At 59.4% G+C, this 56,571-nt stretch carries 53 protein-coding genes (1 of these 53 only partly in view); 36 read left to right on the forward strand and 17 right to left on the reverse strand.

Annotation, left to right across the window (positions count from 1 at the left end; genetic code table 11):
- Window positions 1-387: 387 nt before the first annotated feature.
- The 4 genes from E4O92_RS23855 to E4O92_RS23870 all read right to left on the reverse strand — a co-directional run bounded on the left by E4O92_RS23855 (window position 388) and on the right by E4O92_RS23870 (window position 5,276).
- Window positions 388-927 carry a hypothetical protein gene (locus E4O92_RS23855; protein WP_135192135.1) on the reverse strand — a complete coding sequence of 180 codons (540 nt, stop codon included), beginning with the start codon at window positions 925-927 and terminating at the stop codon, window positions 388-390.
- A 186-nt stretch (window positions 928-1,113) separates the two neighbouring features.
- On the reverse strand, window positions 1,114-1,554 hold the full coding sequence (locus E4O92_RS23860; RefSeq protein ID WP_135192136.1) for a hypothetical protein: 441 nt from the start codon (window positions 1,552-1,554) through the stop codon (window positions 1,114-1,116).
- A 145-nt stretch (window positions 1,555-1,699) separates the two neighbouring features.
- A complete protein-coding gene (locus tag E4O92_RS23865; RefSeq protein ID WP_135192137.1) occupies window positions 1,700-2,767 on the reverse strand; it encodes a ComEC/Rec2 family competence protein in 1,068 nt (355 codons plus the stop codon).
- Window positions 2,760-5,276 (reverse strand): hypothetical protein, encoded by a 2,517-nt coding sequence (locus E4O92_RS23870; RefSeq protein WP_135192138.1) that lies wholly within the window; start codon window positions 5,274-5,276, stop codon window positions 2,760-2,762. The genes E4O92_RS23865 and E4O92_RS23870 overlap by 8 nt, the downstream gene beginning before the upstream one ends.
- A 762-nt stretch (window positions 5,277-6,038) precedes the next feature.
- Here E4O92_RS23870 and E4O92_RS23880 point away from each other — a divergent pair.
- The 3 genes from E4O92_RS23880 (at window position 6,039) to E4O92_RS23890 (ending at window position 11,388) form a co-directional block, all read left to right on the forward strand.
- Complete coding sequence (locus E4O92_RS23880) at window positions 6,039-6,827, forward strand: AbiJ-NTD4 domain-containing protein (RefSeq protein WP_229483717.1); 789 nt, start codon at window positions 6,039-6,041, stop codon at window positions 6,825-6,827.
- The gene (locus tag E4O92_RS23885; protein WP_135192139.1) at window positions 6,824-10,132 is read left to right on the forward strand and encodes an NERD domain-containing protein; all 3,309 of its coding nucleotides are present in this window, start codon (window positions 6,824-6,826) and stop codon (window positions 10,130-10,132) included. The genes E4O92_RS23880 and E4O92_RS23885 overlap by 4 nt, the downstream gene beginning before the upstream one ends.
- 131 nt (window positions 10,133-10,263) lie before the next feature.
- Entirely contained in the window at window positions 10,264-11,388 is a 1,125-nt protein-coding gene (locus E4O92_RS23890; protein ID WP_135192140.1) for a GIY-YIG nuclease family protein, read from the forward strand.
- Between the two features lie 215 nt (window positions 11,389-11,603).
- Here E4O92_RS23890 and E4O92_RS23895 read toward each other — a convergent pair whose 3' ends face one another.
- The 4 genes from E4O92_RS23895 to glmS all read right to left on the reverse strand — a co-directional run bounded on the left by E4O92_RS23895 (window position 11,604) and on the right by glmS (window position 15,705).
- Window positions 11,604-12,044 (reverse strand): hypothetical protein, encoded by a 441-nt coding sequence (locus tag E4O92_RS23895; RefSeq protein ID WP_135192141.1) that lies wholly within the window; start codon window positions 12,042-12,044, stop codon window positions 11,604-11,606.
- Between the two features lie 12 nt (window positions 12,045-12,056).
- Window positions 12,057-12,389: a hypothetical protein gene (locus E4O92_RS23900; protein ID WP_135192142.1), complete on the reverse strand. Its 333-nt coding sequence runs from the start codon at window positions 12,387-12,389 to the stop codon at window positions 12,057-12,059.
- A 238-nt stretch (window positions 12,390-12,627) separates the two neighbouring features.
- Window positions 12,628-13,452 (reverse strand): hypothetical protein, encoded by an 825-nt coding sequence (locus E4O92_RS23905; RefSeq protein WP_135192143.1) that lies wholly within the window; start codon window positions 13,450-13,452, stop codon window positions 12,628-12,630.
- Between the two features lie 423 nt (window positions 13,453-13,875).
- Window positions 13,876-15,705 (reverse strand): glutamine--fructose-6-phosphate transaminase (isomerizing), encoded by a 1,830-nt coding sequence (gene glmS / locus E4O92_RS23910; RefSeq protein WP_135192144.1) that lies wholly within the window; start codon window positions 15,703-15,705, stop codon window positions 13,876-13,878.
- A gap of 168 nt (window positions 15,706-15,873) precedes the next feature.
- On the opposite strand from glmS, the gene E4O92_RS23915 reads away from it, so the two are divergent.
- From E4O92_RS23915 to E4O92_RS23925, 3 genes are all read left to right on the forward strand, one after another.
- Complete coding sequence (locus E4O92_RS23915; protein ID WP_135192145.1) at window positions 15,874-16,344, forward strand: Lrp/AsnC family transcriptional regulator; 471 nt, start codon at window positions 15,874-15,876, stop codon at window positions 16,342-16,344.
- A gap of 102 nt (window positions 16,345-16,446) precedes the next feature.
- Entirely contained in the window at window positions 16,447-17,196 is a 750-nt protein-coding gene (locus tag E4O92_RS23920; protein WP_206076935.1) for an ABC transporter ATP-binding protein, read from the forward strand.
- Entirely contained in the window at window positions 17,193-18,062 is an 870-nt protein-coding gene (locus tag E4O92_RS23925) for an ABC transporter permease (protein ID WP_135192146.1), read from the forward strand. The genes E4O92_RS23920 and E4O92_RS23925 overlap by 4 nt, the downstream gene beginning before the upstream one ends.
- 114 nt (window positions 18,063-18,176) lie before the next feature.
- On the opposite strand, the gene glmU is transcribed toward E4O92_RS23925, so the two are convergent.
- On the reverse strand, window positions 18,177-19,550 hold the full coding sequence (gene glmU, locus E4O92_RS23930) for a bifunctional UDP-N-acetylglucosamine diphosphorylase/glucosamine-1-phosphate N-acetyltransferase GlmU (RefSeq protein WP_135192147.1): 1,374 nt from the start codon (window positions 19,548-19,550) through the stop codon (window positions 18,177-18,179).
- 27 nt (window positions 19,551-19,577) lie between these two features.
- Here glmU and E4O92_RS23935 point away from each other — a divergent pair, with 27 nt between their 5' ends.
- From E4O92_RS23935 to E4O92_RS23950, 4 genes are all read left to right on the forward strand, one after another.
- Entirely contained in the window at window positions 19,578-20,474 is an 897-nt protein-coding gene (locus E4O92_RS23935) for a DUF6279 family lipoprotein (protein WP_135192148.1), read from the forward strand.
- Window positions 20,475-20,494: 20 nt separating this feature from the next.
- Window positions 20,495-21,151, forward strand: a complete 657-nt coding sequence (gene rsmD, locus E4O92_RS23940) for a 16S rRNA (guanine(966)-N(2))-methyltransferase RsmD (RefSeq protein WP_135192149.1) — start codon at window positions 20,495-20,497, stop codon at window positions 21,149-21,151.
- Window positions 21,152-21,264: 113 nt separating this feature from the next.
- A complete protein-coding gene (gene coaD / locus E4O92_RS23945; RefSeq protein ID WP_135192150.1) occupies window positions 21,265-21,762 on the forward strand; it encodes a pantetheine-phosphate adenylyltransferase in 498 nt (165 codons plus the stop codon).
- Window positions 21,763-21,774: 12 nt separating this feature from the next.
- Window positions 21,775-22,047, forward strand: coding sequence for a YfhL family 4Fe-4S dicluster ferredoxin (locus tag E4O92_RS23950; RefSeq protein WP_135192151.1), 273 nt, complete (start codon window positions 21,775-21,777; stop codon window positions 22,045-22,047).
- Here E4O92_RS23950 and E4O92_RS23955 read toward each other — a convergent pair whose 3' ends face one another.
- Together E4O92_RS23955 and E4O92_RS23960 are read right to left on the reverse strand one after the other, a co-directional pair.
- Complete coding sequence (locus E4O92_RS23955; RefSeq protein ID WP_135192152.1) at window positions 22,048-22,266, reverse strand: ChaB family protein; 219 nt, start codon at window positions 22,264-22,266, stop codon at window positions 22,048-22,050.
- A gap of 129 nt (window positions 22,267-22,395) precedes the next feature.
- Window positions 22,396-22,611, reverse strand: coding sequence for a hypothetical protein (locus E4O92_RS23960; RefSeq protein ID WP_135192153.1), 216 nt, complete (start codon window positions 22,609-22,611; stop codon window positions 22,396-22,398).
- A gap of 154 nt (window positions 22,612-22,765) precedes the next feature.
- Here E4O92_RS23960 and E4O92_RS23965 point away from each other — a divergent pair, with 154 nt between their 5' ends.
- A complete protein-coding gene (locus E4O92_RS23965; RefSeq protein ID WP_135192154.1) occupies window positions 22,766-23,719 on the forward strand; it encodes a LysR family transcriptional regulator in 954 nt (317 codons plus the stop codon).
- 64 nt (window positions 23,720-23,783) lie between these two features.
- On the opposite strand, the gene E4O92_RS23970 is transcribed toward E4O92_RS23965, so the two are convergent.
- On the reverse strand, window positions 23,784-24,239 hold the full coding sequence (locus tag E4O92_RS23970) for an Lrp/AsnC ligand binding domain-containing protein (protein WP_135192155.1): 456 nt from the start codon (window positions 24,237-24,239) through the stop codon (window positions 23,784-23,786).
- A 212-nt stretch (window positions 24,240-24,451) separates the two neighbouring features.
- Between E4O92_RS23970 and putA the strand changes: the two genes are divergently transcribed.
- Together putA and ald are read left to right on the forward strand one after the other, a co-directional pair.
- Window positions 24,452-28,096 (forward strand): trifunctional transcriptional regulator/proline dehydrogenase/L-glutamate gamma-semialdehyde dehydrogenase, encoded by a 3,645-nt coding sequence (putA, locus tag E4O92_RS23975; RefSeq protein ID WP_135192156.1) that lies wholly within the window; start codon window positions 24,452-24,454, stop codon window positions 28,094-28,096.
- Between the two features lie 181 nt (window positions 28,097-28,277).
- A complete protein-coding gene (gene ald / locus E4O92_RS23980; protein WP_135192157.1) occupies window positions 28,278-29,396 on the forward strand; it encodes an alanine dehydrogenase in 1,119 nt (372 codons plus the stop codon).
- Between the two features lie 147 nt (window positions 29,397-29,543).
- Here ald and E4O92_RS23985 read toward each other — a convergent pair whose 3' ends face one another.
- Together E4O92_RS23985 and E4O92_RS23990 are read right to left on the reverse strand one after the other, a co-directional pair.
- Window positions 29,544-30,326 carry a 5'-methylthioadenosine/adenosylhomocysteine nucleosidase gene (locus E4O92_RS23985; protein WP_370660026.1) on the reverse strand — a complete coding sequence of 261 codons (783 nt, stop codon included), beginning with the start codon at window positions 30,324-30,326 and terminating at the stop codon, window positions 29,544-29,546.
- 202 nt (window positions 30,327-30,528) lie between these two features.
- Window positions 30,529-30,870, reverse strand: coding sequence for a hypothetical protein (locus E4O92_RS23990; protein ID WP_135192158.1), 342 nt, complete (start codon window positions 30,868-30,870; stop codon window positions 30,529-30,531).
- Window positions 30,871-31,534: 664 nt separating this feature from the next.
- On the opposite strand from E4O92_RS23990, the gene E4O92_RS23995 reads away from it, so the two are divergent.
- The 21 genes from E4O92_RS23995 (at window position 31,535) to E4O92_RS24095 (ending at window position 52,244) form a co-directional block, all read left to right on the forward strand.
- On the forward strand, window positions 31,535-33,160 hold the full coding sequence (locus tag E4O92_RS23995) for a GMC family oxidoreductase (RefSeq protein WP_135192159.1): 1,626 nt from the start codon (window positions 31,535-31,537) through the stop codon (window positions 33,158-33,160).
- A gap of 163 nt (window positions 33,161-33,323) precedes the next feature.
- Window positions 33,324-34,094 (forward strand): ABC transporter ATP-binding protein, encoded by a 771-nt coding sequence (locus tag E4O92_RS24000; RefSeq protein WP_135192160.1) that lies wholly within the window; start codon window positions 33,324-33,326, stop codon window positions 34,092-34,094.
- Window positions 34,094-34,801, forward strand: a complete 708-nt coding sequence (locus E4O92_RS24005) for an ABC transporter ATP-binding protein (protein WP_135192161.1) — start codon at window positions 34,094-34,096, stop codon at window positions 34,799-34,801. The genes E4O92_RS24000 and E4O92_RS24005 overlap by 1 nt, the downstream gene beginning before the upstream one ends.
- A gap of 39 nt (window positions 34,802-34,840) precedes the next feature.
- Window positions 34,841-36,046, forward strand: coding sequence for an ABC transporter substrate-binding protein (locus tag E4O92_RS24010; protein ID WP_135192162.1), 1,206 nt, complete (start codon window positions 34,841-34,843; stop codon window positions 36,044-36,046).
- Between the two features lie 65 nt (window positions 36,047-36,111).
- Complete coding sequence (locus E4O92_RS24015) at window positions 36,112-36,996, forward strand: branched-chain amino acid ABC transporter permease (protein WP_135192163.1); 885 nt, start codon at window positions 36,112-36,114, stop codon at window positions 36,994-36,996.
- 3 nt (window positions 36,997-36,999) lie between these two features.
- The gene (locus tag E4O92_RS24020) at window positions 37,000-37,974 is read left to right on the forward strand and encodes a branched-chain amino acid ABC transporter permease (RefSeq protein WP_135192164.1); all 975 of its coding nucleotides are present in this window, start codon (window positions 37,000-37,002) and stop codon (window positions 37,972-37,974) included.
- A 160-nt stretch (window positions 37,975-38,134) separates the two neighbouring features.
- A complete protein-coding gene (locus E4O92_RS24025) occupies window positions 38,135-38,983 on the forward strand; it encodes an alpha/beta fold hydrolase (RefSeq protein ID WP_135192165.1) in 849 nt (282 codons plus the stop codon).
- A 305-nt stretch (window positions 38,984-39,288) separates the two neighbouring features.
- Entirely contained in the window at window positions 39,289-40,059 is a 771-nt protein-coding gene (locus E4O92_RS24030; protein ID WP_135192166.1) for a sulfite exporter TauE/SafE family protein, read from the forward strand.
- Window positions 40,060-40,273: 214 nt separating this feature from the next.
- Window positions 40,274-42,205, forward strand: coding sequence for a tRNA uridine-5-carboxymethylaminomethyl(34) synthesis enzyme MnmG (mnmG, locus tag E4O92_RS24035; RefSeq protein ID WP_135192167.1), 1,932 nt, complete (start codon window positions 40,274-40,276; stop codon window positions 42,203-42,205).
- Window positions 42,205-42,861: a 16S rRNA (guanine(527)-N(7))-methyltransferase RsmG gene (rsmG, locus tag E4O92_RS24040; protein ID WP_135192168.1), complete on the forward strand. Its 657-nt coding sequence runs from the start codon at window positions 42,205-42,207 to the stop codon at window positions 42,859-42,861. Before mnmG ends, rsmG begins: the two co-directional genes overlap by 1 nt.
- Window positions 42,862-42,969: 108 nt before the next feature.
- The gene (locus tag E4O92_RS24045; protein ID WP_135192169.1) at window positions 42,970-43,740 is read left to right on the forward strand and encodes a ParA family protein; all 771 of its coding nucleotides are present in this window, start codon (window positions 42,970-42,972) and stop codon (window positions 43,738-43,740) included.
- 21 nt (window positions 43,741-43,761) lie between these two features.
- On the forward strand, window positions 43,762-44,637 hold the full coding sequence (locus tag E4O92_RS24050; protein ID WP_135192170.1) for a ParB/RepB/Spo0J family partition protein: 876 nt from the start codon (window positions 43,762-43,764) through the stop codon (window positions 44,635-44,637).
- Window positions 44,638-45,105: 468 nt separating this feature from the next.
- Entirely contained in the window at window positions 45,106-45,450 is a 345-nt protein-coding gene (locus tag E4O92_RS24055) for an ATP synthase subunit I (RefSeq protein ID WP_135192171.1), read from the forward strand.
- Complete coding sequence (gene atpB, locus E4O92_RS24060) at window positions 45,447-46,328, forward strand: F0F1 ATP synthase subunit A (protein WP_135192172.1); 882 nt, start codon at window positions 45,447-45,449, stop codon at window positions 46,326-46,328. Before E4O92_RS24055 ends, atpB begins: the two co-directional genes overlap by 4 nt.
- 68 nt (window positions 46,329-46,396) lie before the next feature.
- Window positions 46,397-46,642, forward strand: coding sequence for a F0F1 ATP synthase subunit C (gene atpE, locus E4O92_RS24065; protein WP_135192173.1), 246 nt, complete (start codon window positions 46,397-46,399; stop codon window positions 46,640-46,642).
- Window positions 46,643-46,720: 78 nt separating this feature from the next.
- Entirely contained in the window at window positions 46,721-47,191 is a 471-nt protein-coding gene (locus tag E4O92_RS24070; protein WP_135192174.1) for a F0F1 ATP synthase subunit B, read from the forward strand.
- Between the two features lie 2 nt (window positions 47,192-47,193).
- Window positions 47,194-47,727 (forward strand): F0F1 ATP synthase subunit delta, encoded by a 534-nt coding sequence (locus E4O92_RS24075; protein ID WP_135192175.1) that lies wholly within the window; start codon window positions 47,194-47,196, stop codon window positions 47,725-47,727.
- A gap of 73 nt (window positions 47,728-47,800) precedes the next feature.
- Entirely contained in the window at window positions 47,801-49,342 is a 1,542-nt protein-coding gene (gene atpA / locus E4O92_RS24080; protein WP_135192176.1) for a F0F1 ATP synthase subunit alpha, read from the forward strand.
- Between the two features lie 61 nt (window positions 49,343-49,403).
- Entirely contained in the window at window positions 49,404-50,282 is an 879-nt protein-coding gene (gene atpG, locus E4O92_RS24085) for a F0F1 ATP synthase subunit gamma (protein WP_135192177.1), read from the forward strand.
- 108 nt (window positions 50,283-50,390) lie between these two features.
- Window positions 50,391-51,794, forward strand: coding sequence for a F0F1 ATP synthase subunit beta (atpD, locus tag E4O92_RS24090; RefSeq protein ID WP_135192178.1), 1,404 nt, complete (start codon window positions 50,391-50,393; stop codon window positions 51,792-51,794).
- Window positions 51,795-51,821: 27 nt separating this feature from the next.
- Window positions 51,822-52,244 carry a F0F1 ATP synthase subunit epsilon gene (locus E4O92_RS24095; RefSeq protein ID WP_135192179.1) on the forward strand — a complete coding sequence of 141 codons (423 nt, stop codon included), beginning with the start codon at window positions 51,822-51,824 and terminating at the stop codon, window positions 52,242-52,244.
- Window positions 52,245-52,517: 273 nt separating this feature from the next.
- Here E4O92_RS24095 and E4O92_RS24100 read toward each other — a convergent pair whose 3' ends face one another.
- Window positions 52,518-53,759, reverse strand: coding sequence for a dipeptidase (locus tag E4O92_RS24100; protein WP_135192180.1), 1,242 nt, complete (start codon window positions 53,757-53,759; stop codon window positions 52,518-52,520).
- A 287-nt stretch (window positions 53,760-54,046) separates the two neighbouring features.
- Window positions 54,047-54,655, reverse strand: a complete 609-nt coding sequence (locus E4O92_RS24105) for a peptidoglycan recognition protein family protein (protein WP_135192181.1) — start codon at window positions 54,653-54,655, stop codon at window positions 54,047-54,049.
- A gap of 128 nt (window positions 54,656-54,783) precedes the next feature.
- Between E4O92_RS24105 and E4O92_RS24110 the strand changes: the two genes are divergently transcribed.
- Window positions 54,784-55,212: a CoA-binding protein gene (locus tag E4O92_RS24110; protein WP_135192182.1), complete on the forward strand. Its 429-nt coding sequence runs from the start codon at window positions 54,784-54,786 to the stop codon at window positions 55,210-55,212.
- A 68-nt stretch (window positions 55,213-55,280) separates the two neighbouring features.
- Window positions 55,281-55,871 (forward strand): glutathione peroxidase, encoded by a 591-nt coding sequence (locus E4O92_RS24115; RefSeq protein WP_135192183.1) that lies wholly within the window; start codon window positions 55,281-55,283, stop codon window positions 55,869-55,871.
- A 219-nt stretch (window positions 55,872-56,090) separates the two neighbouring features.
- Here E4O92_RS24115 and E4O92_RS24120 read toward each other — a convergent pair whose 3' ends face one another.
- On the reverse strand, window positions 56,091-56,571 hold the 3' portion of the coding sequence (locus E4O92_RS24120; protein WP_135192184.1) for a DUF6058 family natural product biosynthesis protein. It continues 140 nt past the right edge of the window; the window shows 481 of its 621 coding nt (coding positions 141-621); its start codon lies beyond the right edge, outside the window; its stop codon occupies window positions 56,091-56,093.

Consider the following 56,571-nt stretch of genomic DNA (forward strand, 5'->3'; position numbering starts at 1 on the left):
CAGCGTGTAGTCGCGCTGGGTGCGCTTTCCCTCAACTGCCATCTCGCTCTCCTTGAACAAGGCGAACTCATGACAACCGATTTTAGGACGGGACACTTGCGATAAAAAAGTTTGACAATGCGCGCCTGCTTTCTTCCCCTCGAATAGTTGGCATGACTCAAATGTTGGCGGTTACGCAACAAGAGTTGACAATTGGAAGGATACCCAAGATGGGGCAAGCCAAACAACCTGGGAGATGATGCCGTCCTACGAGCAGTGACAGGCCGGCGCTCGCAGCCCCAATATATTCGTCGGTCTGGGCTAATTTGTACTAGCTCAGACTTGACCGGATAAACGATGTCCGGCGAACGACAGCATCCATAGCGGACCTTCATAGCTTCGGCCAAGCTATGGTTTGACGTTGATTTTAAAGGAATTCATAAAGGCGTTGACGGCCTCCTTCGGCACGCGGCCCCGCCATCCCGCGAACTCGATGGAAAACAGGCGCTGATTTGCCAATACGTACTGCGAAAGCGAAATCAAACCATTTTGATCGCGCATTACGCTCTCGAGGGCCGGAAATCCATTAATTTCAGAACTATGACTCTCCACGATAGTCGAGCTAGTTGCAGTGGCAGCTCCATTCATCGCCCCCTTCAATGCCTCAGCCGAATCCACATGATGGGGCACCAATAGTCCATCATAATAGGTTACGCTATAGAACAGCTGCGCGTCTACGTTGGCATACGAGCAGACGTGCATAACAGCTTTACCGGTTACAACTTCCAGCTTTTGTTCTTTACACTCTGGCTTTTCAGGGAACATCACTTCAAACGCTTTGTCCGGCGGCGAGTATTTCACCGGCTCAGCACTGACAATGGATGCCCATGAAACCAACGCAATTAAAAAGCCGCTTCTCAAAACACCAATTTCAGTGCGAATTCTCATACAAGGCAGGCCATTTTCAAATATTTATAAGCTGCATGACGCCAGATTCTAACAGTGGACAGGTAGTAGATTTCATAGTTGGCGGCGACTTTCACCGGGGCCCCTCTTGGCCCCTTAAACATCGATCACATCATGTTCTATTCTTCCGGTCGTGCGGCAAAGCCGTTCCTGGCCGAACTGGGCCGTTTAAATGCCATACTTATTCTCGACTGCGGCTGCAAGCTCAGCCTGCCCTAGCCCCCCACGCTGCCAAAACGCAAAAAAGTATTCTAAAGATTCCGCAGCCACCGTCAAATCCATGGGATGTAACACGCATATCGCGGTTCTGATTTTCAGAACTTCGGGCTCGTCGGATTGGGCTCGACCCTCAATCGCTTTCCAGAGCCGAGCACGCTCTTCGATGACTTCTTCCTCCGTTGCCGCACCGTTAATGAAACGATTAGCCGTGAAAGCAGCAGACTGGGCAATCGGCGGCAACTGGCTCGTTACCCGACTAAGCGCTTCGATCATGAGCCTTTGAGCTAGGAATTGCTCTGCTGGGTCACTCAAGTCGGCGTGCGTTAAAATTGCATCGAAGAGTTTCTTATTCAGCATTCTCATTAAGTTCTGGCGATTACGTACAGCCATGCCTTGTGCAGCTTCTGGCCGGTAGCGGCCCCACGAAGACCTTAACTCATCTGACAGTATGTGTCAGGTCAAGTCTGCGCTAGTACAGCTAATTGCGCCCGACGAACGCGGCTCCATTGCGCCTTTTTCTACTTCGGTTGCTTCTTCATGGCTCCATTCTCTCGACCAATGGAGCCTCCTCAATAAGCGGGAGAGCGACGCGAACGAAGCACTCTGCAGGGTGCGGGAACGTTGCCGAAAACCGCGGCCAATCGGCCGGCGGCTTTCGCCAGTTGGCCGTGCGTTCGCAGTCATAGTTGAAGATGAGTTCGGGCTGGTTGGTACTGCCGACTAGGCGGGCGATCAAAACATGATCTGGGTGGCCGTGCCCCTTCCCGCTAGTGGATATGAGAAAGCGCTTGCACTGGAGGGTTTTCAGCAGCTTGTCGGTTGTATTGGCCTTGCTGCCATGGTGCGATACCTTTAGCAGATGCACGACCGGTGGCGTGTCCCAGTACGCTTCAATTGCGTCGCCGACAACCGTTGCGAATGCATCGCCTGTCAGAAGCAGACGTTGTTCGTCGAACTCCAGCAGCAGGGCGATGCTGCTACCGTTGGGAATCGATCCGTCCGAGCTACGCGGCGCACTGGCCAGGTCTGCAAATTCCAGCGGCGGCCACTCGTCCTTGCGTCCCAACAAGTCTTTAGGCACCGCCGGGTCGCTGCTTTCGGGGACAACCTTGCCATCCCCCCATTCGACGGCAAGCCTGGTGAGGCGATCCTGGTCGGGCGACAGGATCCATACCTTCAGACCACCAGGCATCTCGAGCGGCTGCTTGTTGCCAACCTTGATTGGCCCGCCGCCAAACCGAAAATTCCAAGGATATACGCCTTCGATCAGCTTGGCGAGTCTATCGCCTTCGGCGCTACCGAGGACATCAGCGGGCGCTATGTGTTGGTAGCCGTTGAACCAGATATCGTTAATGTCGAGCCATTCCGGTTTGGCTTGAAGCAGCTCGATGACACCGTCGATATGGTCGAGATCATAATGAGTTACCACCAGCGCTTCCAGGCATACACGGCCGTTGCGCTTACATCCTTCCAGCACGCCGAGAAGATTGTGCAAGGTGCCTGCCGGCCCGCCGTCAATTAGTATGTGGTGCGGTGATGTATCGCCATAGCTGACCAGCAGCGCATCGCCATGCTCCGCCTGGATCGCTTTCACTTCAAACATCGAGGGTCTCCTCAACTTGTGTCCCTCCCAGTGCATAATCGGCGTCACCGAAAGCGACCAAGACCATTCCAAATACACTGTCTTTTGCCAGCAATTCCCTTCGAATCCGATTGACCAATGACCCGATTGAGACCGCTTCCGTTCCGGCAGCCGCAGCACGCAGCCCTTCAACGAAACTGAGCGTCGCCGCATTTGTGTAGCGACCAAGCACTTCGGTCAGCGCCGCGATCACTGCTCCCGCACCGGCGTCCATCAGCAGCAACGGCAGACTGCTGGTGGGAACCGGCGCCTCGCCCGAATTGCAGCCTATCGCCACCACGAGTGGGCGGCCCTGACCGACGTGGTGCACTTCGATCGCTCCCCTCAAAAGTTCTTCGTTTTGCGCAATCTGTAGCTTTTCACCGTCCACGTGAGGAATCAAAACCAACAGCGCCGGGTTCGACCTGACTGCCTGTTTCCAGGCATCCCATGATGGTTGAGCCGGACCCAGAGTCGCTGCGAGTTGGGCAAGACGGACTGGGGCGAAGCCTGGCGCAAGGTCACTGTCTGCAAAATCGTCGGCACGATTCGATGCCGCAAACGCTGCCCGGCTCAGATCGGAAATACAGTGACGCTCGGCCAGTTGCTTCGGCTCGCTAAGAAATACCGACTTAGGCTTGGTCGGGTCCCACGTCTGCCGCTCGACAACCGTGGTTACGCCAAGAAAATTCATCGGACATAGGCTGGTGGCATTTTCGCGGATCGAGCAGGGGTGCCGGGCCACGCCGGCAGCAAGACAGCCCGCGCGGTCAGGACACAGGCCGGCCTTCGTGTTCTCCGGCATTGGAGCGCAGTACAGATATTCGATCGGAAAGAATGCGTTGGACGGCGTCATCAGTTGCACTCGTTTAAGCTGGGCCGGCCATTCCGGAATGCTGGTTTTGATGGCCTTGAATAGGGTTCGCCCCTTGCTCGCTAGCTTGAACAGAGTGTCGACGATATCCTTGCTGGGAAACTTGACGCTGGTCTGGAGCGTCTCGAGGAAATCCCGACGTGCGTTTACGATATCGTGGCCGTCGAGCACCGTCAGCGAGATGCCACTGGACGACAGAACGGTCGCGCTCGGCTGGCCGCCCAAGCTGTCGTTGACCAGCATGGCCAAGTCGAAGGAGGATTTTTCCAGTTCCAGCGGTGTATTAATGGCTTCGATGAAAAAGCTGATGGCAGAACCTGGCTCGCCTTGCATGCGCGCGGTTTGCAGGATGCGCGCCCCGTCGCTTACGAGGAACCGCAGGTCGATGGATTGGCCTGGAATTACATCGTAGGCGAATTCTGCGACTTCACTGGCGCCAGCCCGCGGCACTTCGATCGGCACCGTTACCGGCCGCTTGCCCAGCTCGGTCATGTGGACTTGCAAGCGCTTACGATCCCCTTCCCAGTGGACCTCATTGTCCGGAAACGCCAGCCGGTCCCGATGCAGGGGCGATTTTGGTTGAATGTTGACGTGCAGGTGCACCGTTCCCGCCAAAGGAAACACGTCCAAACAGTGTCCATCCTGCATGGCGTCTGCGTGCAGCACTCGCACGACCGGCGGTGGACTGTAAACGGCTACCGGCATCAACCGGTCTTCCTGGACCCTTTGCTGGGGTGCGTGCGGGGCTGATTTGAACGCAATAATTGGATCGAAGAAACGGCGGCTGCCCAAGATGAAGCTCGATGTGCTTGCAATGATCTCGCCCTGCACGGCGCTGAGCCGATTGGTCCATAACAGGGCATCGTCGATTGGAATGCCGTTCAGCCACGCGTCGGCGAATGTGGCGAGCCATGCGGGGAGCTCGTCAAGATTGGAGCCGAGGCGTAGGGCACATGCAGCTGACGTGGCCCGCCGAATACCTGCCGCGTGCCTGAGAGCCAAATCAGGATCGTCTTCGAGAACGATCGCCAATTGTACCGTTTGCTGGCGCGAGAGCAATTCGGCCAACGTTCCAATGGCTATCTCGAAACGTGAGCTGTACTCCCAATCCGTATCTGGAGAGGCAGCAGCGAGCAAATCGGCTGCGCGAATATCGGTTCCGTTACGTTCCGTTGCTGACGGGGTGGGAAACTGGCTCGGACCAACACGGCGACGCGTATACGAAGGCCACTCGCAGAAGATGCGTTCAAGCGGCATTACCTTTGCCAAGTCGCTGCGGATGCCATGCATCTGACCTACCGTGCTCCAGTCCCAAACCTCCTTGCCAATCCTGAGGCGCGGCACGTTCAGTCGGCCAAGCACATGGTCGAATGCATCGGCAATCTGGCGAGCACGTGGCGCAGGCAACCATTGGTGCGCTGACAGTACCGCTGCGTCACCGCCCCAATGCAGTATTCCCGAGCGCCGCGTCAACTGCTGCATCGCCGTGTACGTCGTATCCGGCTGGTGCCACCATGTCCAGTCGCTAGAGGCCAGCAGCAAGCCGAGTCCGGCACGTACGCGGGGCGCCAGCTGCCCGTGTTCTTTACCTAGCCAGGCGATGTCATCAGAAAGCATGAAGAAGTGTAGAAAGTGAAGTTGCTTTCCATTATGCAGATAACCGCTACTGTGAAACTAGCAGAAACTCACTTATTGCGGCAGACGTCACATGCGGGTCGAGATGCAAAAAACCCGGGGGAGCGGTCGTCCGGCTCAATGACGTATCGGGTGCGACTCGCCTAAAGCGAAGAAGTCAAAGTGACCGCCGCATCAAATGTTGGAACTACTGGGCTTCACAGTCGCTGTAGGCGAAGTCGCCAAGTAGTCGCGAAGCTGGAATCCCAGCGACGACCCAGCGTCGACGAGCCGGTCGAGGATGTCGAGTGTTGCCCTGCGCAGGTTGACGTCTCGAACCAGGGCCTCTCGATGTTCATGCACTGCTACTTGGCAGATGGTCTCCGCGTGCCACAGACTGTTCCCGTCATCGAACAAGTCAACGGGAGATCTGCCCAGGGCATCGCGTAACTGGGGTAGCGCCGACGGCACTGCGGACACTCTACCGACGCCCGCCATCAGCCGCAGGAGGTTCTCGAGACCTACTCGGCTATCGCCAACGGCGGTGAGGCAGCTGGCGATGAAGTGCGGACGGGATTTGAGGAGCTCTAGGTCGTGCCACGTCTTCGGCCATGGCATCGAACCCAGCAGAAGCTTCGTGAGAGACCAACAGCAGGAGGTCGCGAGCTAATTTCATCCGGGCAAGCTGCCAACCTTGGATTCTGCGGCCTGAAAACATGATGTGAAATATACTAAGGCAATAAGACTACCAGCCTAGAGGGGATAATGAACTCGTTTTCTAGACGACATGGCTATTCACGGCCTGAAGCTGAAATCAGCATCAGGCACGATGCCCCGGCCGACCTCAGGACCGCAATCGTCTCCATTGCCTATCGCAGTGGTTTCGCACCGAGCGACCTTCGCCTTATTCTTTGCGGCATCCTCTATTGCGTGCCGGATAAGAGCAACTGGTCGGAGTACCCGAACATCGACCATGAGGTGGCAAACCTCATTGAAGACCTCGAATGGTTTGAGGTCTACGACTTTATAGAGCATTTAGCCGAAAAGGCTCTCTACAAGCGCACAGAGTTCTCCGAGGAAGTAAACCACTATTTCAGAGTAGCGGGAGTCGGTTGGCAGCTTCTGGACCAGAAGATTCAAATGCGAGGCTCAGAGGCATTTGAAACCGCAGTCCGAGAGGGACAACAGGTCCTTTCCCAGCAGGGCCGCGTGACAGCAGCCTACGAGCTGCATGAGGCCATCCAAGATCTCTCGCGTCGGCCAACACCTGAAATCAGTGGTGCTATCCAGCACGCTATGGCGGCCCTGGAGTGCGTTGTCCGAGATGTCGCTGCAAGCAAGGCGACTCTTGGCCAACTCATCCAGCAAAACCCAACGATATTCCCGCGTCCAGTGGACCAAATCGTAGAAAAGGCTTGGGGTTATACGTCGAATTTCGGACGGCATCTGACCGAAGGGGCACCACCGCAATTCGAAGAGGCCGAGCTAATGGTAGGGATCAGTGGTGTCCTTTGTCGCTATCTGGCGCGAAGAGTCCCTGGCGGTCGGGTATGACTGCGCCTCCCCAGCCAGCATCAAAGGTCCGCCTATACATCGGTGCTCCCGTCGAGCACACATCAGAGCAACTTGTTCTTCAACGAATCTGGGATCAGCTCAACGCCAGGACTGAATGGGCCTACATCTTCGCGAACGTCGCTATCGGTAGTAGGCAAGTTGACCTTGTTGTTGCCACCGCAGAAACAACGCTGCTCATTGAAGCCAAGGATTATCACCTCCCTGTGCAGGGCGAAATTAACGGTCGCTGGGTCCAAGAAGGAGCATTCGGATTTCGCACCGTGACTAACGGATACCAACAAGCACTCGGGGCAAAGAACGCGCTTCGTGACTTCATGCACACGATTGGGTCTGTACACGAGTATCCCAATGCCATGGTCGTTGCCGCATCAGGCATCCCCGGCTCGTCCAAGTTGACCAAAGGCGACTACAAGGTCCGCGTCGGTGACTTGCATGATCTGGGCGGTTTGATGGGTCTTAAGTCGGGGGCTACGTGGGACGCGGGTACATGGGACCAATTTGCCAAATCGCTCAGCCTGCAGCTGGTTCCGGACGTGGCTGCCGCGATACACTTAGATGCGCGTGCCAGTGACGAGCTGCTTGCCAAATATCTCGCCGCTTTCGAAGCCTACTTTGCCCCCTACGCGCAAAGGCTTCTCGATGATGTCTATGACTTCAGGAAAGGAGAGCTGCACACAGACGACGCGACCCACGCAGTTCTTGATTGTCCAAGCGCAGTCCTGATTCAGGGCCCCTCGGGCTGCGGCAAGACGCTTCTTGCGAGATCAGTCGCAGTCGGTGCTGTCGCCCGAGGCTACGTTCCTTTGCTCCTCTCAGCGAATACCTTCAATGGACGGCTCCAAGATGCGCTCAATGCAGAAGCCGCCCTTTTAGACACCTCATCCGCACGAGACATCCTGCGTGCCAGCCGTATCAGATCAAAGCCGCTCATACTGCTGATCGACGGCTTTAATGAATGTCCGCCACGACTTCAAGACTTTTTGCTTCGCAGCGTCCGTGCATTCTCCAGCAGATACCAAGCACGAATAGCCATAACGACGCAAATGATGCCGGGCCGCATCGATCTATTGAGCAGCGAAACCCTAAAAGTCAGACCGCCGTCAATAGCTCTGAAGGAAAGGCTGGCCAACCACAATCTCGTGACAGGTGATGAGAACGTATCTCAACTCCTGAGAACTGCCCGGTCAGGCCTCGAAGCAGTTTTGGTTGGTGTGGCTGGGAGTTTGCTCCCAGCAGGTGCTAGCCGCTTTGCACTGTTTGACGCATTTTCCAGGGTAAAACTTGGAGCGCTCGCAAGCGAAGGTGTGAGTCTTCTATGCGACTTTGCGGGCGCGCTGATCGCCAACGCGTCTTTTGGGCTCTCGGTGAGGCAGTTCGATAGGCTCGTCGCCACCAGAAAGTATGCGCGCGATGTTAGGGATGCCGTCGATCAATCAGGATTGCTGGAACGGCGCGGTGATCGGATGACCTTCATACACGAACTCTTCCTTGAAAGCTTCACCGCTGAATACGCGATTCGCAATACGATGCTAACGGCCGAGTCTTTGCAGGCGGCACTTCAACTGCCGCGCTATGAATCGTCCAAGGCGTTCATAGTCGGCGGTCTGGAAAGCGATACGCTGCTGCATCAGTTCCTCTCGTCTTGCTCCGACCCTGAGGTGCTGCGTGCATGCGCGGACGGCACTTGCGGCAGAGCTGCCCAGGAGTGGGCCACCCAAGGTTTGCGTCACTTCATCACGACGATGACCAGGGAAACAGAAGGGATCGCCTTTGAGATGAGTGACCGCGGCTTTCAAGGCTTCGCGATCCTGCCAGAGACCATCATGATGGGCCCAACAAGTGACACTCTTGTCCCATCGATGTGGCGATTGCTTCTGCAGGGCGAGTTTCTGCCGGAGATGATGACGGCACTTGCATCAATGGATGCCGCAATTGAGCGGAGCGTCGTCGCCCATCGGAATGCCGCACGGGAAAAGCGCGTCTCTGCCAGCAGCGGTATCTTCGCCGAAGCCTATGTGGGTTCGCGAAAGGCCGGCGTTTCGCAAGTCGTAGGTTTCATCCATAGCGGCGGCTTTCCAAGACCCAAAGCTGGCCCTGACTTTCATGACGCGCTGTTCTCTGCCTGGCAGGCTGCGCACACCCATGGTCAGTTTTACTTCCTCATAGGACTTTCAAAGTTTGCGGAAATAGAGTCGCGCATCGCACAGTACTTTGCACCCTTGGTCAAGTCGATGCGCCGCCTCCCATATCACCTCCAATTGGATGTCATCGACTTCTGCCTCTACGTGAACGATGCTCCGGAGCCTTTCCGCTCTCAGATTGTCGAAGGCCTTGAGGAAGCGCTTGACTACATCGGCCCGATCATGAACGGCCTTGTGTTCGAAGCTCTAGGGCGACTAGGCGCGCTGGACGAAGCCGAGCATGAGTACGCGGATACGGTTCAAGCCGAGCTAGTAGAAATAATTTCTAGGGATGACCATGACAACAATGTGAACGCGTGGACCTTTTTTTCACGCCAGTTCGACCATCCCTTTTCATCAGCGTACTGTGAAGCGATCAACGGCATGCCTCTAGAGGTGAAGTTGGGCCTGCTGAAGAAAGCTTCACTTGGAGCCGAGCCTCCGTACATATCATTCGTTGGAATTTTGCTGAGAGAACTTGGAGACGCAGGCGATGTTTCCGCGGTACCCGGAATTATGCCTTGGACTTTACTACCGGATAAGAAGCATTTCATGCCGCAGGATGCAGTTGAAGTCTTTTGGGAAGCTCACAAAGCACTTGGGAAAGTGCTGGCGAATTTGCCAGCGAATCGCAGCGAGGGACTGACAGAAGTAGATCGCGCGATGCAAGCGTGCGCAGACCTGTACTACTGGGTTTCGCGGCCGGATGTGACTGACGCTCCAAACTCGCCGCTCACCTTACCGGCCAGGAATACACTCCTAAAGCAATGTACGCTTTCGGCAGCAGGTGCACTCGCGCTGACGTCTTCTATGATTCTCTCCAATAGTGGCACTAGGCCGTCGTTAGCGCAGGCTTACCCCGATTTGGCAATAGCTATCAGCCGCGGCGCACTGCGCCAACCAGACGCCCAGCTCAGCTATTACGAAGAGACATGCCTTGGCGGCAAGGATAGCATCTGCAGCTTTTGTCTCCTAGTTCTCGGAAGCTTTGGAGAATCGACCGATCTTGCCCTCGTCCGTAGTTTCCACGACCACCCATCTGTAGGTAAAGCCGCTCTATCAGCCATACGCGCGCTGGAATCCCGGACGTTGTACGCATCATGAAGTCTGACCTTAGGGCGATCTCAGACTGCCACTGGACTGCGGCTTATGCTCCAACCCAATCCTGACGACGCAAATCGTCCGAGCGCACACGAGACTTGCGCCAATGCTTAGCTGCCAACCGAGGGCCTAGAATGAAGTTTAAGTACGTCAATCCGAAAGCCGTAGAAGAGGTCATAGGCAAGCATGCGCCCATTAACCCATACCAACTATCTTGGCTGATTGATGAGGCGCTGAACAATACTAATCAGGGCTACATCCAGACGACGTCCCGAAGGCGTCACCGCAGTACACCTCAAGTCTCCGACGCACTGACCGGTGTGGTTGATCGCATGCTGGCTGACAATATTCATCGCGCTGGTCGCCCCGCGTGGAGCTTGTTCGGGGGACTCGATTTCGATCTCGTCCTACAGTATCGAAAGCTGCCTGGCGATGATCAACCCACACTATTGACGCGCGTTGCGCCGTATTTCGACCAACCTCAGTACAAACGTCCAGACGGCCAGCGACGGGTAGTCCTCCACATCGACTTCCATGTCATCGACGGAACGGACTGGTCAATTTCCTTCCCTGTGCAGATTGTGATGAAGGGGTACCCGAAGATTGCTGATGCCCATGTGGGATACAGCCACAGCATCACGTTGGTCAATGACGATGGCTCGCTTGGAACGCAGCACTTTTACATCGGCATTAGCAAACGAAACTGGTTAGAGCGTATGGGGGAGCACTTCCGCGAAATCCGAAACGGCAGCAACAAGACTTTCCATGCGGCTTGGCGTCAGTATGTCGGCACTAAAAAGGCACGGCTGCATTCCGAGCTTATTGTGACCAACCACACCTTCAAGCAAATCATGGATTGGGAGGAAGACCAAGTTGATCTGCAAAAGAAGCAAGGCAACTCGCTCAACATGATCCCAGGTGGCTTCAAAGGACTGAAATTCCTCCATGAGCACCGTCTGCTCGCAAGCGTAAATGCAACCCTTGAAGAACGTGAAGCAGCCATCGCCCTGCATGAGGTCATCAACCCACGTGCCGGCATTCCAAACCTTCTCATCAGCGCGCTTTGGAAGGACCCTGACTACGCTGCACTTGTCATCTGCGGGGCAGAGGGCCGACTTTCCCAAGACCAAGTCAGAGAAATTCGCGCACTTGCGGCGCAAGGTATTGCGCATAAGGACATCATGACTAGCGTCGGTGCTCGAAACATCCTTCAGGTACGCCGTGTAGCGGAAGGTCTCACCTACGCACGAATCAAGTAGGCTCTGCTGCTAGGACGTTCTTCTCTGCATGTCTCCGCCTGGTCGGACGCGGCGCCCAAATGAACGTTTTCGGATTAAGACCTGTAAAAGCGCGAAAAGCGCGACCGGCATCTTACCATGCTTTCCTCGCTGGTCCGGCACCGTGCAAACCCTCTCAATGGCTCGGCCCGCTCGTGGCGAGCAGCGGGTGCCGCTGAGCCTTTTTCGCGCGGCTTTCACGTAGCCGGTTTTATTTGCAGCTCTAGCATGACCGCCTCATACCCGTCATACGGATAGGATTTCCAAGTGCTAGGTGTATTGAAGCCAGGTGTATAAGAGACGTCTGCAAATTCGGCGTGCCAACCGTGCCCTCGCTGGAACACCCATCCTGCAAGACCGGTACCCTCAAACTGGTCGTAGGTAATATCGATGATGTAGTCGCCTACCTCATACCATGCGTGGGACTGGCCAGGTTTCAGCTTTGGATGTTTGTTACCCTCGACGTACTGGCCATCGTACCCGGCCTGTTCCTTCAAAACTCGTCCGACTATTTCGGCAGCGTTGCCACAGGTGGCGGTTGGAAAACCTGCAAACATCGAATCAGATTGGTCTGCGAGTGTAGCCAAACCTACACGGCACTTCTCAGCGAGCGCATCAAGCACATGAAGCTTAGTCATAATTTACCGAGACTACTGGCCGAAGCCGGTCTTGCGGTAAAAATGTTCGGAGATGTGCGTGTACTGGTCCTTGACTGTACCGCCTTCGGTGACGGCTAACTCGGAGGCGTGGCGCACAAAAAGCTGCTCGATGAGCTTGTGCGTGTGAATTCGAGATTGGGCACCGTTTGCTCGTTCGTACAAGAGGATTTCACCGTCCGGATATTTGGGATCTGCTTCGATAATTGCTGCGGTGTTCAGGTCGATCACGGCCTTACGCGGCTCTTCGATAAGAGTCTGCAATCGGTCCATGCCTTGGAGATTCCCTAGGAAGTCGATTACCCGTTCTGCGATGGTGGTTGTCATGGTTATCTTTCACATTATGGACGAACGAAAAAGTATTTTCCCAACGAAATCCATCAGATGCTGCCCTCTACATTGCCCCGCACAGTATTTTTCCAAATCCTTCTAGTGTCCTAGAACGTAGGCCTGAGGTGAAATGTTGTGCTCTGCGCGTAGCCTAACGCTCAGGAGCCACGCCGCATCTCCAACCAAGCCCAGCTGACGTTGTGCCTCCTCTGCAACATCGACAATAATGTGCAGGTCACTCGTCAAGAAGCTGATAATTTAGGTTTTCTATAATATCGCGAAGTGTCGCAGGGTCGGCTCGAAAACGGCGATTCAGCAACACCAAGAAATAGTTTCCATAATCTTCTCTATCAAGGCCTCTCAGATAAAAATGCCTGAACGGAGGCCTGCCGCACATCTCGGCCTCCTCTGCGGACCATTCGGTAACCAATTCCGCTCGCACTAACATCGCAAAGTGGGGCTCAAGCGTTACGACCGGAACTTGTAGCCGTATCGATAATTCATTAGGGTCGACGAATAACGAAAGGTCCCGCGGCACAGCGCAGATCAGCGCATTAACGTATAAACTTCTCGTCAGAGGGGGCAGAGTCGCGATCCGCACCAGCAATTTATTTGCTTCTGAGAATGAAGTATCGTCCCATCCTGCGGTGTCGAGATTTAGGAAGTTTTTGGGCAACTCGTAAGATTGATTGGAAGTGACATCGACGAAATACTCCTGCATTTCCGGCGGCTGCATAAACGAGCGGGCCTCATGAGCACTTTTCATCTCCTGCATTTTCGCTACGGTGTAAACATCCGTATCGTTGGTAACGGTATGATGAGTGCCACACAGCAAAATCAAATTTTCGAAAGCACGACGTTCCTCGTTAGTCTGGTTCGGATTAAATCGTTCTCCATCCTTGTTTGCTGCCTCTATATGGCACATCTCCGCGACTAACTGCCCGGCCTGATTGATAACAGGATGGGGGCACCCGGGAAACGCGCATCGATTACCTGAGAGAGCAAATAATCTGCGCCGCACATTCGCGACCGGATGCAGACGTTTTACGATTTCATTCAAGGAATACTCCTATCTGTACAGGAAGGCAATTCTACATTAGACGAGCGAAGAAGATCTCATTCGCCATCAGTCGGAAGCGGCAGAGAGTCTGCTTTAACAACAGGGGCGTTACCGCATAGGCAATCGGTACCAGGGCAAATCCGTGCCCAACATACGGGAGTGTCCCGCCTTGCCGGGTTTGCCGTCTTCCAAAGAGACCGTAACTGGTTCGGCACCTGCAAGCATGGACTGCGCAAGCAGTGCAGATAATTCAAGGTCTTCAGCAGATGAACGTAGGCAGGCGTCAATACAACGCCTGCCTGACGACGTGAAGTGAAGGAAAAATCATCGTTGTCAGACTTTTTTTTGCATTGTCAGACAATTTTTCCTGTTGTCAGACTATTTTATGTCTCGACAGCCCGCCACACCGCCGATCCAAAAACCTCACTCCACCGTCACCGACTTCGCCAAATTACGCGGCTTATCCACATCCGTCCCACGCGCAAGCGCCGTGTGATACGCCAGTAGCTGCAGCGCCGCCACGTGCAGGATCGGCGAGAGCAAACCGTAGTGCTCCGGCAGGCGGATCACGTGCAGCCCGTCGCCCGAGGTGATACGCGAGTCGACGTCCGCAAACACGTACAGCTCGCCGCCGCGCGCGCGCACTTCCTGCATGTTGGACTTGAGCTTTTCCAGCAGGGCGTCGTTGGGCGCGATCGTCACCACCGGCATCTCCTCGGTCACCAGCGCCAGCGGGCCGTGCTTCAGTTCACCGGCCGGATACGCTTCGGCGTGGATGTACGAGATCTCCTTGAGCTTGAGCGCGCCTTCCAGCGCGATCGGATAGTGGATGCCGCGCCCCAGGAACAGCGCGTTTTCCTTGCGCGCGAATTCTTCGGCCCAGGCGATGATCTGGGGTTCCAGCGCCAGCACCGACGACAACGCGACCGGCAGGTGGCGCATCTGCTTGAGGTAGGTCGCTTCTTCGTCGTCGGACAGGCGGCCGTTGACCTGCGCCAGCGTGAGCGTGAGCAGGAACAGCGCCGCCAGTTGAGTGGTGAAGGCCTTGGTCGACGCCACGCCCACTTCCACGCCGGCGCGGGTGATGTAGGCCAGCGAGCATTCGCGCACCATGGCGCTGGTGGCGACGTTGCAGATGGTGAGCGTGTGGTGCATGCCGAGGCTGCGCGCGTGCTTGAGCGCGGCCAGCGTATCGGCCGTCTCGCCCGACTGCGAAATCGTCACCACCAGCGTGTTCGGGTGCGGCACGCTGTCGCGGTAGCGGTATTCGCTCGCGATCTCGACGTTGACCGGCACTTTGGCTACCGATTCGATCCAGTACTTGGCGGTCAAGCCGGCGTAGTAGCTGGTGCCGCAGGCCAGGATCAGCACGCGGTCGATCTCCTTGAACACCTTGTAGGCGCGGTCACCGAACAGCTCCGGCATGATGCCGGTGACGCCTTCGAGGGTGTCGCCGATCACGCGCGGCTGCTCGAAGATCTCTTTTTGCATGTAGTGGCGGTACGGGCCCAGCTCGGCCGCGCCGGTGTGCGCGTGGACGGTCTTCACTTCGCGCTCGGCTGGGCGGCCATCGGCGTCGACGACCCAGTAGCGCGCGAGCTGCAGGTCGACCACGTCGCCTTCTTCGAGGTAGATGATCTGGTCGGTGGTGCCGGCCAGCGCCATGGCGTCGGAAGCGACGAAGTTCTCGCCCTTGCCCACGCCGACGATCAGCGGCGAGCCCTGGCGCGCGGCCACCACGCGGTGCGGCTCCTCGCGGCAGAACACGGCGATCGCGTAGGCGCCGTGCAGGCGCTTGACCGCCTGCTGCACGGTGTCGAACAGGTCGCCGTTGTACATGTGGTCGACCAGGTGCGCGATCACCTCGGTGTCGGTCTGGCTCTGGAACTCGTAGCCCAGTTCTGTGAGGTGGCGGCGCAGCTCGTCGTGGTTTTCGATGATGCCGTTATGGACCAGCGCGATGCGCGCCGTTTCCTCATTGGGCGAGAAGTGCGGGTGCGCGTTGTGCGAGGCCGGTGCGCCGTGCGTGGCCCAGCGCGTGTGGGCGATGCCGGTAAAGCCTTGCAGGTGGGCGTGCTGCACCTGCGCTTCGAGGTCGGCCACGCGCGAGGTGCTGCGCGAACGGGTCAGGCGCCCGTCCAGGTGCAGTGCCACCCCGCAGGAATCGTAGCCGCGGTACTCGAGGCGCTTCAGGCCCTCGATCAGGATGGGGGTAATGTTTCGCTGGGCTACTGCTCCGACGATACCGCACATGGGAAACCTCGTTTTAAAAGTTTGATAATTAAACTCATCCTAGAGCAGAGCAGGTGAAATAAGCTTTCTTTTTTCACGTCTGATCGTTATATTATTTCACGACTCTCCAGCGATGAAATATTATTTCACAGAACGCTGTTTTATTTAAGAATTGCAAGAAACTCATCCATGCCTGATTCCGTTGAACTTGACGATCTCGACCGCCGCATCCTGAACGCGCTGCAAGCCGACGCCGCGCGCACCAATGCCGAGCTCGCCGAGCTGGTGCACGTATCGCCGCCGACCTGCCTGCGCCGCGTCAAGCAGCTGGTCGACCGCGGCGTCATCGAGCGCCAGGTGGCCATTCTTGCCCCGGACAAGGTCGGCGCGGGGCTGACCGCCATCGTCGAGATCACGCTGGACGTGCAGGCCGCCGAGCGCATGACGGAATTCGAAAAGCTGGTGGCGGCAGAAACTGCCGTGTTGCAGTGTTACCGTGTCACCCCCGGTCCGGATTTCGTGCTGATCGTGCAAGTGCCAGACATGCCGGCCTATCACGCGCTGGCGCACCGGCTGTTCGCCACGCACGCCAACGTGCGCAACGTGAAGGCTTATTTTTCTACGTTCCGCAGCAAGTTCGACACACGTATCGCTCTATAAAGTTGCATTTGCGTAAACGCAATTAATTCTGTTCGGAAAGAGTGTCTACTGGCAACAGTCGGTGCGGTCATTCTGGCCCCCGCGTTGCCGAAACAAGACACCATGCAGAAAGCGAGAGCAGACAGCGCCTCCCTGGTACGCCTGACCGGCGTGCACAAGCAATACCGCAACGGGATGTTTGCGGTACGCGCGCTGCATGACATTCATCTGGAGGTGGAGCCGGGCGAAATGCTGGCCGTATGCGGCCCCTCCGGCCACGGCAAGACAACGCTGCTCAACCTCATCGGCCTGCTCGATACCGCCAGCGCGGGGGAAGTCGAGTTCGACGGCAAAGGGGTGGCCAGCCTCTCCGAGGCGCAGCGCGCCCTGCTGCGCGCCAGCACCGTCGGCCTCGTGTTCCAGTCATTCAGCCTGGTCCCGGTACTCACGGCCCAGGACAACGTGCTGCTCCCGCTGCAGCTGCGCGCCCGCCTCACGGGTGCCGAGCGCAAGGCCGCCGCCGAACAGGCCGCCGAGCTGCTGGCGCGCCTTGGCCTGGCCAGCCACGTGCGACATTACCCGGCGCGGCTGGATGCCGGCCAGTGCCAACGCGTCGCGATCGCCCGCGCGCTGATCACGCGGCCACGGCTCGTCGTGGCCGACGAGCCCACTTCGCGCCTGGACAGCGGCTTCGTGCGCATGGTCAGCGAACTGTTCGCGTCATACCAGCGGGAGTACGGCACCACCTTTGTCATCTCCACCCGCGACCAGCGCCAGCTCGCACGCGCGACCCGGACCTTGCAGCTGGCCGATGGCCGTCTGCTGGCCGCGCCAGCCGATACCGCGCGACGTCCCCTGAGGATGCACCAATGAACCCCACGGCGCTGGCCCTGCGCAACGTGCTGCTCGGCCGGCGGGCACTGGCCGCTGCGCTGGTGGTCGCGGCCAGCCTGTCCGTGGTCGACCTGTTTGCCGGCCATGTGACCAAGGAGCGCGCGCGGCTGGAATACCAGGCCGTGATCGCCGAACGGCTTGGCCACCTGTCAATCACGCGTATCGGCCATGGCGGCGAAACGTTTGATGCCGACGAAGCGGCGCGCATCAACCGCTTTGCCGCCGGCGTGGATGGCGTGGCGTTGGTCGCTGTGCAGCCGCTATCGGGAGGCGGGCGCATCGCGAAGGTGGCGGTGTACCTGGCAGATGCAGGCGGCGAGGAACAGGTCCGCGCGGCGCTGGCTGGCTGGCTGCGCCAAGCGGGCATCGCCGCGAGCGTCCAAAGCTGGCGTGAGTCGTCCAGCGCCGACTCGGCCGCCCGAACGAAGCTCGTGTGCGCGGCCATGGTCGCACTGGCCGTGGCTGCCGCAGCGATCGGGGCGGTGACATCGATGAATGCGCTCGAGCGCAGGAACGTGCTGGCCACCTTGCGCGCGCTCGGCATGCGGCCGGCCGGCGTGTTCGCGGTGGTCGCTGCGGAGGCCTTGTGGATTGCCGGCTTCGCGGCGGCGCTCAGCCTGGCGGCCGATTGCCTGCTCGCCTGGGCCGCGAACCGCGCGGCTCTCTCACTCTCGGCCCATCCAGACGCGTGGATCCTGCCCGAATGCGACCTTGGCCGCATGCTGCTTGCCGTGGCGGCCGTGCTGGGCGTGGCGATGCTGGCCGCGCTGTCGCCGGCCTTGAAGGCTGCGCGCACCGATCCGGCATGCGGCCTGCGCCGGGATCCAGGCCATCCCGGCTGGTAAGCCGCCTGTGGATAATCCTGTGGGCAGCCTGTTCCCAAACCTGTGAACAGGCTGTGACCAAGCCTGTGATTACCCTGTTATTAGCCTGTTACCAGGCTGTGGTCATCCTGGGGACTACTTCTTCTTGACCGGGCGGCTCCAGCCTTCGATGGTCAGCTGCTTCGGCCGCGAGATGGTCAGCTTGCCGGCCGGCGCATCCTTGGTCAGGGTGGTGCCCGCGCCCAGGGTCGCACCTTTGCCCACGGTGACTGGCGCCACCAGCTGGGTGTCGCTGCCGATGAAGGCGTCGTCCTCGATCACGGTACGGAACTTGTTGGCGCCGTCGTAATTGCAGGTGATGGTGCCGGCGCCGATGTTCACGCGCGAACCGACGGTCGCATCGCCCACGTAGGCCAGGTGGTTGGCCTTGCTGTGCGCCGCCACCTGGCTGTTCTTGATCTCGACGAAGTTACCCACATGGACGTCCTCGCCCAGCTCGGTGCCCGGGCGCAGGCGCGCGTAGGGGCCGATCAGCGATTTTTCGCCCACCACCGCGTCCTCGATGTGGCAGAACGGCTTGATCTGCGCGCCGGCCGCGATCCTGGAGTTGACCAGCACGTTGTGCGCTCCGATGTGCACGCCGTCGCCCAGTTCGACGCGGCCTTCGAACACGCAGCCGACGTCGATCGTCACGTCGCGCCCGCAAACCAGTTCGCCGCGCACGTCGATGCGGCTCGGATCCATCAGCGTCACGCCTTTCTCGAGCAGGGCGTTGGCGATGTTGAGCTGATGGCGGCGCTCCAGTTCGGCCAGCTGGACCTTGCTGTTCACGCCGGCCACTTCCCACTCGGCGGACGGCTGGCTCGATACCACCGGCACGCCGTCGGCCACGGCCTGGGCGACGATGTCGGTCAGGTAGTACTCGCCCTGGGCGTTATTGTTCGACAGCGCGGCCAGCCACTTCTTCAGGTGGCGGGTCGGGATCACCATGATGCCGCTGTTGATCTCGCGGATCGCGCGCTCGGCTTCGGTCGCGTCCTTTTCCTCGACAATGCGCACGATCCGGCCGCCGTCGCGGATGATGCGGCCCAGGCCGAACGGATTGGCCTGCTCCACGGTCATGATCGCCAGCTTGTCATGCCCGGCGGCGTCGATCAGCTTGCGCAGCGACTCGGCGCCGGTCAGCGGCACGTCGCCGTACAGCACCATGGTCGGCATGTCTTCATCCAGCTGCGGCACCGCTTGCATCACGGCATGGCCGGTGCCCAGCTGGGGCTGCTGCAGGGCGGTTTCGATCGGCGTAGCGCACTGTGCCGCCCACTTTTCCACTACGGCTGGCACCGCTGCGCCCCCATGACCGTAAATCACGCATAATTTGCCAGGGGTAAGGCTGCGCGCGGTGTCGATCACATGCTGCAGCAGCGGCTTGCCAGCCAATGGATGCAGGACTTTTGGCAGTGCGGATTGCATACGCTTTCCCATACCTGCGGCAAGGATCACAACGTTCATAGAGCCCGTTCACGTAGAGTTGAAGAGATGAAAAAGTTTATCACGCCCGACCGCCCGCTCGAGCGCGTGCGCATACTATTCCTCGCTTTGTTGCTGGCGCTGGTTGCAGGTTGCAGCACGGTTCGCTTCACCTACAACCACGGCGATACTTTGCTCTACTGGTGGCTCGACGCTTATGTCGATCTGGACAGCGAACAGGCGGACTGGGTCAAGCGTGACATCGACAGTCTGTTCCAGTGGCATCGCAAGACCCAGCTGCGCGACTACGCCGAGATGATGGGCAACTGGCAGCGCCAGCTCGCCGGCAACCCGACCCAGGCCGACCTGGTCGCGGACTACCGCGACATCAAGGCGCGCACCGAGTCGCTGGCGTTTAAAGTGGTGCCGGACATGGCCGACCTGGCACGCTCGATCAAGCCGGACCAGATTGCGCAGATCGAGAGGAAATTTCGGGCTAACAATGAGAAATTCCGCAACAAGAACATGAGCGGCAGCCTTGAGCATCAACGCGACGTGCGTTTCAAGAAGGCCATGGAGCAGCTTGAGCTGTGGTTCGGGCGCTTTTCCAAGGACCAAGAGGCGGCGCTGCGCCGCGCGTCGGATGAGCGGCCGCTCGAGAACGAAATCTGGCTGGAAGAGCGCATGCTGCGCCAGAAGAAAATCATTGCGCTGCTGCAGCGGGTGCAGCAGCAAAAGCTGAACAAGGAACAGACGATGGCAGCAATTAACCAGCTGCTACGCGAATTCTTCGACCGCATGGAAGCGCCCGAGCGCAAGGCCTTCTACGACGCGTATGTCGACAGCACTTCCAAATTCATCCTGACGGCAATCAGGCTCACGACGCCAGAACAGAAGGCGCATGCGCAAAAGCGCATGCAGGGCTGGATCCAGGATTTCAACGTGCTGGCGGCAAACGCGAAGTAAGCGCGTGCTATAGTGCGCGCATGCAAAAAAAGCCAGCCAAATCCCAACCCCGCCAGCACGGCGCGCCACGCATGGCGCCCCAGCAGGTTCGCATCATCGGCGGCAGTTGGAAACGCACGCCGCTGCCGGTCCTGGACGCCCTCGGCCTGCGTCCGACTCCCGACCGGGTGCGCGAAACCGTATTCAACTGGATCAACCACCAGCTCGGCGGCGAGTGGGAGCGCCTGGATGTGCTCGACTTGTTTGCCGGCAGCGGCGCGCTCGGTTTTGAAGCGGCCAGCCGCGGCGCCGGCTCGGTCATGATGATCGATAGCCACACGCCGGCCGTGCGCCAGCTCGAGTTGATCAAGGCCAAACTGAAGGCCGAGAACCTTAACGTCCTGCGTGCGGACGCGTTCGCGCTCGCCCGCGAGATGGCGGCCCGTGGCCAGCGCTTCGACCTGATTTTCCTCGATCCGCCCTACCAGCAGGATTTTTTGAGCCGCGCGCTGCCGCTGGCCGCCGACCTGCTGAAAGAGGGCGGTTTGGTCTATGCCGAGTCCGGCATGCCATTGCCGTTCTGTGAGACCGAGGACGATCCCCAGCCCGACTGGCTGGCGCCGTGGGACCTGGTGCGCGCCGACAAGGCCGGCATGGTTTGCTACCATCTGCTTAAATTGCATCAAAATAAGGCTTAAACGCCTTAAATCTGCTTAATCTCTAAGCAAAACCCGCCCCGGGCTGGGGTGGGTGCCGGATTTTCAGGCATAATGCGCGTTCCGAAAGCTGTATTACTCCCAGGGGAGCCGCAATGGTTGTAGCCGTTTATCCAGGTACCTTCGATCCGCTTACCCGCGGACACGAGGATTTGGTCCGCCGCGCGTCGGGCTTGTTCGACAAGCTCATCGTTGGCGTGGCCGATAGCAAAAACAAACGGCCCTTCTTTTCCCTTCAAGAGCGGCTGGAAATTGCCAACGAAGTGCTTGGCCACTATCCCAACGTGGAGGTGGAAAGCTTCTCAGGCCTGCTCAAGGATTTCGTGCGCCAGCATGACGCGCGCGTGATCGTGCGCGGGCTGCGCGCGGTGTCCGACTTCGAATACGAATTCCAGATGGCGGGCATGAACCGCTACCTGCTGCCGGATGTCGAAACCATGTTCCTGACCCCGTCCGACCAGTACCAGTTCATCTCCGGCACCATCGTGCGCGAGATCGCCATGCTGGGTGGCGATGTGTCCAAATTCGTTTTCCCATCGGTGGAACGCTGGCTGCTAAAAAAACTGGCAGGTACCACGGCCCCGAACGCATAAGTTGTTTTAGCAATGGCCCTACTGATTACCGACGAATGCATCAACTGCGACGTGTGCGAGCCCGAGTGCCCGAACGGCGCAATCTCGATGGGTGCGGAGATCTACGAGATCGATCCGAACAAGTGCACCGAATGCGTCGGCCACTTCGACGAACCGCAGTGCCAGCAGCTGTGCCCGGTTTCCTGCATCCCGTTCAACCCGGAATGGCGCGAAACCCGCGAGGAGTTGCTGGTTAAATACGAACGCCTGACGGCAGCGACGCGAGCGGAATCCGAGCCGTCCTGATTACTCCGGCACCCATTTGCCGCTTTTTTCAATCTTTTTGTATTTGTTCTTGACCGCCGCCCAGGCCACCTTGAACGCGGTTTCCTCGCGTCCCTCGGGACCGCGTTCGGCGTATTCGTCATAGGCGCTGTTAAACGCCTCCTTGAAAATTTCCTGCGCGTGCGACGGCAGGTTCTTGCGCACGCTGTCGGGCAGGTCGTCGATGGATTTGTAGGGCATTTCGTGCTCCCTGCATGAGTTGAGCAGCGCCATGGTGCCGGATTGCCGCGAACCTTGTCGCACGGACGAAGTTCGTAACGATGCGCGTCAGAATAGCTAGCCCAAAAAACGACGAAGCAAGCTCAGGCGTCAGGTGCCCGATGCAGTACCGTGCAGTAGATTTTTCGGGCGGCGCGGGCGCACCGTCAACACCAGCGCACGGGCGATGCCGACCAGCAGCGGGCGGAAAAACATCACGAAGCCCGTCAGCAGCGACAGGTAAAACATGCCGCGCACGAGCTGTGCAATCGACACCGCCGACACTAACACGACGATGGACTGGAGGAGGGAGATGAGCGCGGTCATGATCTTCGATTCAACTGTTGTTGCAAGGAATTATCATGCACCGCAACATATAAATCTAATTTCGTTTTCTAATGCGCATTATATTGATCGTGAATGGAAATCGAGTACACTTCCATCCTTCAACATTCCCACCCCCACGGCACCGCAACCATCCATGAGCTTCCTGACGCTTGACCTGAACCTGCTGCGTGTCTTCGACGCAGTCATGACCGAGCAAAACCTGACGCGCGCCGCGGGCCACCTGGCGATGACACAGCCAGCCGTGTCGAACGCCATCAAGCGCTTGCGCGAGAGCCTGGGCGATGAATTGCTGATCCGCACCGCTTACGGCGTCAAGCCGACACCGCGTGCCGAAGCCTTGTGGCCGGCGGTGCGCCAGGCCTTGCAGGGGCTGGAAGCGGCGGTCATGCCGGAAACCTTCGACGTGTCGAAGGCCCAGGCCACGTTCCGGCTGGCGATGGCCGATGCCACCGCGGCGCTGTGGCTGCCGTCGCTGATGCGTTCGATCGAACGCGATGCACCGGGCGTGAACATTCGGATGATGCCGTTGACGACCCGCGAACCGCGCCCGATGTTGCTGCGTGGCGACATCGACCTGGCAGTCGGCTTTTTCCCTGGCGTGGCGGCGCAGTTGTCCTACGAAACGGGCTCGCCGATCCGTCACGAGCGCTTGTATTCAGGACAATACGTGTGCGTGATGCGCAAGCACCATCCGCTCGCGAAAGCCAAGCTGGACCTGGACAGCTACTGCAAGGCGAACCACTTGCTGGTCAGCTTTTCTGGCCGCGCGCATGGTTTGGTCGATGAGGCGTTGTCCCAACTCGGCCGCGAACGGCGCATTTTGCTGACCGTCAACCAGTTCTTCACGGCTGGGCGGGTGGTCGCGAATTCGGACCTGATCACGGTACTGCCCAAGCACCTGATGGTTTCGACCGGCATGACCGACGCGCTGGTGTGGCGCGAGTTGCCGTTCCAGCTGCCGGCCGTGCATCTGGACATGCTGTGGCATGAACGCGACGGCCGCAGCCCGGCCCATCGCTGGCTGCGCAAGAACCTGGAAAGCATGGCCGCAACGTCGCAGCCGAAGCCCGACAGGCAGGTCGCGTAATTATTGTTGGACAAGTTGTAAGTACTCACTGCCGCTGCCGGGCTCGCCCCGGGGGCAGGCCGACTTACTTGATCGGCAACCTGGTCGTGTTCTTGACCTCTTCCATCACCGCATAGGTGTGCGTTTCCCGCACGCCCTTCTGCAACAAGGTCTTGCCGAGGAACTCGCGGTAGGCCGCCATGTCCTTCACGCGCGCCTTGACCAGGTAATCGAACCCGCCGGCAACCATGTGGCACTCGAGCACTTCAGGTATGATTTGAACACTCTGCTTGAATGCATCGAATACCTCCGGCGTGGTCCGATCCAGCACCACCTCGATGAATACCAGCAGCGACACGTCCAGCAATTGCGGATTGAGCTGGGCCGTGTAGCCCATGATGTAGCCGGACTCGTGCAACTTGCGCACCCGCTCCAGGCAGGCCGCCGGCGACAGGTTGACCCGCGCCGCCAGCTCGACATTGCTGATGCGGCCGTCGTTTTGGAGCTCGGCAAGGATTTTCTTGCTGATCTTGTCTAGCATCGCGTCTCTCTCGATGTAAATATTATTTGGTCAAATTGTCGCACCAAAAACTATCTATTGCTAGCCTTCTGTAAATCCAGAATTAATCCAGAAGATTTACAACTACAATCGAATCATCTATCCACGTTCAGCATCGCGCCGGCCGCCACAAGCGGTACGGCGCGTTTTACTGGGTAGCTTTCCGATTGTTCACACTCTGGATGTAGACTGACATGCAAATCGCCGCCTCCCCGGCCCCCACCTTCGTTCCCTTCGATGCCTTGCAGGCAGAAATCAAGCGCGAGCAAACTCCGCTGCGCGCCGCCATTACCGCAGCCTATCGCCGCGACGAGCAGGAAGCCGTCCGCTGGCTGCTGGCGCAAGGTGCTTGCGCCAACGCCGATGCCTACATGCTGGCGCACCGGCTGGTGTCGAAGGTGCGCGAGAAACGCACCCGTGCCTCCGGCGTCGATGCGCTGATGCACGAGTTTTCGCTGTCATCGGAGGAAGGCGTTGCGCTGATGTGCCTGGCTGAAGCCTTGTTGCGTATTCCCGACAGTGAAACGGCCGACCGCCTGATTGCAGACAAAATCAGCAAAGGCGACTGGAAAAAACACCTCGGCGAATCGCCTTCGCTGTTCGTCAATGCCGCTACCTGGGGCTTGCTCATCACCGGCAAGCTGGTCTCGAGCAGCAGCGAAAACGGCCTCGGCTCCGCCCTGACGCGATTGATCGCCAAGGGCGGCGAGCCGCTGATCCGCAAGGGCGTGGATCTGGCGATGCGCATGCTCGGCAACCAGTTCGTCACCGGCCAGACGATTGACGAAGCTCTGAAAAACAGCCGCGACAACGAGACGCGCGGCTATCGCTACTCGTACGACATGCTGGGCGAGGCGGCACTGACCGAACTGGATGCGCAAAACTACTACGCGTCCTACGAAGCGGCGATCCATGCGATCGGCAAGGCATCGAATGGCCGCGGCATCAAGGACGGCCCCGGCATTTCGATCAAGCTGTCGGCGCTGCACCCGCGCTACAGCCGCGCCCAGTATGAGCGCGTGATGGGCGAATTGCTGCCGCGCGTGCGCAGCCTGGTCCTGCTGGCCAAGCAATACAACATCGGCCTGAACATCGATGCCGAGGAAGCCGACCGCCTCGAAATCTCGCTCGACATGCTCGAGGCGCTGGCGTTCGATCCCGAGCTCGCCGGTTTCGAGGGCATTGGCCTGGTGGTGCAGGCATACCAGAAGCGCTGCCCGTTCGTGATCGATTACGTGGTCGACCTCGCGCGCCGCAGCAACCGCAAGTTCATGGTGCGCCTGGTGAAGGGCGCATATTGGGACGCCGAGATCAAGCGCGCCCAGGTCGACGGCCTGCCTGGCTATCCGGTCTACACGCGCAAGGTGTACACCGACGTGTCGTACCTGACCTGCGCGCGCAAGCTGCTGGCCAGCGCGGACGTGATCTACCCGCAGTTCGCGACCCATAACGCGCATACGCTGTCGGTCATCTACACCTGGGCCAAACAGGACGGCATCGCCAATTACGAATTCCAGTGCCTGCACGGCATGGGCGAAACGCTGTACGACCAGGTGGTTGGCCGCGACAACCTGGACAAGGGCTGCCGCATCTACGCTCCGGTCGGCTCGCACGAGACGCTGCTCGCCTACCTGGTACGCCGCCTGCTGGAAAACGGCGCCAACACCTCGTTCGTGAACCAGATCGTCGACGAAAGCGTGGCCATCGACACGCTGCTGACGGACCCGTTCGAGGTCGCACGCGCCAGCGGCGGCAAGCCGCACCCGGCGATTGCCCTGCCGCTCGACATGTTCGGCAACGAACGCCAGAATTCGGCTGGCCTGGACCTGTCGAATGAAGATGCGCTGCGCGCCCTGGCGCTCTCGCTCGGCCAGCAGCGCCAGATTGAAGCCATGCCGCTGATCGACGGACCGGTCGAGGTTTCCGAGGCGGCCAACGTCATCAACCCGGCGCAGTCCTGCGACATCGTGGGCCAGGTGCGCGATGCTAGCCGCGCGGACGTGGAAACCGCGCTGCAGGCAGCTGCCGCCAGCGCGGCCGGATGGGAAGCCACGCCGACAGCGACGCGGGCGGCCATCCTGTCCCGGGTCGCCGACCTGTACGAACAACACCGTGACGAGCTGATGGCGCTGGCGGTGCGCGAGGCAGGCAAATCGCTCCCGAACGCGATCGCCGAGATCCGCGAGGCGGTCGACTTTTTGCGTTATTACTCGGCCCAGGTACGCGGTCATGAAAACGGACCGGCCCTTGGCGCGGTCACGTGCATCAGCCCGTGGAACTTCCCGCTCGCGATTTTCACTGGCCAGATCGCAGCTGCGCTGGCCGCCGGTAACGTGGTGCTGGCCAAGCCCGCCGAACAGACGCCGCTGATCGCGTACCGCGCGGTCCAGCTGTTCCATGAAGCTGGCATCGCCAAGGGCGTGCTGCAACTGCTGCCCGGCCGCGGCGAAGTCGTCGGCGCTGCATTGACCGGCGATTCGCGCATCAAAGGCGTGATCTTCACCGGCTCGACCGAAGTGGCGCAGCTGATCAACCGCACCTTGGCCGAGCGGGCCGCGCGCGAGGGCTGCGACATTCCGCTGGTGGCGGAAACCGGCGGCCAGAACGCGCTGATCGTCGATTCCTCCGCACTGCCCGAACAGGTCGTGCAGGATGTCTTGACCTCTGCTTTTGACAGCGCCGGCCAGCGCTGCTCGGCCTTGCGCGTGCTGTTCCTGCAGGAGGACATCTTTGATAAGACGATCAGGATGCTCAAGGGCGCCATGCGTGAGCTGCGGGTTGGCAGCCCCGATCGCCTGGCGACCGACATCGGTCCGGTGATCGACGCTGAGGCACAGCGCAACCTGCTGGCCCACATCGAACGGACCAAAGCGAACGCCAAGGACCACTTCGCTCTCGAGCTGCCGGCGGCGATTGCCGCTGCGGGCACGTTTGTGCCGCCGACCGTCCTTGAAATCGGCTCATTGGCCGAGCTGACGCAGGAAGTGTTCGGCCCGGTGCTGCACGTCGTGCGCTACCGCCGCGCCGACCTGGCGAAAGTGATCGATTCGATCAACGCGACCGGCTATGGCCTGACGCTGGGTGTACATTCGCGCATCGACGAGACAATCGACTTCATCGTTTCGCGTGCCCATGTCGGGAACATCTACGTGAACAGGAACATCGTGGGCGCGGTGGTTGGCGTCCAGCCGTTCGGCGGCGAAGGCAAATCAGGCACCGGTCCCAAAGCCGGCGGGCCGTTGTATTTGAATCGCCTGCAGCGCACGGTACAAACGCTGGCCCGGCACGAACCACGCACCGATCCGGCACTCGACGCGCTGCTTGAATGGGCACGCGCCCACGGCCATCCGCAACTGGCCCAACTCGGCAAAAAGTACATGGAAACGACGCTTGCCGGGACCACGCTGGACCTGCCGGGACCGACGGGCGAACGCAATCGTCTTACGTTCACCGAGCGCGGCAGCGTGCTCTGCGCCGCCGTGACGGTTGACGGGCTGCTGAATCAGCTCGCCGCGGCATTTGCTACAGGCAATGATGCGCTGGTGCTGGCCTCTGCCCAGGAATCGGTTCTTGCCAGCTTGCCACCGGTGGCCAAGAAACGTATTCGTTTCATCAGCGAAACCGAGCTGCTGGCAAGCGAATTCCAGATGGCTATGATTGAAAACGGCGTTCAGGGCCTGCAAGCGCAACTGGCAAGCCGGAATGGCGCCATCATCGGAATTATCGACACCACGGAGAAGGGTGAAATCGCAATCTGGCGCCTGGTTGCTGAACGGGCCGTTTGCGTCAACACGACCGCGGCTGGGGGTAATGCAAGTCTCATGACTCTGGGTCTGTAAAACAGGTAAGCAGCAATGGCGCCAGCATTGGGTTTATCGATACCACGATCGCAATCTGGCGCCTGGCTGCCGAACACGCCGTTTGCATCAACACGACCGCGGCTGGGGGTAACGCAAGTCTCATGACTCTGGGTCTGTAATCATATGAAGGTAGTCTGTCTGATAACTTGGAGGAGATGACATGTTAGTAGGCGTACCGAAAGAGATAAAGAATCACGAGTATCGCGTCGGCCTGACACCGGCCAGCGTTCATGAGCTGGTTACACACGGGCACCGGGTAATGGTGCAGGCGGGTGCCGGCGCCGCGATTGGGTTATCGGACGAACAGTACCTGGCGGCTGGCGCATCGATCGTCGAAAGCGCAAAGGAAATCTTTGCGCGCGCCGAGATGATAGTTAAGGTCAAGGAACCGCAACCAGGCGAGTGTGCCATGCTGGGCGAGGACCAGATCCTCTACACCTACCTCCACCTGGCACCGGACCCTGAACAGACGGCTGCACTGGTCAATTCCGGCGCGGTATGCATCGCCTACGAAACCATCACCGGTCCGGGCGGTGGCCTGCCGCTGCTTGCTCCCATGAGCGAAGTGGCCGGACGCATGGCCATCCAGGCCGGTGCAACGCATCTTGAAAAATCCAGGGGCGGCATGGGCTTGCTGCTGGGCGGCGTACCTGGCGTTGCGGCCGGGCACGTTGTCATCATCGGTGCAGGGGTAGTTGGCACCAATGCCTTGCAGATGGCGGTGGGAACCGGGGCGCGTGTCACCATCCTCGACAAGAACATCGAACGTTTGCGCCAGCTGGATCTTGTATTCGGCAATCGTATTTCAACGCTGCATTCGAACGCTCATGCAATCGAAGAAGCCGTCCTGTCGGCTGACCTCGTCATCGGCGGCGTGCTGGTTCCGGGCGCTGCCGCGCCCAAACTGGTCACGCGAGACATGATTTCCCGGATGAAGAAGGGCGCGGTTGTGGTCGATGTTGCGATCGACCAGGGCGGATGCTTCGAAACCTCGCATCCGACCACTCATACCGAACCGACTTTCATGGTTGACGATGTCGTCCACTATTGCGTTGCCAATATGCCCGGCGCCGTGGCGCGAACTTCCACCTTCGCCCTGAACAATGCGACGATCGTGCATGCCCTGGCGTTGGCAAATAAAGGCTGGCGCAAGGCCCTTGCGGACGATCCAAACCTGCGCAATGGCTTGAACGTCTGCCATGGCAAGGTCACGTACGCGGCTGTTGCCCAGGCCTTGGGCTACAGCTACACGCCGGCGGACACGATGTTAGTGTCCTGAATTGCAGATTCGTTGAATAAATGTGGCGACAATCAAACTGATACCGCGTCACAAATGCGCGCAAGGCCTCGGCCTTGCTGTGCTTTGTTCCTTGTCTCAGCTTGATTTCGCCAAATTTATTTTTCAACGAACTAGCAATTCAGAACACTAGGCTAGTGCTTCCTTGCTTGCCAGGCAGAAGCGCTTAACGATGTGAAAAGCGTATTGTGCGGCCACTGATTTCACAAAATGCATGAAATCAGTGGCCGCATCTTCATTTGCGTTGTCGGAAATCGTGCGGAGTACCGCAAACGGCACGCCCATCTCGTAACAAACCTGCGCAACGGCAGTGCCTTCCATTTCTACTGCAACAAGTCCTGGCAGTGCCTGGTTGACCTGCTCGAGTTGTTTGCGGCTGCTGATGAACTGGTCTCCACTGGCAATCAGGCCGCGATGGACCCTTGGCTGGCTCAATCTGAACGTCTGCTGGTCTTCGGGGCTGATTACCGAGACGAACTCGTCTTCAAGGAAGTTGTGGGCCGTGCTGACCAACCGAAGGCTAAGTTGATGGTCTGCAGAAAAATGCGTCAGACCGGTCAACGGTACTTCAAACCTGGGAAACAGCGGACTGGCGTCCATGTCATGCTGGACCAGCGATTCCGCGACAACCAAATCGCCAACATTGACCGATTTGTCCCCTGCGCCGGCAACGCCGGTGAAGAGGATGTGCGTAACTTGGAACTTCTCCACAAGCGTCATGGCAGTCATTGCGGCTGCAACCTTGCCCATACGCGATAAAACGCACACAGCGTCGATTTCCCACAGCTGTCCGGCAAAGTACTCACGCATGCCGTGGACGAGCTTGTAGGGGCTCTGCATGGCTTCCACGAGTCCCTGCTGTTCTTCGTACAGCGCGCTGATGATTCCTAATCGCATATTTTTTGCTGCCATGACAAGTTTTTGACCATTTTGGACCCATGCTCATTCTGCACGGTAAACGGCGGTAGCGGGTTTGGAAGCGATTTGGCCGAACCAGGTTGCTGACGGGAGAAACACATATGTTAGTTAGCATATGTGTATACGAAAGATGGTAGTGATAGTAAACGAGCCATCAGCTGTGGAAAAGTTGAGTTTTGCTCACAGCGTCAAGGGTTTACGTGCTGACGAACTGGCTGGAAAAACGTTGCGGCTGAGCTTGATTAATCGTGAACAAAAATTTGGAAAAAGCCGGCAAGGCTTCTTTTGCACAAACGGTTCTGTGGATATTCAGCTCGTTTTCCACAGTCAGTGCCGAAAAATGGTCTTCAAGGCATGATTTCTGCATACAAAAAGGATCTTGCAGCAGTTGGTTGAGGGTCTGACCGATCTGGTTCCAGGTTGAGGCAGGTTGCTGGACGTTTGCTTGAATGGAAGGCTGAGTGTCAGCACTCAACGATTGGTTGTGCTTGCTGCTACGTACGCTCTCCAGCGGTTTCAACTTTTTGTAGACAAACATTGGGGGTTGGTGCCGTCGAGGGGTATGTAATTAAAGTAAACAGATGAAGTATACAAATTGGTAGTAATAGTAAACGCGGCCCGGTCTGTGGAAAACTAGAATTTTATCCACAAGATCAATCGTTTACGGTCGATTTATCTGGCTGGAAAAAGGCTGTATCTGTCCTGAACGAAAGTTGGAAAAAAAAGCGCCAGGTCGCGAACCAAGCGCTTCTGCACATCTCGTCCTGTGGATATTCAGGAGCTTATCAACAGTTGAGCTTGCAACATGGCCTTTTTTGGTCATCTGTGGGTCATGCAGCAGTACGCGTGATGGCGAGCCATGTGTTGCAACAATCGCCAGAATCCGTGCCGAGGTCTTGAGCCTGAGTCGCGCAAAATTGATTTTAATAACCATATCTGTATACAACGATAGTAGTAATGTTAACAACCGGCCTCTTCTGTGGATAAGAGATGAAATCCATGAAAAATCATCAGTTTACGTTCGGTATAAGCCGGTGATTTGCTCATGTATTGGGCTGGTAGCAAAATTGGACAAAAATCCGGCATGTGAGCAAAGTCGGGTTTAGTCACAATCGGTCCCTGTGGATATTCATTCGCTTATCCACAGCTGCAGGCGAGGCTGATCTGGTAAGCTTGCTTTACCGAACTACAATGGAGCCGTTGTGGAATCTGCCGGGGAATACGACTACATCATCGTTGGCGCCGGCACAGCAGGTTGTTTGCTGGCGAACCGTCTTACCCGCAACAAGAACCGGAGCGTCTTGCTGATTGAAGCCGGTGGCCGGGACGATTACCTGTGGATTCACGTCCCGGTCGGCTACCTGCATTGCATCGGCAATCCACGTACCGATTGGCTGTTCAATACCGAATCGGAACTAGGCCTGGGCGGCCGCTCTTTGATTTACCCGCGCGGTAAGGTCCTGGGCGGCAGCTCATCGATCAATGGCATGATTTACATGCGTGGCCAGCGTGGTGATTACGACCGCTGGGCCGATCTCACTGGCGACGATTCCTGGCGCTGGGAGAACGTCCTCCCGATCTTCAAGAAAAGCGAGGACCATCACGCTGGCGCGAGCGATGTTCACGGGGCAGGGGGCGAATGGCGTGTCGAGAAACAGCGCCTGTCGTGGCAAATTCTGGACGCGTTCCGCGACGCTGCCGAATATGTCGGCATTAACAAGGTAGAGGATTTCAACGGCGGGGACAACGCGGGTTCGTCGTATTTCGAGGTCAACCAGCGCCGCGGCGTACGATGGAATGCCGCCAAAGCATTCCTGCGCCTGGCCGCACAACGTGAAAACCTGACGATCATGACCGGCTGCCATGTGGAGCGTCTGCTGATCGAGGACACGGAGCATGGCAAGGTGTGCCGGGGCGTGCAGTTTACTGGAGGCGGCCGCGCTTTCACTGCCGTCGCCCATCGTGAAACCTTGCTGGCCGCCGGGGCGATCGGCTCGCCTCAAATCCTTCAACTGTCCGGCATCGGACCGGCCGGGCGCTTGAATGGCCATGGAATTACGCCCGTGGTCGACTTGCCCGGGGTTGGCGAAAACCTGCAAGACCATCTGCAGCTCAGGATGGTTTTCGGGATCAGCGGTGCCAAAAGCCTGAACACCATGGCCAATAACTGGTTCGGCAAGTTGAAGATCGGTCTGGAATACGCCTTGTTTCAGAGCGGGCCGATGTCGATGGCGCCCTCCCAGCTAGGCGCTTTTGCCCGTTCCGACGCCGGGCAGGGTACGCCGAACCTGCAATATCACGTTCAGCCGCTTTCGCTGGATAAGTTCGGTGATCCGCTGCACGGTTTTCCCGCTTTTACCGCAAGCGTTTGCAATCTGCGTCCCACGTCGCGCGGGCATGTGCGCATTGCTTCGAACGACAGCTACGCGCCACCCAGGATCACGCCCAATTATCTAAGTACATCCGAGGACCGCGCGATCGCGACCGCCGCGATCCAGCTCACTCGCCAAATCGCCGCTGCGCCGCCACTTGCCAGATTCAAACCGCAAGAGTTCAAACCCGGGCCGCATTACACGACCGACGAGGAACTGGTGGCTGCTGCGGGTCAGATAGGCACGACGATTTTCCACCCGGTCGGCACTTGCAAAATGGGTCGCATGGATGACCCCCTTGCGGTGGTCGATAGCCAACTGCGCGTCAAGGGTGTCGGACGGTTGCGCGTGGTCGACGCATCGATCATGCCTTTTATCACTTCCGGAAACACGAATTCTCCGACCTTGATGATTGCGGAAAAGACCGCGAAGTTGATTGTCGCTGGTGAGAATTGAAGTACGCGGCCCGTTTCTCGCTGCGAAAATTTGCACAATCGGCCTGCGCACAATAGTGCCAGCGCCATGCCACGGTGGGGTTGTGCTGTATTGTGACGAAAAACTGTTGTGTGTATGATTTATTAAGTAGTTTGCCAAAACTACATAAGAACCTGGAGACACGATGGCGGACGTCATTCTGGAAACGCGGCACCTGACCAAGGAGTTCAAGGGTTTTACCGCCGTTAATGACGTCAACCTGCAAGTCCAGCGCGGTCATATCCATGCACTGATCGGGCCCAACGGGGCTGGCAAGACGACCTGTTTCAACCTGCTGACCAAGTTTCTGGTTCCAAGTTCTGGGCAAATCCTGTTCAACGGCCGTGACATCACACAGGCCAAGCCGGCACAGATTGCGCGCCTGGGCATCATTCGTTCGTTCCAGATTTCGGCCGTGTTTCCGCATCTGACCGCGCTGCAGAACGTGCGCATCGGTTTGCAGCGCGCGCTGGGAACGAGTTTTCACTTCTGGCGCAGCGAGCGCACGCTGGACCGGCTGGGCGACCAGGCGCTGCAATTGCTGGAGCAGGTCGACCTGGCATCCTTTGCCGGCGAGATTACCGCCGATCTGCCATACGGCCGCAAGCGTGCGCTCGAGATCGCAACGACGCTGGCGATGGAACCCGAACTGATGCTGCTCGACGAGCCCACCCAGGGCATGGGGATTGAGGACGTTCACCGGGTGACCGGGCTGATTAAAAAAGTATCGGAAGGCCGCACGATTCTGATGGTCGAGCACAACATGAATGTCGTCGCTGGCATCTGCGACCGCATTTCGGTACTGCAGCGCGGTGCGATTCTGGCCGAAGGCAGCTATGCCGAAGTGTCGAATAACCCGCTGGTGATGGAAGCGTACATGGGCACTGCCAGCGCCGAATTACAGGGAGCGCACTGATGACGGCCGCGCTGGAAGTCGCGAACCTGCAGGCCTGGTATGGCGAATCGCACATTCTCCACGATATCAATTTCACGGTGAATCCGGGCGAAGTGGTTACCCTGCTGGGCCGTAATGGCTCAGGTCGGACAACGACGCTGCGCGCGATCATGGGCTTGACAAGCCGGCGTACGGGCTCGATCAGGATTAACGGAGCTGAGTCGATCGGGCTGCCGACTTACAAGATTGCGCACCTGGGCGTTGGTTATTGTCCGGAAGAGCGGGGGATTTTTTCTTCGCTGTCCACCGAGGAAAACCTGCGTCTGCCACCTGGCCTGGCCAGCGCAGGCAAAGGCATGTCGGAGGACGAAATCTACGAAATGTTCCCCAACCTGCACGAGCGCCGCAAAAGCCAGGGCACGCGCCTGTCCGGTGGCGAGCAGCAAATGCTGGCGGTCGCGCGCATTCTGCGGACCGGCGCCCGCCTGCTGCTGCTCGACGAAATATCGGAAGGGCTGGCGCCGGTAATCGTGCAGGCCCTGGCGCGCATGATCACCACGCTCAAAGAGATGGGCTACACGATCGTCATGGTGGAGCAGAACTTTCGTTTCGCCGCGCCGCTCGCGGACCGGTTTTACGTGGTCGAGCATGGGCAGATCGTCGAAACCATCGCCGCGCCTGAATTGAACGCCAAGATGCCGGCGCTGGCCGAGCTGCTTGGCGTTTAGCTGTGTCATTAACCCCAACATCTTTCGAACGGAGACAACATGAAACGAAAAGTTCTGGCCCTGGCCGCAGGCGCAACTGTCGCTGCCTGGTCCTTCCCCGCGCAGGCACAGATTTCGGACGATACGATCAAGATCGGTTTTATCAGCGATTTGTCGGGCGTGTATTCTGACGTTGATGGAAATGGGGGCGCGGAAGCGATCCGGATGGCGATCGCCGATATGGGCGGTGCGATCAACGGCAAGAAAATCGAGCTGTTGGTTGCCGACCACCAGAACAAGCCCGATATCGCGGCATCGAAGGCGCGCGAATGGTTCGACCAGCAGGGCGTGGATATGCTGATCGGCGGTACCAACTCCGGTGCGAGCCTGTCGATGGCGGGCGTGGCCGCGCAAAAGAAAAAGCCATTTTTCGCGATCGGCGCCGGCGCCGCGGCGCTCACTAATGAGCAATGCACGCCTTACACGATCCACTACGCTTATGACACCGTGGCGCTGGCGCGCGGCACCGGTTCGCAGATAGTAAAGCAGGGTGGCAAGACCTGGTACTTCCTGACCGCTGACTACGCGTTCGGGCAAGCGCTCGAGCACGACACGGCCGAAGTGGCCAAGGCCCATGGCGGCCAGGTGCTGGGCAGCGTCAAGCATCCGCTCGGCGCATCGGACTTCTCTTCGTTCCTGCTGCAGGCCCAGGCGTCAAAAGCGCAGGTGCTGGGGCTGGCCAATGCCGGAGGCGATTTCATCAATGCGTCCAAGGCCGCCAATGAATTCGGCCTCACCAAGACGATGAAGCTGGCCGGCCTGCTGGTGTTCATCAACGATATCCACACGCTGGGCCTGAAGACCACCCAGGGCATGTATTTGACCACCGGCTGGTATTGGGACCTGAATGACGACACCCGCGCCTGGGCCAAGAAATACTTTGCCAAGATGAAGAAGCAACCGTCGATGCTGCAGGCGGGCGACTATTCGGCGGCGATGAATTACCTGAACGCGGTCAAGGCGACCGGTACCGATGACGGCGACAAGATCATCGATTACCTGAAGAGCCACAAGATCAACGACATGTTTACCAAGAACGGCGAAATCCGTCCGGACGGCCGCATGGTGCATGACATGTACCTGATGCAGGTGAAGTCGCCGGGCGAGTCGCGTTATCCGTGGGATTACTACAAGGTCGCCGCGACCATTCCGGGAGCGCAGGCGTACACGACCAAGGCGGAGACCAGGTGCGCGGCCTGGAAGTGAGCATTGCGTGGAGCAGGGCGGCCGGGACAAGTTGCAGTACCGCTCGCCCGTAACAACCAAACCTTATGGAAATTTTCGGTGTCCCCCTGCAAGCCTTGATGGGCCAGCTCCTGCTGGGGCTGGTCAACGGTTCGTTCTACGCGATGCTCTCGCTGGGATTGGCAGTCATCTTCGGCCTGCTCAACGTGATTAACTTTGCCCACGGTGCGCTGTACATGGTCGGGGCGTTCGTCGCCTACATCGGCGTCTCGTTCTTCGGCCTGAACTACTGGATGATGCTGTTGATCGCGCCGCTGGTCGTCGGGGTATTCGGTGTTCTCGTTGAGCAATCTATGTTGCGCCGGCTTTACAAGCTGGACCACCTTTACGGGCTGCTGCTCACCTTCGGCATCACGCTATTGCTCGAGGGAGTGTTTCGCTCGTTCTTTGGTGTTTCCGGCCAGACCCTTGATGTGCCCGAAGGACTGCAGGGCGCGACCGACCTGGGCTTCATGATCCTGCCAAACTACCGCGCCTGGGTGGTGTTCCTTTCGCTTGCCGTGTGTCTGGCCACCTGGGTCGTCATCGAGAAAACACGCCTGGGCGCTTACTTGCGCGCGGGCACCGAAAACCCGAAGCTGGTCGAGGCTTTCGGCATCAATGTGCCGCGCATGGTCACGCTGACCTACGGCTTTGGCGTCGCACTGGCTGGCCTTGCCGGCGTGCTGGCGGCACCGGTCATCAATGTCACTCCGCTGATGGGCTCGAACCTGATCATCGTTGTGTTCGCGGTGGTGGTGATCGGCGGCATGGGTTCGATCCTTGGCTCGATCGTCACCGGCCTTGGCCTGGGCGTGATCGAAGGGTTGACCCGGGTCTATTACCCGGAAGGTTCAGAAGTGGTGGTGTTCGTCGTGATGGTGATCGTCTTGCTGTTGCGTCCAAACGGTCTGTTTGGCAAGGAAAAGTGAAGCATGAATAAACGAACTGCTTACTTCATCGCCTTCCTTGTAGCACTGGCTGCGCCATTCGTTGGCTACCCGGTGTTCCTGATGAAGTTGCTGTGCTTTGCCTTGTTTGCGTGCGCGTTCAATCTGCTGATCGGCTACACCGGCCTGCTGTCGTTCGGCCATGCCGCATTTTTCGGCAGCGCGGGTTATGTGACGGGGCATGCACTTGCCGTGCTCGGTTTACCAGTGGAGGCAGCGCTCGTGCTGGGTGTTGCGGCCAGCGCGGCGATCGGGCTCGTGATGGGGACGCTCGCGATCCGGCGCTCCGGCATCTATTTCGCGATGATCACCTTGGCTCTGGCTCAGATGGTGTATTTCGCGGCGCTGCGCTCACCACTGACCCATGGCGAGGATGGCTTGCAGGGCGTTCCACGTGGAACATTATTCGGGGTGATAGATCTCTCGAGCGACTTGACCCTCTATTACGTGGTGCTGGCGATTGCGATTGCCGGCTTCGCATTGATTGTGCGCACAGTCCACTCGCCGTTCGGGCAGGTGCTCAAGGCGATCAAGGAAAACGAGCCGCGTGCCATTTCGCTAGGTTATGATGTGGACAAGTACAAGCTGGTGGCGTTCGTGTTATCCGCCGCGCTGGCCGGACTGGCCGGCGCCACCAAGACCATCGTCCTGGGCTTCGAAACCTTGACCGACGTGCACTGGACCATGTCGGGCCTGGTGATCCTGATGACCCTGGTCGGCGGAATGGGCACGATGGTGGGACCGATCATCGGCGCCTTTCTCGTCGTTGTGCTCGAAAACAAGCTGGGCGAGCTCGGCAGCTTTCTCGCACGCCGCACCCATATCGACTGGTTTTCGACTCTGGGCGAGTCGGTCGGCATCGTCACCGGCCTGATTTTTGTCGCCTGCGTCCTGCTGTTCAGGCGCGGAATTGTTGGCGAAATCGCCGCACTGGCCGCTGCCGCCAAACGCCGCGCATGACATTCGCGGATCGCGCTTTCGGGAGTTGGTTCCCGAAAGCGCGTCCAACCCATCTTATTCCCCTCAACGCCGCACGGTACGGTTAAGCGATACTCGGCCTGAATACACCGCGACGTCTCAGTGCCGCGGCAAGCATCGTCCACGGTTGGCGGGAGGACAGATGATTGAACAGGCGAGCATGTTGCAGGTGAACGGCTTGCACATGCATGTCGTGAGTGCTGGGCAGGGGCCGCCTGTCCTGTTGCTGCACGGCTTCCCGGATAGTCATGTGGTCTGGCGCAAGCAGATTCGCGTCCTGGCTCGCGCGGGCTTTCACGTTATTGCGCCCGACCTGCGCGGCTACGGCAAGACCGACGCGCCGCAACCGGTGGAAGCGTACCGGCTGGACGTGCTATGTAAGGACGTGCTGGCGCTGCTTGATGCGCTGGATATCGACAAGGTGCGGCTGGTTGGTCATGACTGGGGGGCGGTGATCGGCTGGCGGCTGTGTCTGCAGGCGCCACAGCGCATTGATCGCTTCGTCGCGCTCTCGGTCGGCCATCCCTCGGCGCTGTCGCGTGCCGGACTGGAGCAACGCCTGCGCATGTTCTATGTTGTCGGTTTCCTGGTGCCGGGTTTCGCGGAGCACGCGCTACGTTTTGCCAACTGGTTGGCCGTGCGCAAATTCACGCGCGATCGCATCCAGTTCAGTTATTGGCGTCGCGACCTGAGCCGGCCTGGCCGCCTTACCGCTGCCTTGAATTATTATCGAGCCAACGTCAACCTCGGCTTGCCTGAACGTGCGTCGCCAGTCACGGTGCCCGTCATGGGTATTTGGAGCGATGGCGACGCCGCGATGGGGGAGAAGCAGATGCTCGATTCGGCGCTCTTCGTGCACGCCGGGTTCCGATACGAACGGATCGACGGCGCCGACCACTGGATGCAACTGACTGCACCGGATCGGGTGAACGCTCTGTTGCTCGACTATTTTGGCGCGCAGTCCAATCCCTATGCAGTCCAGCCCCGATAACGCGGCTGTTTAGATTGGCCGGTGGCCCTAGGGTGCGCACCTGTGCGCACGCGGTTACCGCCAGATGGCTTGCGGCGCCACCACCACCATTCACCGTTCGCACCGCGTGCGCACTGGTGCGCACCCTACGGTCCCATTCCGGCCGAGTTGTTCCGGTCGGGGCCTTCCACTATCCTCTTTGCACAAGCAATGCTGCATCGCAGCAATCCGCGCAGCCCATGCCTTTTGCGAAGGTCGTTCTGCTCGGCATCTATTGTTGCCGTACAATTTCATCTTTGCCTTAGCGTCCCCCCAGAAAGTTTTTGATGATCGATTTTGCTTTGCTCGGCGGCGCCGCATTTGTCGCCGGCTTGGTCGACGCCGTTGTCGGCGGTGGCGGCCTGATTCAGATGCCTGCCATCTTCTCCGTGTTCCCACGCGAGGTGCCTGCGACGCTCATTGGCACCAACAAGCTTGCCAGCATCTTCGGTACCAGCGCTGCCGCTGTGAATTACGGCCGGCGCGTGCGCGTGGCGTGGAGTACGGCGATCCCCGCCGCCATCGCGGCGTTCCTGCTGGCCTTTGCCGGCGCCTGGACCGTGACGCGTGTGCCGGCGGATTTCGTGCGCGGCCTGCTGCCCGTGATCCTGATCGCGGTGGCGGTCTATACATTCAAAAAGAAGGATCTCGGCTCCGTGCATGCTCCCCGGCACAGCGGAAGGACCGAATTACTGCTGGCGACTGGATTCGGGGCGGCGATCGGTTTTTATGACGGTTTTTTCGGCCCGGGCACTGGCAGCTTCCTGATCCTGTTGTTTGTACGTTTCTTCGGCTTTGATTTTCTGAGTGCATCGGCTGCGGCCAAAGTGGTCAACGTGGCCTGCAATTTTGCGGCGCTGATGTGGTTTGGCTACAGCGGTCACTTGATCTGGCAACTCGGCATGCTGATGGCCGCGTGCCAGATCGTCGGCTCGGTGGTCGGCACCCGGCTGGCGATCAAGCATGGCAGCCAGTTCGTGCGCAAGCTGTTCCTGGTCGTGGTGGTCCTGCTGATTGTCAAAACCGGATTTGACGCATTGACAAAATGGCAGCATTAACTGTTTCACGTGAAACAATGAAGAGCCGGCCATCATCACGCCGGCTTTTTTTTCGCGCCGCATTTGACGAGGAACGCTCGGCTGAACAGGCGGCGTAGGCGATAAGCGTGTTCCACGTGAAACAAAATCCGGCAGATTTCTCGAACAAGAGAAGTCTGGCGGGAAAAAAGAATCTATAATCCGACCTCAATACACCTCGCTTCACACTTCCATCATGCTATTTCCAACTGAATTCGACGTGATCGTCGTCGGCGGCGGCCATGCCGGGACCGAGGCCGCACTCGCCTCTGCGCGAATGGGGCAGAAGACATTGCTGCTCACCCACAACATCGAGACGCTCGGCTCAATGTCCTGCAACCCATCGATCGGCGGCATCGGCAAGGGACACCTGGTCAAGGAAGTCGACGCCCTGGGCGGCGCGATGGCGATCGCCACCGATGAATCCGGCATCCAGTTCCGCATCCTGAACTCGTCGAAGGGCCCGGCCGTGCGCGCCACGCGCGCCCAGGCCGACCGCATGCTGTACAAGCAGGCAATCCGCTCGCGCATCGAGAACCAGCCCAACCTGTGGCTGTTCCAGCAAGCCGTGGACGACCTGATGGTGGAGGGGGATCGCGTCGTGGGCGCGGTGACGCAGGTGGGCATCCGCTTCCGTTCCCGCGCGGTCGTGTTGACTGCCGGCACCTTCCTGGACGGTAAGATCCATGTCGGTCTGCAAAACTATTCAGCCGGCCGCGCTGGCGATCCGCCCGCGCTGTCGCTGTCCGCACGCCTGAAGGAACTCAAGCTGCCGCAAGGGCGCCTGAAAACCGGCACGCCGCCGCGCATCGATGGCCGCAGCATCGATTTCGCCGCACTGACCGAACAGCCGGGCGACCTCGATCCGGTCCCGGTGTTTTCAAGCATGGGCACAGCAAGCATGCACCCGCGCCAGGTGCCGTGCTGGGTCACGCACACCAACGCCCAGACCCATGACATCATCCGCAGCGGCCTGGATCGCAGCCCCATGTACACCGGCGTGATCGAAGGGGTCGGCCCGCGATACTGCCCGTCGATTGAAGACAAGATCCACCGCTTCGCGTCCAAGGAATCGCACCAGATCTTCCTCGAGCCGGAAGGGCTGACCACCAACGAGTTCTACCCGAACGGCATATCGACCAGCCTGCCGTTCGACGTGCAGCTGGCGCTGGTACGTTCGATGAAAGGCCTGGAAAACGCCTTCATCCTGCGCCCCGGCTACGCCATCGAATACGACTACTTCGACCCGCGCGCACTGAAAGCCTCGCTCGAAACCAAGGCCATCGGCGGCTTGTTCTTCGCCGGCCAGATCAACGGCACCACCGGCTACGAAGAAGCGGCGGCGCAGGGCCTGCTCGCCGGCGTGAACGCCGCGCTGCAAACGCAGGGACGCGAAGCCTGGGCGCCTGGCCGGTCCGAAGCCTACCTGGGCGTGCTGGTCGACGACCTCACCACGCAGGGCGTGGCCGAGCCGTACCGTATGTTCACCAGCCGCGCCGAATACCGCCTGTCGCTGCGCGAGGATAACGCCGACATGCGCCTGACCGAAATCGGCCGCAAGCTTGGCGTCGTCGGCGATGCGCAGTGGGCTGCTTTTGAAGCCAAGCGCGAAGCGGTCGCGCGCGAACTGGAGCGCCTGCGCTCGACCTGGGTCAACCCGCGCATCCTGGCCGCGGCTGAATCGGAGCGCGTGGTAGGGCAGGCGATCGAACGCGAATACAACCTCGCCGACCTGCTGCGCCGGCCTGGGGTGGTGTACGACACCCTGATGACCATGCAGGGCGTCGAAGGCCAGCCGCTTGCAGGCCCCGGCGTACAGGACCCGGCGGTCAAAGAGCAGGTCGAAATCCAGCTCAAGTATGCCGGCTACATCGACCGCCAGGCGCGTGAAGTCGAGCGCCACGACCACTACGAAAACCTCAAGCTGCCCGAGAACCTGAATTATCTCGAGATCGCGGCATTGTCGATCGAAGTGCGCCAGAAGCTCGACAAGCAGCGCCCGGAAACCCTGGGCCAGGCCTCGCGCATCTCCGGCGTGACCCCGGCGGCGATCTCGCTGCTGCTCGTGCATCTGAAAAAACGCGGCGCCAAGGGCTTTGCCCCGGCCACGGGCGAGGAGGCGGCTTGATGGCGGTATTCGATCGCGCCGCGCTGGTGCAAGTGCTGTCCGACGGCATCCGGGAACTCCAACTCGATATCTCAAGCGCCCAGCAAGGGCAACTGATGGACTACCTGACCTTGCTCTCCAAATGGAACAAGGTCTACAACCTCACGTCGCTGCGCGACCCGGCGCAGATGGTCACGCACCACCTGCTCGACTCGCTCGCGGCCGTGCCGGCGTTCGCAGGCGCGAAGAACGTGCTGGACGTCGGGGCAGGGGGCGGATTGCCCGGTATCGTGCTGGCGATCGCGCGCCCCGACATGCAAGTGTCGCTGGTCGACACCGTCCACAAGAAAACCGCCTTCCTGACCCAGGTGAAGGCGGAACTGGGCCTGGCCAACGTGACCGTCTACACAGGACGCGTCGAAGAGCTCAAGGTGTCCCAGCCTTTCGACGTCATCACATCGCGCGCCTTTGCCGACCTCTCCGATTTCGTCAACTGGTCGGGCCAGCTGCTGGCCGCAGGCGGACGCTTCATTGCGCTCAAGGGCGTGGCGCCGCTGATTGAGCAGCAGCGGCTGCCGGGTGAATGGAAAGTGAGCGAATTGCGCCCGTTGCGGGTGCCAAGGCTGGGAGCGGAGCGGCACCTGGTGTTCATCGAAAGATCGGGTCCTAGTACATAAATCAAATAAACGGTTTATATCGAATATATTCGATAAATCGTATAAACGATTTCTTGAATATAAATGGTATGGGCTTTTGTTGTTGCGTCCAGGGGGATTGGAAGATAGATGGCGAAAATATTTTGCGTAGCAAACCAGAAGGGTGGAGTCGGCAAGACCACCACCAGCGTCAACCTGTCGGCCGGTCTGGCCAAGCTGAACCAGCGCGTGCTTCTCGTCGACCTTGACCCGCAGGGCAACGCGACGATGGGGGCAGGGATCAACAAGGCGGCGCTGCCTGCCTCGACCTACCAGGTGCTGCTGGGCGAAGCCGAGGTCGGCGCGGCGCGCCAGCGCTCCGAGTCCGGCCGGTTCGACGTGCTGCCGGCCAACCGCGAACTGGCCGGCGCCGAAGTCGAGATGGTCGACCTGGACAACCGCGAACGGCGCCTGAAGAACGCGCTTGCCGCAGTGGACGGCGAATACGACTTCATCCTGATCGACTGCCCGCCGGCGCTCTCGATGCTGACCCTGAACGGCCTGTGCTCCGCGCACGGCGTCATCATCCCGATGCAGTGCGAGTACTACGCGCTCGAAGGCCTGTCCGACCTGGTCAACACGATCAAGAAAGTGCACGCGAACCTGAACCACGACCTGCGCATCATTGGCCTCTTGCGCGTGATGTTCGACCCGCGCATGACGCTCTCGCAGCAGGTCTCGGCGCAGCTCGAGCAGCACTTCGGCGACAAGGTGTTCAAGACCATCATCCCGCGCAACGTTCGCCTGGCCGAAGCGCCGTCCTACGGCGTGCCCGGAGTCGTGTTCGATCCCTCGTCCAAAGGCGCCCAGGCATACATCGCGTTCGGCGCCGAGATGGTCGACCGCATCAAGACAATGTAATCAGAAAGAACCAACCAAATCATGTCAACCAAAAAACTCAAAGGCCTCGGCCGCGGACTGGAAGCGCTGCTAGGCGGAGACGCCGACATTACGGCGCCTGTGGCCGGCGCGCCGTCGACGCTGCCGGTCTCGCAGCTCCAGGCCGGCAAGTACCAGCCACGCACCCGGATGGACGAGGGCGCGCTGAACGAACTGGCGGCCTCGATCAAGAGCCAGGGCATCATGCAGCCGGTACTGGTGCGACCGCTGGGCGGCGGCGCGCTACGCTACGAGATCATTGCCGGCGAGCGGCGCTTCCGCGCGGCGCAACTGGCCGGGCTGGAAGAGATCCCGGTGCTGGTGCGCGAGGTCGACGACCAATCGGCCGCGGCCATGTCGCTGATCGAAAACATCCAGCGCGAAGACCTGAACCCGCTGGAAGAAGCGCACGGCATCGCGCGCCTGATCTCGGAATTCAACTTCACCCATGAACAGGCCGCCACCGCAGTCGGCCGCTCGCGCAGCGCGGTATCGAACCTGCTGCGCCTGGTGAACCTGGCCGAACCGGTGCAGACGATGCTGATGGCCGGCGACATCGACATGGGCCATGCGCGCGCGCTGCTTGCCGTGGACAGCGCCAGCCAGATCGCACTGGCCAACCACGTGGTGGCCAAGCGCCTGTCGGTGCGCGAGACGGAAAAGCTGGTCGCGCGCACGCTCGAAGAGCTGACCCAACCGGCTGGCGCCGCGCGCCAGAAGGAAAAGCCGGCCGACATCGTCAGCCTTGAAGAAGAGCTGTCCGACCGGCTGGCCACGCCGGTCGTATTCAAGATGGGCGCAAAGGGACGGGGCCAGATGATCATCGACTTCGCCGACCTGGACGTGCTCGACGGCGTCCTGGCCCGCCTGCGCGCGTAACCCTCAGAAGTGGGGTCAGAGTCGAATTATTGAGCAACTAGTTGCAAAATAATTAGGGTCTGCCCCCCCGAGTTACCGCAGCGCGACCCCCGAGCCTATTTGCAACCACGGTCAGAGTCGAATTTCCGGGCAATTGTTGCTGGGGTGACAGCTGTGGGGTCAGAGTCAAATTGTTGAGCAACTAATTGCTCAACAATTTGACTCTGACCCCATTTTTATGCGGGAAGCATGGAACGCCGCACGTGCCCGCCGCCTCTAAGGCGACGGCAAAATCGCAAAAACAACCGGGGCAGAAGCCGGGGAATGTTACGAAACCGCGTCGTAGCGCCGAGCTTTTGTGACATATTCCGGGCCCGGGATCGGGCCGAACAGTTTGACTCGCCTCCGTATAACCACTTATAATCCCGCAGATTCATGTATTTATCTAACCGCCGCCCGGTTTCGTATGGCTAGCGCGACTAACAAAAAATGCTGCGCATAGTCTCCCTGCAATTGATGGCAACAGTAGTCGCCGGCGTGGTCGCCGCACTGCTCGGGGGATGGCCTGCGATGTTCTCCGCGGTGCTCGGTGGCTTGTGTTGTGTCGTGCCCAACGGGCTGTTTGCGCTGCGCCTGTTCGCCAATGCGCATCGACCGGGGGCGGCAAACCCGATGTCGTTTTTCATCGGCGAATTTATAAAGATTGCATTGACGGTGGGCTTCCTGTTTGCCACCGCATGGCTGTACCACGATTTGAACTGGCCTGCGCTCATCGGCGGCTTCATCGTGGCGCTCAAAAGTTACATCATCTTATTGTTTAGGCACCAGAAATGACAACTGAAATTGCGGCGGGAGCACAACCGGCGGGTGAGCACGGCATCACCACCGGCGAGTACATCACACACCACCTGCATCACAATGCGTCGGCCGTGCAGCATGGCCCGATCGATTTTTCCGTCATCCACTACGATACGATCTTTTTCTCGGTGCTGCTGGCCGCGGTGACCGCGATCTTCCTGATCGCCGCTGCGCGCCGCGCCACCGCCGGCGTGCCGGGCCGCTTCCAGGCCTTCGTCGAAATGATCGTCGAGATGGTCGAAGACCAGTCCAAGGCCATCGTGCATGGCAACCGCACCTTCATCGCCCCGCTGGCGCTGACCGTGTTCGTCTGGATCGTCCTGATGAACTCGATGGACTTCCTGCCGGTCGACACGTTCTCCAGCCTCTTCCGCTTGCTCGGCATCACCAACGCCGCCGGCCACGAACCGAATTTGCGCATCGTTCCCACCGCCGACCTGAACGGCACCCTGGGCATGTCGCTGGTCGTGCTGCTGCTCATGCTGTACTACAACGTCAAGATCAAGGGCCTGGGTGGCTTCATCCACGAACTGTTCAACGCTCCGTTCGGCGCCCATCCGGCCCTGTGGATCTTCAACTTCGGCCTGAACCTGATCGAATTCGCCGCCAAAACCGTTTCGCTCGCAATGCGACTTTTCGGCAACATGTTTGCCGGCGAACTGATCTTCCTGCTGATCGCTTTGCTTGGCGCGCAGTGGGTGGGCTTCACGACCCAGAGTGTCCTGCTGTCCGGCCTGCACATCTTCGCGGGTTCGATCTGGGCAGTGTTCCACATCCTGATCGTGCTGTTGCAAGCTTTCATTTTCATGATGCTGACGCTGGTGTACCTCGGCCAGGCGCATGAAGGTCACTAAGCAGTATCTCGTTTTTGCAGTATTTGGTTTTTAATTTTTCATTTTTTTGATTATCTAAGGAGTTTTTGATGACTAACGTCGCGTTCATTGCACTGGCTTGCGGTCTGATCATTGGTCTGGGTGCCATCGGTGCATGTATCGGTATTGGTGTGATGGGCGGTAAGTACATCGAAGCTTCGGCACGCCAGCCTGAACTGATGAACACCCTGCAGACCAAAATGTTCCTGCTGGCCGGCCTGATCGACGCTGCGTTCCTGATCGGTGTTGGTATCGCGATGATGTTCGCCTTCGCGGCCCCGGCTTTCGGCGGCTAATACCCCCGGACTCTTGAATAGCCGGGCCAGCGTAAAGACCGCCGGCCCGGCACATTTCATTCTGAGAAGGAAAAAGCTGTGAATTTAAACTCCACAATGTTTTTGCAGGCCATTGTGTTCGCCATCTTGGCATGGGTGGTCGCGAAATTCGTGTGGCCGCCCGTGATGGGAGCGCTGGACGCTCGCGCCAAGAAAATCGCTGAAGGCCTGGCCGCGGCCGACCAGGGCAAGCAGGCCATGGCCGCTGCCGAAAAACGCGTGCAGATCGAACTGGCGAGCGCGCGCGACGAAGGTGCCAAGCGTATCGCCGAAGCTGAACAGCGTGCCCAGATGGTTGCCGAAGAGATCAAGTCCAATGCCCAGGCTGAAGCCGCGCGCATCGTCGCCCAGGCCAAGGCTGAAGCCGAACAGCAAGCGACCAAGGCCCGCGAAGAACTGCGCAGCCAGGTGGCAACGCTGGCCGTGCGCGGCGCCGAGCAGATCCTCAAGCGCGAAGTGAATGCAGCGGCGCACGCCGACCTGCTGCAGCAACTGTCGACCGAGCTCTGATCATGGCAGAACTCGCAACCGTCGCCCGTCCCTACGCCGAAGCGCTGTTTCGTGTCGCCCAGTCCGGCGACATGAACGCTTGGTCGGAGCTCGTGTCGGCACTGGGCCAGATCGGTGCCAATCCCGACCTGCAGGCGTTTGCCCAGAACCCGAACGTCTCGCAAGCCCAGCTGGCCGATACGATTGCGTCCCTGGTCAAGGCCCCGCTGAACGCTGAAGCGAAAAACTTTATTTCGATGCTGGCCGAAAACGGCCGCGTGGTCCTGTTGCCGGAAATCGCTGCCCAGTTCCATGAACTGAAGAATGCCAACGAAGGCGCCGCCGATGCGCATATCGACAGCGCATTCGAGCTCTCCGGTGCTCAGCTGGCACAGCTGACCGCGACGCTGGAAAAGAAATTTGGCCGCAAGCTGAACCCAACGGTAACAGTGGATCCTTCGCTGATCGGTGGTGTGCGCGTGGTCGTCGGTGATGAAGTGCTCGATACCTCGGTGCGCGCCAAGCTGCAACAGATGCATGTTGCCCTGACCGCCTGACCGGAACTTCGCACGTACGCCGGCGTCTACCGCCTTGCCCTACGCATCAAGAAACTATTAGGAGTTAGCACTCATGCAACTTAACCCATCTGAAATCAGCGAACTGATCAAGAGCCGGATCCAGGGCCTCGAGGGTTCGGCTGAAGTTCGTAATCAAGGCACGGTGATCTCCGTCGCCGACGGTATCACCCGCATCCACGGCCTGTCGGATGTGATGCAGGGCGAGATGCTGGAATTCCCGGGCAACACCTTTGGCCTGGCCATGAACCTGGAGCGCGACTCGGTCGGCGCAGTTATCCTGGGTAACTACGAGCACATCTCGGAAGGCGACACCGTGAAGACCACCGGCCGCATCCTGGAAGTGCCGGTCGGCCCGGAACTGCGTGGCCGCGTGGTTAACGCACTGGGCCAGCCGATCGACGGCAAGGGCCCGATCAACACCACGCTGACCTCGCCGGTCGAAAAGATCGCGCCGGGCGTGATCGCGCGTGAATCCGTGTCGCAGCCGATGCAGACTGGCCTGAAGTCGATCGACTCGATGGTGCCGATCGGCCGTGGCCAGCGTGAGCTGATCATTGGCGACCGCCAGACCGGCAAGTCGGCCGTGGCGGTGGACGCGATCATCAACCAGAAGGGTCAGAACATGACCTGCGTGTACGTGGCGATCGGCCAGAAGGCCTCGACCATCAAGAACATCGTGCGTTCGCTGGAACAGCATGGCGCGATGGAGTACACGATCGTGGTTGCCGCTTCCGCTTCGGAATCGGCCGCTATGCAGTACATCGCCGCCTACTCGGGCTGCGCCATGGGCGAATACTTCCGCGACCGCGGCGAAGACGCGCTGATCGTGTATGACGACCTGTCCAAGCAGGCAGTCGCTTACCGTCAGATCTCGCTGCTGCTGCGCCGTCCGCCGGGCCGCGAAGCGTATCCGGGCGACGTGTTCTACCTGCACTCGCGCCTGCTCGAGCGCGCCGCACGCGTGAACGCCGACTACGTCGAAGCCTTCACCAACGGCGCAGTCAAGGGCAAGACCGGCTCGCTGACCGCACTGCCGATCATCGAAACCCAGGCGGGCGACGTGTCGGCCTTCGTTCCGACCAACGTGATCTCGATTACCGACGGCCAGATCTTCCTGGAGACCTCGCTGTTCAACGCCGGTATCCGTCCTGCGATTAACGCAGGTATCTCGGTGTCGCGCGTCGGTGGCGCTGCCCAGACCAAGGTCATCAAGGGCCTGTCGGGCGGTATCCGTACCGACCTGGCGCAGTACCGTGAGCTGGCTGCGTTCGCGCAGTTCGCATCGGACCTGGACGAGTCGACCCGCAAGCAGCTGGACCGCGGCGCACGCGTGACCGAACTGCTCAAGCAGCCGCAATACTCGCCGCTGCCGATCTCGCTGATGGCCGTGTCGCTGTTCGCCGTCAACAAGGGCTACTTCGACGACATCGAAGTCAAGCAGGTGCTGCCGTTCGAAGCCGGCCTGCACTCCCACATGAAGGCCAAGTACGGCGCGCTGCTCTCGAAGATCGAAGAGACCAAGCAACTGGACAAGGATGGCGAAGCACAACTCGCCGCCGCCATTGTTGAGTTCAAGAAGTCGGGCGCTTATTAATACGGCTCCTCAGGGGCAGCCCCCCGGGCAGCCCCGGTTGGGATAGAAGGAGTAAGGACTCATGGCAGTAGGCAAAGAGATACGTGGCAAGATCAAGAGCGTAGAGAATACGAAGAAGATCACCAAGGCGATGGAAATGGTCGCCGCGTCCAAGATGCGCAAGGCGCAGGACCGGATGCGCGCCGCCCGTCCGTACAGTGAGAAGATCCGTAACATCACCGCCAATCTTGCTGCTGCTAACCCGGAGTACACGCACCCGTTCATGGCCAAGGCCAAGGGCGAGGCGAAGGCGAATGCCGTTGGCTTCATCGTCGTGACGACCGACAAGGGTCTGTGCGGCGGCATGAACACCAACGTGCTGCGCCAGGTAACGCAGAAAACCCGCGAACTGGAACAGGCCGGCAACAAGGTCGAAGCTGTCGCGATCGGCAACAAGGGTCTGGGCTTCCTGAACCGTGTCGGCGTGCCCATCGTGTCGCACGTGACGCAGACTGGCGACACCCCGCACCTGGAAAAGCTGATCGGCCCGGTCAAGGTGATGCTGGACGCTTACCAGGACGGCAAGCTGGACGCCGTGTACCTGTGCTACACCCGGTTTATCAACACGATGAAGCAAGAGCCGGTCGTCGAGCAGCTGCTGCCGCTGCCGGCCAAGCAACTGCAGGCCGACAAGAGCGCTCATGGATGGGATTACCTCTATGAGCCGGAAGCGGCAACCGTGATCGATGAACTGCTGGTGCGCTATGTCGAGGCCCTGATTTACCAGGGCGTCGCCGAGAACCTGGCGTCCGAGCAGTCGGCGCGCATGGTGGCGATGAAGGCGGCAAGCGACAACGCAGGTAACGTCATTGGCGAGCTCAAGCTGGTCTATAACAAGACCCGCCAGGCTGCGATTACCAAAGAACTCTCCGAGATCGTCGCCGGCGCCGCTGCGGTGTAATGGCGTATTAATGCTTGCGGGACAGAGTTAAGTGAGCGAAGCGAAACGTACTCTGTCCCCAACTGGTCAAGCTTGTAAAAGAATTTAACTATATCTGAAGGAACGAACATGGCTGATGGCAAAATCGTTCAGTGTATCGGCGCAGTGGTTGACGTGGAATTCCCGCGCAACCAAATGCCGAAGGTTTACGACGCACTGAAAATGGAAGGCTCCGAACTGACGCTGGAAGTGCAGCAGCAGCTGGGCGACGGCGTGGTCCGTACCATTGCTTTGGGCAGCTCGGAAGGTCTGCGTCGTGGCATGAGCATTCAAAACACCGGCAATCCGATCACGGTGCCGGTCGGTCCGGCCACCCTGGGCCGCATCATGGACGTGCTGGGCAACCCGATCGACGAGCGCGGTCCGGTCAGCCACGAGCGCACCGCATCGATCCACCGCGAAGCGCCGAAGTACGACGAGCTGTCGCCGTCGCAAGACCTGCTGGAAACCGGCATCAAGGTGATCGACCTGGTCTGCCCGTTCGCAAAAGGCGGTAAGGTCGGCCTGTTCGGCGGCGCCGGCGTGGGCAAGACCGTCAACATGATGGAACTGATCAACAACATCGCAAAAGCGCACTCGGGTCTGTCCGTGTTCGCCGGCGTGGGTGAGCGTACCCGTGAAGGTAACGACTTCTACCACGAGATGGCCGATTCCAAGGTCGTGGACCTGGAAAACCTGGGCAACTCGAAAGTGGCGATGGTCTACGGCCAGATGAACGAACCGCCGGGCAACCGTCTGCGCGTGGCGCTGACTGGCCTGACGATCGCTGAATCGTTCCGTGACGAAGGCCGTGACGTTCTGTTCTTCGTCGACAACATCTACCGTTACACCCTGGCCGGTACCGAAGTGTCGGCACTGCTGGGCCGTATGCCGTCGGCGGTGGGCTACCAGCCGACCCTGGCCGAAGAAATGGGCCGCCTGCAAGAGCGTATCACCTCGACCAAGACCGGTTCGATCACCTCGATCCAGGCCGTGTACGTCCCTGCGGACGACCTGACCGACCCGTCGCCGGCAACCACCTTCGCCCACCTGGACTCGACCGTCGTTCTGTCGCGTGACATCGCTTCGCTGGGTATCTACCCGGCAGTGGACCCGCTGGACTCGACCTCGCGCCAGCTGGACCCGCTGGTCGTTGGCCAAGAGCACTACGAGACCGCGCGCGCCGTGCAGGGCACGCTGCAGCGTTACAAGGAACTGCGTGACATCATCGCGATTCTGGGCATGGACGAACTGGCACCGGAAGACAAGCTGGTCGTGGCACGCGCACGTAAGATGCAGCGTTTCCTGTCGCAGCCGTTCCACGTTGCGGAAGTGTTCACCGGCTCGCCGGGCAAGTACGTTTCGCTGAAAGACACGATCAAGGGCTTCAAGATGATCGCGTCGGGCGAACTGGACCACCTGCCGGAGCAAGCGTTCTACATGGTCGGCACGATCGAGGAAGCAATCGAGAAAGCCAAGAAACTGGCTGCCTAAGTCGGCTTCGTCTACTGAAGGACAACCATGGCAAACACTATCCACGTTGACGTCGTCTCAGCCGAAGAGCAGATCTTTTCGGGCGAAGCCGAGTTCGTCGCGTTGCCGGGTGAAGCAGGTGAGCTGGGTATCTACCCCAAGCACATTCCGCTGATCACGCGCATCAAGCCGGGTGCGGTACGCATTCAGGTGCCGGGCCAGGCTGACGAAGAGTTCGTCTTCGTCGCTGGCGGCATCCTCGAGGTGCAGCCGAACGGCGTGACGGTCCTGGCCGACACCGCGATCCGCGGGCACGACCTGGATGAAGCAAAGGCGCAGGAAGCCAAGAAGATGGCGGAAGAGCTGATGCAGAACCAGGACTCGAAGATCGACTACGCCAAGGCGCAAGCCGAACTGGCGGCGGCGATGGCCCAACTCGCGGCGATTGCGAAGCTGCGCGCCAAGCGCTGAGTTTCGCGCCAAGCGGCAAACAAAAAGGCAGCCTTCGGGCTGCTTTTTTTATGCGTTTTAAATGGGGTCAGACCCTAATTTTTCGGCAACAAAGTGCTTAGACCCAAAAATGGGGTCAGACCCTAATTTTTTTGCAACAAATTACTTGATTATTAGGGTCTGACCCCACCGTAGATTTGCCTGACCGCATCAAATGAATGGCCGTGAGGAACACGGCCATTTTTTATCTTCATACGAAAGCAAAGCTCGTCATATCGTTCGGCAAAACCGTCTCTACGTTTTATCGACCATCGCCAGGCTCGGCTTGCGCGTCTTCTGCAACCGCGCCGCCACCTGCTCGGCCTTGGCAAAGGTGCGGATCAGATTGCCGCCCGCGAGCTTTTCCAGATCCGCGTCGGTCCAGCCGCGCTTGATCAGTTCGGCAAACAGGGCGGGATAGGTCGACACGTCCTTCAGCCCGGTTGGTGTGGTCGCGCCGCAAAAGTCGGCGCCGATGCCGACATGATCCTTGCCCGCCACGCGCGCGATGTGATCGATATGATCGGCTACGTCCGAAATGGTCACCTCCGGCTGGAGCCCCGCCTCCTTCTCGTATTCCGCCTTGATCTTTGCGATCTCATCCTTGCTGGATCCTTTCGGAATGCGCTTGCCTAACCCGACCCGCCATGCCAGTGATTTCGAGCTCAGGAACTCGGGCACGTAGTAGACCATGACCACGCCGCCATTGGCCTGCATACGCTTGAGCACGTCGTCCGGCACGTTGCGATCGGTCGGCGCGAGGGCGCGCGCGCCGGTGTGCGAGAAGATCACTGGCGCCTCGGTGGCATCGAGCGCCTGGTGCATGACTTCCGCGCTCACGTGGCTCAGGTCCACCAGCATGCCCAGCCGGTTCATCTCCCTCACCACTTCCTTGCCGAACGGCGTCAGGCCGTGATGCTTGGGTTTATCGAGCGCAGCGTCGGCCCAGTCCAGCGTCACATTGTGGGTGAGCGTCATGTAGCGAGCGCCGAGATCGTAATAGGCGCGCAGCGCGCCCATGCTGTTCTCGATCACGTGTCCGCCTTCCATGCCCAGGAAGCTCGCGATCTTGCCCGCCTTCTTCGCCTCCAGGATATCGCTACTGCGCGTTGCCAGCATAAAGGTTTCCGGATAGCGCTCGATCATCCGTTTGGTCAACTCGATCTGCTCGAGTTGGGTGCGGGCCCAGCCCTCCTTCAATCCGCCATCGACGTAGACGCTCCAGAACTGCGCCGAAAGGTAGCCTTCCTTCAGGCGCGCGAGGTCGGTTTCCCCGTCCGTGTGCTGACGCAGGTCGTAACCCTCGAGGTCGCCGCGATGCTTGGGATGGTCGCGGATTAGGTACGGCAGGTCGTTGTGGCCGTCTACCAGTGGCACGCGGGCCAGCAAGGCTTTGGCGTGGCCCAGTGCGGCATCGTCGGAAACCGGTTTGGAGTCGGCTGCGACGCAGGAAATGGACACGCAAAGTCCGGCGACGATGAGGGGAATGCGGTGCATGGATCGATCCCTTGAAAAAAAGACGAAGAAGTGCTGCCCGACTGACAAGTATCTCATGGGGTAACAGGGGTAACAGGGGTCAGACCCTAATTTTTCGGCAACAAAGTGCTTAAACCCAAAAATGGGGTCAGACCCTAATTTTTGTGCAACAAATTGCTCGATAATTAGGGTCTGACCCCAGCGCAGCTACGCGGCGCAGGATATGCACCCAGGCGTTCGATAAGCGTAGGGGGCGCGGGGGCGCCGAAGACCCGTGCGCACGCGCACGTTCGATCCGCCAGCTGCGTTTATTTTTTGCGTGCCAGCCGTTCCGCGACCTTCTCGCGGAAATATCCCTGCTGCACATAGCGGTAGAGATTGGCGCCCGGGCAGACAGTTTGCTTTGAATAATCCCGGTGGCTCGCAATGCGCTCGAGCGGAACGTTGTACTTAGCAGCCAGCATTGCCATCAGGTCCACGACCGCGTCGAGCTGCTTCTGGTTCGGCTCCACGTCCTCGAAGTTGCCGACGACTTCGATCAGTGCGTGACCCAGCGGGTCGTACTCGGTGTTGGTATCGCCGGCATACGCAATGTTGCGGCCCTCATAGATGCGACCGTCCAGGTCGATAACGTAATGGTAGGGAATGTCCAGCCAATGCTTGGTGGTGCGCGACCACGACTGTAGGTTGCGCAGGTACTTGACCGGATCGGTGCCGGGTTTGAACGGCTCGCCTTGATGGTGCAGGGTGATATGGGTGATCGTATGCTTGCGAGCAAGCGTCGCGTCGGCCGCAGTGCCGCCCCAATCTGGAACCGCCACAATGCGGCGCTCGACCTCGGCCAGCGGCTGCGCGCTCGCGTTGTGGGTCAAAGCCAGGCACACGGCGGTGACCAGAAGGGCATTCTTCAGGAGCATTGGAAGCGCATTCGTGTTGCGAATGCGCCATCTTTTCACAGATGGATCCGATATCGCAAGGTTTTCCACGCTAGCGAATTGATGCAAACCTGATAAGCTACGTGATCAGATTTTTCACGAGCACATTTATGCGAAGCATTCATCAGATCCTGAACGAAGCCAAGACCATTGCCGTGGTGGGCATGTCGAACAAGCCGGAACGGGACAGCCGCAGTGTCGCCGAGTACCTGCAGGCACATGAATACCGCATTATTCCCGTCAATCCGGCGTACGTGGGCCAGGAGATTCTGGGCGAACCCGTCTATGCAAGCTTGCAGGAGGCGGCCGACGCCCTGGCGCCGCGTGGGCAGAGGATCGACATCGTCGACTGCTTCCGCAAGTCCGAGGAAATGGCAGCCGTCGCGCGCGATGCCATCGAAGTGCGTGCCGGCTGCCTGTGGATGCAACTGGGTGTCGAGAACCAGCAAGCCGCCGACCTGGCGCGCGCGGCGGGCCTGGATGTGGTGATGAACCATTGCATCAAGATCGAACATAAAGCGTTGGCTTTATCAACATGAGGAGTGGTTCCGACGCAGCTTCATTGCGCTAGAATACTGGTCACTTCAACAACTCAACGGACCATGTCATGCTGAAGATGCCCGCACTGCTGCTTTCTCTTTCCGCCGCTGTACTCGCTACTCAACCTGCCATGGCACAGTCGTCCAAGGCGCCAGTTGCGCAGCCGATTGCGACGAGCTGCCCGGTTGTCCTGAAGCACACCTTCAAACGCCTGCAGGACGATGCGCCGCAGGACCTGTGCCAGTACGCCGGCAAGGTCGTGCTGGTGGTGAACACTGCCAGCTACTGCGGCTATACCAAGCAGTATACGGGGCTGGAGGAGTTGTATGCCAAGTACGGCAGCCGCGGCCTGGTGGTGCTGGGCTTCCCGTCCAACGATTTCGGCAACCAGGAGCCGGGCACGTCGCAGGAAATTGCGGACTTCTGCTTTAACACTTACGGGGTCAAGTTCCCGATGTTCGCCAAGAGCTCGGTGATCGGTACCGCGGCCAATCCGCTGCACGCGAACCTGACTCAGCTGACCGGGCAGGCGCCAAAATGGAACTTCGCCAAATACCTGATCGACCGCAACGGCAAAGTCGTCGCATTCTTCCCGAGCAAGGTGGCGCCGGAGGATCCTCAGCTTGTTGGCAAGATCGAACAAACGCTTGCGCTGTAAGCCAAGGGACCCACGCTCCCTGCGAACTGCCGAAGCCCCCAGCCGTTGCACATTGTAGGGAGCGCGGGGCCGCCGAGGACCTGTGCGCACGCGGTTCGCAAAAGTCGCGCAGCGAAGCGGCAGCCGCAAGTCAGCATGCGGCGACCGCGTGCGCGCAGGTGCGCACCCTACGCCTCCTTGCCGTCCCGCGTGGCCGGTTTTCTTTTTTGTGGGCTGGCGCTAAAGCCGAAAGGCCCGGCGAACGTCGTCGATGTATCTGCGGCGCGAACTTCTTGCCACCTCATGCGGCGCAAATGGCGAGCTAACGCCATCGAGCAGGTCGACGCAGGCGCTCAGCCGCTCGCGTTTGACGCTAGTGAGCACTTGCTCAACAGTTAACTCCCGGATGACGACAATCGCCGCTTCCTTGGTGGCGATGTCTTCCGGCAGGCCGGACACGGTACACAAGCCATATGTCCCATCCAAAAAATGCTGCCACTCCGACTCGATGTGGCTGTCGGACAGCGCGGCCGCAAAATCTCCGAGGCCAGACGTCCCGAGCTCGGCCAGACGCTTACGGTACCGGTCCGCGAACAGGGCATGGGCTTGAACTTCGTCCGTGAGTGTGGGGAGAAGCGCGGCCCAGGCCACGTATCCCTTTGCGTAGTAGTCGATCGCGTGCGCTTCGCGGTGCGCGCCGAAGAACGAATCGCAGGCGATA

This window comes from Massilia horti, from assembly GCF_004614195.1.
Classification (GTDB): Bacteria; Pseudomonadota; Gammaproteobacteria; order Burkholderiales; family Burkholderiaceae_D; genus Telluria; species Telluria horti.

Bases quoted from the DNA above. Each gene is read 5' to 3' on its own strand.
- putA (WP_135192156.1), top strand. From the start codon at position 24,452: ATGCAAATCGCCGCCTCCCCGGCCCCCACCTTCGTTCCCTTCGATGCC.
- E4O92_RS24000 (WP_135192160.1), top strand. From the start codon at position 33,324: ATGGCGGACGTCATTCTGGAAACGCGGCACCTGACCAAGGAGTTCAAG.
- E4O92_RS24100 (WP_135192180.1), bottom strand. From the start codon at position 53,759: ATGCACCGCATTCCCCTCATCGTCGCCGGACTTTGCGTGTCCATTTCC.
- E4O92_RS23895 (WP_135192141.1), bottom strand. From the start codon at position 12,044: ATGACTAAGCTTCATGTGCTTGATGCGCTCGCTGAGAAGTGCCGTGTA.
- E4O92_RS24025 (WP_135192165.1), top strand. From the start codon at position 38,135: ATGATTGAACAGGCGAGCATGTTGCAGGTGAACGGCTTGCACATGCAT.
- E4O92_RS24015 (WP_135192163.1), top strand. From the start codon at position 36,112: ATGGAAATTTTCGGTGTCCCCCTGCAAGCCTTGATGGGCCAGCTCCTG.
- glmS (WP_135192144.1), bottom strand. From the start codon at position 15,705: ATGTGCGGTATCGTCGGAGCAGTAGCCCAGCGAAACATTACCCCCATC.
- rsmD (WP_135192149.1), top strand. From the start codon at position 20,495: ATGCAAAAAAAGCCAGCCAAATCCCAACCCCGCCAGCACGGCGCGCCA.
- E4O92_RS23915 (WP_135192145.1), top strand. From the start codon at position 15,874: ATGCCTGATTCCGTTGAACTTGACGATCTCGACCGCCGCATCCTGAAC.
- E4O92_RS24020 (WP_135192164.1), top strand. From the start codon at position 37,000: ATGAATAAACGAACTGCTTACTTCATCGCCTTCCTTGTAGCACTGGCT.
- E4O92_RS24115 (WP_135192183.1), top strand. From the start codon at position 55,281: ATGCTGAAGATGCCCGCACTGCTGCTTTCTCTTTCCGCCGCTGTACTC.
- E4O92_RS23870 (WP_135192138.1), bottom strand. From the start codon at position 5,276: ATGCTTTCTGATGACATCGCCTGGCTAGGTAAAGAACACGGGCAGCTG.
- E4O92_RS24045 (WP_135192169.1), top strand. From the start codon at position 42,970: ATGGCGAAAATATTTTGCGTAGCAAACCAGAAGGGTGGAGTCGGCAAG.
- mnmG (WP_135192167.1), top strand. From the start codon at position 40,274: ATGCTATTTCCAACTGAATTCGACGTGATCGTCGTCGGCGGCGGCCAT.
- E4O92_RS23900 (WP_135192142.1), bottom strand. From the start codon at position 12,389: ATGACAACCACCATCGCAGAACGGGTAATCGACTTCCTAGGGAATCTC.
- E4O92_RS23880 (WP_229483717.1), top strand. From the start codon at position 6,039: ATGAACTCGTTTTCTAGACGACATGGCTATTCACGGCCTGAAGCTGAA.
- atpD (WP_135192178.1), top strand. From the start codon at position 50,391: ATGGCTGATGGCAAAATCGTTCAGTGTATCGGCGCAGTGGTTGACGTG.
- E4O92_RS23965 (WP_135192154.1), top strand. From the start codon at position 22,766: ATGAGCTTCCTGACGCTTGACCTGAACCTGCTGCGTGTCTTCGACGCA.
- ald (WP_135192157.1), top strand. From the start codon at position 28,278: ATGTTAGTAGGCGTACCGAAAGAGATAAAGAATCACGAGTATCGCGTC.
- coaD (WP_135192150.1), top strand. From the start codon at position 21,265: ATGGTTGTAGCCGTTTATCCAGGTACCTTCGATCCGCTTACCCGCGGA.
- E4O92_RS23950 (WP_135192151.1), top strand. From the start codon at position 21,775: ATGGCCCTACTGATTACCGACGAATGCATCAACTGCGACGTGTGCGAG.
- E4O92_RS23990 (WP_135192158.1), bottom strand. From the start codon at position 30,870: ATGTTTGTCTACAAAAAGTTGAAACCGCTGGAGAGCGTACGTAGCAGC.
- E4O92_RS24095 (WP_135192179.1), top strand. From the start codon at position 51,822: ATGGCAAACACTATCCACGTTGACGTCGTCTCAGCCGAAGAGCAGATC.
- E4O92_RS23955 (WP_135192152.1), bottom strand. From the start codon at position 22,266: ATGCCCTACAAATCCATCGACGACCTGCCCGACAGCGTGCGCAAGAAC.
- E4O92_RS23970 (WP_135192155.1), bottom strand. From the start codon at position 24,239: ATGCTAGACAAGATCAGCAAGAAAATCCTTGCCGAGCTCCAAAACGAC.
- E4O92_RS24005 (WP_135192161.1), top strand. From the start codon at position 34,094: ATGACGGCCGCGCTGGAAGTCGCGAACCTGCAGGCCTGGTATGGCGAA.
- rsmG (WP_135192168.1), top strand. From the start codon at position 42,205: ATGGCGGTATTCGATCGCGCCGCGCTGGTGCAAGTGCTGTCCGACGGC.
- atpA (WP_135192176.1), top strand. From the start codon at position 47,801: ATGCAACTTAACCCATCTGAAATCAGCGAACTGATCAAGAGCCGGATC.
- E4O92_RS23925 (WP_135192146.1), top strand. From the start codon at position 17,193: ATGAACCCCACGGCGCTGGCCCTGCGCAACGTGCTGCTCGGCCGGCGG.
- E4O92_RS24050 (WP_135192170.1), top strand. From the start codon at position 43,762: ATGTCAACCAAAAAACTCAAAGGCCTCGGCCGCGGACTGGAAGCGCTG.
- E4O92_RS24030 (WP_135192166.1), top strand. From the start codon at position 39,289: ATGATCGATTTTGCTTTGCTCGGCGGCGCCGCATTTGTCGCCGGCTTG.
- atpG (WP_135192177.1), top strand. From the start codon at position 49,404: ATGGCAGTAGGCAAAGAGATACGTGGCAAGATCAAGAGCGTAGAGAAT.
- glmU (WP_135192147.1), bottom strand. From the start codon at position 19,550: ATGAACGTTGTGATCCTTGCCGCAGGTATGGGAAAGCGTATGCAATCC.
- atpE (WP_135192173.1), top strand. From the start codon at position 46,397: ATGACTAACGTCGCGTTCATTGCACTGGCTTGCGGTCTGATCATTGGT.
- E4O92_RS24055 (WP_135192171.1), top strand. From the start codon at position 45,106: ATGCTGCGCATAGTCTCCCTGCAATTGATGGCAACAGTAGTCGCCGGC.
- atpB (WP_135192172.1), top strand. From the start codon at position 45,447: ATGACAACTGAAATTGCGGCGGGAGCACAACCGGCGGGTGAGCACGGC.
- E4O92_RS24075 (WP_135192175.1), top strand. From the start codon at position 47,194: ATGGCAGAACTCGCAACCGTCGCCCGTCCCTACGCCGAAGCGCTGTTT.
- E4O92_RS23935 (WP_135192148.1), top strand. From the start codon at position 19,578: ATGAAAAAGTTTATCACGCCCGACCGCCCGCTCGAGCGCGTGCGCATA.
- E4O92_RS23920 (WP_206076935.1), top strand. From the start codon at position 16,447: ATGCAGAAAGCGAGAGCAGACAGCGCCTCCCTGGTACGCCTGACCGGC.
- E4O92_RS23885 (WP_135192139.1), top strand. From the start codon at position 6,824: ATGACTGCGCCTCCCCAGCCAGCATCAAAGGTCCGCCTATACATCGGT.
- E4O92_RS23960 (WP_135192153.1), bottom strand. From the start codon at position 22,611: ATGACCGCGCTCATCTCCCTCCTCCAGTCCATCGTCGTGTTAGTGTCG.
- E4O92_RS24010 (WP_135192162.1), top strand. From the start codon at position 34,841: ATGAAACGAAAAGTTCTGGCCCTGGCCGCAGGCGCAACTGTCGCTGCC.
- E4O92_RS23855 (WP_135192135.1), bottom strand. From the start codon at position 927: ATGAGAATTCGCACTGAAATTGGTGTTTTGAGAAGCGGCTTTTTAATT.
- E4O92_RS23890 (WP_135192140.1), top strand. From the start codon at position 10,264: ATGAAGTTTAAGTACGTCAATCCGAAAGCCGTAGAAGAGGTCATAGGC.
- E4O92_RS23860 (WP_135192136.1), bottom strand. From the start codon at position 1,554: ATGGCTGTACGTAATCGCCAGAACTTAATGAGAATGCTGAATAAGAAA.
- E4O92_RS24105 (WP_135192181.1), bottom strand. From the start codon at position 54,655: ATGCTCCTGAAGAATGCCCTTCTGGTCACCGCCGTGTGCCTGGCTTTG.
- E4O92_RS23865 (WP_135192137.1), bottom strand. From the start codon at position 2,767: ATGTTTGAAGTGAAAGCGATCCAGGCGGAGCATGGCGATGCGCTGCTG.
- E4O92_RS24110 (WP_135192182.1), top strand. From the start codon at position 54,784: ATGCGAAGCATTCATCAGATCCTGAACGAAGCCAAGACCATTGCCGTG.
- E4O92_RS23985 (WP_370660026.1), bottom strand. From the start codon at position 30,326: ATGGCAGCAAAAAATATGCGATTAGGAATCATCAGCGCGCTGTACGAA.